Raw genomic sequence first — 57,671 nt, forward strand, 5'->3', positions numbered from 1 at the left:
AAATCTATCATAAATAACATTGAAAATTTTGAAGTAGAGACACTTCAAAACGATGTAAAAGGTTGGATTACGTCTAACGACATTGGTTTTGGTAAAGTGATGATGCCTCTACGTTTAGCCTTAGTTGGTGCATTACAAGGACCAGATGTTTTTGACATCATGTACATGATTGGTAAAAACGAAACTGTTAAACGTATAGATAATTTAATTGAAAAAATAGGTTAAAATATTAATCAACTATAAACAAAAAAGCCTCTAATATTTAGAGGCTTTTTTTATTAATTTATTTGGTATAAATTTTAAAACGTTATCAATAAAGCTATGGTTAACATGCTTTGATTTCCTTTAAATTTTTTATTAGTAAAATTAGCAGCATTAGAATCATTTAAATCACCAAGTATATTAGTAAAACCATAGATATATTGTCCTCTTATTTTAAAGTTTTCAAAACCTGCGGTTAATCCAACAGCACCATTCACATTAAAATTAGTAATATCTACAAAATCTTTAGCTAGTAAGCTATCAAACTCTGCAACAAACCATTCTTCTTGACCTTCATCATCAAATTCTAAATCACTATTGTACTGTAAAACTGGTCCAAAATCTAAAGTTAAATATGGTCCTGCTAATTTTGCATGCATTAAAAAAGCAACTTGAGCGGTTAAAATCTTGTAATCTATAGGCTCAAAATTACTGCTTAAAGCAGATGCAAATCCGTTTACACTCATCCTATTTTCAGATAATTGCATACCGTAACTTACATTGTACCATTTATGAGGAATATCTACCGTTGCAGACATATGTGCTAACCAACCTGTATTACTTTTAGTTTCAAAATTATCAGTAATAATATCAAACTGAGTCAATCCACCACCAAGAGCAAATCCGTTTTTTATGTTGTAAGAACTTCTTTGTGCAAAAGAAAATGTAACAAATAGACTACAAATTGCTACTAATAGATAAAGTTTAAATTTTTTCATTACTAATAATATAGATTAGTGAACAAATATAACTTAAATTAGTAATCAATAAAGTAAAACCAAAAACCATTAATTATGCCTTTTTTAATTCCTATTGTAGTCTTAGGACTAATCATTTTAATTTCAGCATTTTTTGTTGTTAAACAACAAACTGCAGTAATTATAGAACGCTTTGGTAAATTTCATAGTATAAGACAATCTGGTCTTCACTTAAAAATTCCTTTAATAGATAAAATTGCTGGTCGATTAAGCTTAAAAATTCAGCAATTAGATGTCATTGTAGAAACTAAAACTTTAGACGATGTATTTGTTAGACTTAAAGTTTCTGTACAATACCGTGTGTTAAGTCAAAAAGTATACGATGCATTTTATAAGTTAGATTATCCGCATGAGCAAATTACAAGTTATGTATTTGATGTGGTACGTGCAGAAGTACCTAAGATGAAATTAGATGACGTTTTTGTTAAAAAAGATGATATTGCATTAGCGGTGAAAGCTGAGCTAAACGACGCGATGTTAGACTATGGATTTGACATTATTAAAACGCTTGTAACAGATATAGATCCTGATGCACAAGTAAAAGCTGCAATGAACCGTATTAATGCTGCAGAACGTGAAAAAACTGCTGCACAATATGAAGGTGATGCACAACGTATTTTAATTGTTGAAAAAGCTAAAGCTGAAGCTGAAAGTAAACGTTTACAAGGTCAAGGTATTGCAGATCAAAGACGCGAGATTGCACGTGGATTAGAAGAGTCTGTAGAAGTTTTAAACCGTGTTGGTATTAATAGTCAAGAAGCATCTGCATTAATAGTTGTAACGCAGCATTACGATACGCTTCAATCTTTAGGTGAAGAAACTAATAGTAACTTAATCTTATTACCAAATGCGCCACAAGCTGGAAGTAATATGCTAAACGAAATGGTTGCAAGTTTTACCGCAAGTAACCAAATTGGTGAAGCTATGAAAGAAGCTAAACGCAAAAAAGAAGAAGAATAAAACTTACCTAATAAACACAAAAAAAGCCTCTTAGTAGAGGCTTTTTTTATTTATTTTCTTTTTCATAATTATCTATCAAACTCTGTAAAGAATTTAGATAATCTTCTAAAGATTGTTTATCAATATGTGTTTCGTTATTATCCTTTGGTAATGTAATACGTTGCTCGTCTAAGTACTTTTGTAACTCTGGATAATCTTCTTCTATTTCTCTTGTCTTAGCTGTAATTTTACTTAATAATTCTTGTATTGCGTCCATTTTATTTTTGATTTAAGTTATCCATTCAAAATAATTCAAATCACTTATAAATCAAAAGATTATATACTAAATGGTTGTTAAAATTTATATATATAAAAACCCGCTAAGTAAAACTTAGCGGGTTTTAGTTTGTGTTTTATATTAAGCTAACTGTTGAGCTTCTTCTACCAACAACTTGTTTTTGTCTTCTAATGCTGTATTTATAAACTCATTAATAGCTTCGTTTTTTTGTAAGCCATTTTTAAGTAAAACACCAAGTGTGATCATTGTAATAATACGCGTACCACTTTTCTTTTTAGAAGTATTAAAAAGTGGCTCTACATCTTCATAAGATACGTCTTTGGCTAATTCTAAGATTTCTGCTTTTGCTTTTGCTCTAGCATCATCTGGTAGTCTATCATACTTTTTACCAAAAGACTTTATTTGCTCTATTGCAGGACGATTATTAGTTTGCTTTTGAGGCTGATTCTGGTTTTGTTTTGGTGCTTGTTTTGCCCAACTATCTCGTAAACCAACCGTTTTATTAAATACTAAAGCGTCGGATTTAGAATCGTCATCCACATTAAAATACCCTAAACGTTGAAACTGAAACTGCTCTCCTACTTTAGCTTCTGTTAAACTTGGCTCAACAAATGCATTAATAATGTTTAAAGAATTTGGATTTAAAAATTCCATAAAATCTTTACCATCATGACTATCTGGCGCTTCGTCCATAAACAGCCTATCGTATTCTCTCACTTCAGCTTTTACAGCATGTTTTATAGAAACCCAATGTAGCGTTCCTTTTACTTTTTTAGAGGTATCTGTATCGTAAGTACAATGTACTTCCGTAATATTACCTTCAGCATCTTTTACAACGCTTTCAGCTTTGATGATGTACGCATTTTTAAGTCGAACTTCGCCGCCTAATTTCAATCTAAAAAACTTACTTCCAGCTTCTTCTTTAAAGTCGTCTTTTTCAATATAAATTTCTTTTGAAAAAGGTACTTTTCTAAATCCAGCACTATCGTCTTCTGGGTTATTTTCGGCTTCTAACCATTCTTCTTTATCGTCTGGATAATTAGTAATGACCACTTTTAAAGGATCTAAAACCGCCATAACGCGTGGTGCAGTTTTATTTAAATCCTCACGTACGCAAAATTCTAAAAGCGCAACATCAATCACGTTTTCACGCTTTGCAACACCAACTTTTTCTATAAATTGTCTAATTGAATTTGGTGTATAACCTCTACGTCGTAAACCTGAAATGGTTGGCATACGCGGATCGTCCCAACCCGAAACTACCTTCTCTTCTACCAATTTAAGCAACTTACGTTTACTCATAATAGTGTAAGACAGATTCAAACGTGCAAATTCACGCTGTTTTGGCTGCATTGGATAGGTTTCCTTAGCATAGTCATAAACTTGCTCTTTAAACCAATCGTAAAGCTCTCTATGCGGTTTAAATTCTAAAGAACATAAACTGTGACTAATTTGCTCGATATAATCACTTTCGCCATGCGTCCAATCGTACATTGGGTAGATGCACCAATCGTTACCAGTACGATGATGATGTTTCTTTAAAATACGATACATAATAGGATCACGCATTAACATATTAGGATGTTGCATGTCTATTTTTGCACGTAAAATATGTTCACCTTCGTTGAATTCGCCATTTTTCATGCGTTCAAAAAGGTCTAAATTTTCTTCTACAGATCGGTTGCGATAAGGACCATCTACACCAGGTTGTGTTGGTGTTCCTTTTTGCTCTGCCATCGCTTCAGAAGATTGGCTATCTACATAAGCCTTTCCGTCTTTAATCAATTGTACAGCCCAATCGTATAACTGTTGAAAATAATCTGAAGAATACAGCTCATTTTCCCATTGGTAACCTAACCAAGCCACATCTTTTTTAATCGCATCTACATATTCTTGCTCTTCTTTTGCTGGGTTAGTATCGTCAAATCTAAGATTAACAGGCGCATTGTACTTTAATCCTAAACCAAAACTAATACCAATAGCTTTGGTATGACCAATGTGCAAATAGCCATTAGGTTCTGGCGGAAAACGAAAACGTAATTTATCCTTAGCTAATCCATTAGCTAAATCTTCTTCTATAATATGCTCAATAAAATTGAGTGATTTTGTTTCTTCAGACATGTAATTAGGTTTATTTTTAAGTGATTACTGCTATTAATCTACTTTAATAATAAAGTGTAAAATTAGTTATTTTTTAGTTGAAATGAATTGTTCTTTACTTTAAAAATGAAGCACGTAAAATTTTTAGGTATTTTTGCTGAAATTTTATTGAAATGGGAAAAATTAAAGTTGAAAATATTAGAGTATTTGCGCATCACGGTTGTTTAAAAGAAGAAACTGCTATTGGTAGTGATTATCGTGTAGATTTAGAAATTACAGCCAATTTACAGCATAGTGCAAAGACAGATCAACTGAAAGATACGGTAGATTACGTGTTTTTAAATAGAATTATTTTTGAAGAAATGAAGGTACCAAGCGCACTTTTAGAACATGTTGCACGACGTATTTTAAACCGAATTTTTACTGAAGATCAAATGATTAAAAAAGCAACGGTAAGTGTTAGTAAAATAAATCCGCCAATTGGTGGCGATGTACAACAAGTAACAATTGTTATGAGTGACAAAAGAAAAAACTTCAAGAAATAGTGTAAAAAGTTTATTTTTTTTACATTTGCTGTCCAATTATAATTGGCGTCTTGGCCGAGTGGCTAGGCAGAGGTCTGCAAAACCTTGTACAGCGGTTCGAATCCGCTAGACGCCTCTAAAAGCTTTCAGAAAATCTGGAAGCTTTTTTGTTTACAATTAATTACGTCAGTTCGAGTGACACGACAAAGGAGTGTTGTATCGAGAACTTTTAATGCAACTACTTCTCGATACAATTTGTTCGTACCTCTCAAATCACTCGAAGTGACGTTGTTTTTTTTAAAATTCTAATCCAAAGGATTAATCTGCTCTATTTTTTCTTTAAGTAATTCTTTTTCTTTAGGAAAGAAACCTTGGACTAGTAATAATACGCCAAAGCCTAATATTACTAAAGCTACAATCTTTTTAGTCTTGTAAATAAGTCTTGGTGTAAGCTTATTTTTTAAAGCTTTTGCAGCTGTAATTTTTACTAAATCTGCTAAAAAATAAGTTATTAACATGGTACTAATAAATACTATTACACCATTTTTAGACGTGGTTATAGAATTAGCAATTACAATAAATGCTACCCAACCTAACAGTACACCAATGTTAATAAAGTTAAGCAAAAAGCCTTTTAAGAATAATTTACCGTAGCCTTTTTTAATTTCAACTTTATGATATTCTCTTACTATTTCTCTAAACGATTTTGATGTTTTTATAAACGAAATAAAGCCATAAATTGCTAATAAAACACCACCAAAAATTAAAAAATTAGGATCTTTTTCTATTTTACCTACCAATTTTTCGGTACTAAAAAATGCAACTACAATAAATAAAATATCTGCTAGAATTACTCCTGCATCAAATATTAAAGCACTTTTAAACCCTTTAGTTGCAGCAGTTTCTAACAAAACAAAAAATACTGGTCCAATCGTAAAAGATAATATGATACCAAAAGGAATTGCAGTAAGAATATCGTCAAACATGTTATATATCTGGATTGTCTTACAAAGTAAAGAAATTATTTATTGATTATAGAATGCTTATTAACAGAAATAAAAAAAGCTTCAATTTAAAACTGAAGCTTTTGTTTTTTAATTTAGGTTTCGACTACGCTAAACCAACTGTACTATAATTAAGTTATTAATCTTTAACTGTAATTGATCCACCAAAGGTATTCTTTTTAGTAACGGTTCTAGGATTACCATAAATATCAATATCTCCACCAGCAGTAATACGTGCATCTACAGTATCACTTGCAGTTACTTCTGCTTCTCCAGCAGCACGTACTTTTATGTTTGTATTTTTGGTTTGAAAATCTCTTCCTTCGTAAATTCCACCTGTATTTAATGTAATATTTTGAGTGTTAGCTTTACCTCTAGTTTCTATAATTCCGCCAGTTACAGCTCTTACATTTACAGTGTTTACATCTAATCCTGCAATAATTGTAGCACCTTCTTGGGCACGTAATTCGATTGTGTCTTGCGTGATAAGCTCGTTACCTACAATTTTAGATCCTTCATTAGCATCAATAACTTTTATCTCTTTATAATGCACAGCAACAAAGGTTTTTGTACCATCAAAAATACGGTCTATATCCATGCGTATTTTTAACATATCGTTTTTAATTACTACTTCTACATCGTCTACATCTTCACCAGTAATAATCACTTTATTTTCGTCAGATTTTACTAGACTTACTTTTATTAAATCGAAAACTTTAACCGTTGTAAAGTCACCTACATGCTGACTTTTTGGGTTTTGTGCAAAGGTATTTAAGCTAAAAACTAAAGCTAAAATAGACAGTAAATATTTCATAATATTGAAGGTTTTGTTTGTATTAAGAGTCTATTTTTTGATTAGTGTTACAGTTTTATAAATATTTTGTTCTTGATATGATTTTTAAATATTTAATAAATCAGTCGAAACGATGATTAATTATGCAACATTTACTGCTGTACCAACTACTGAAACAAAAAAATAAGAGCCATTTACAGTTTCTATATCAAAACTAATACCTACTACAGCATTAGCATTTAAATTTTTAGCATTGTCTTGTAACTCTTGAAACGCATGTTCTTTAGCTTCGTTAATTATCGCTTTTGTAATGTCTTTACTTTTTTCGACTTTAAAAGAAAACTTCGTTTTCATTTCAAAAGAAGTACCAGTTACAATGCCTTTATATTCTATTATTTTAAAGCCTTCTATAGTATTTGTTGTGGTTAAAATCATGATTTATATTTTATTGATTAGTCCTTTAAATTTATAAAATGTTACAAATAAAATAGATTCTTCGCTACGCTCTGAATGACAATAAAATTCACTTCGATAAACTCAGTTTGACAATTATAACTATTTACGCTTCGTGTTTACCAATTAAATCAAAATCTAAATGACGTTTTACTAAATCTGCTTGTTTTACTTTTACAACAACTTCGTCTCCTAATTGGTACATGTTTTTTGTTTCGCGTCCAACAAGTGCAAATTGGTCTTGATCAAACTCGTAATAATCATCTTTTATATCTCTAATACGGACCATTCCTTCGCATTTATTAGCAATAATCTCGACATAAATTCCCCAATCGGTTACACCAGAAATTACGCCTACAAATTCTTCATCTTGATGATCTTGCATAAACTTAATTTGCATGTATTTTATGCTATCACGTTCGGCTTTTGTAGCTAAATATTCCATATTACTTGAGTGCATGCATTTTTCTTCATAAATCTCTTCGTTTGCACTTTTTTCGCCATCTAAATAACGTTGTAATAAACGATGCGCCATAACGTCTGGATAACGTCTAATTGGCGATGTAAAATGGCTATAATAATCAAAAGCTAAACCGTAATGACCAATGTTATGCGTGGTATATTCGGCTTTAGCCATAGTACGAATTGCTAAAGTATCTACTAAATTTTGCTCTTTTTGACCTTGAACATCTTCTAATAATTTATTTAATGAAGATGAAATACTATCGCGACTTTTAAAGTTTAATTTATGACCAAATCTAGCCACAACACCTTGTAAAGCAGCTAGTTTACTTTCGTCAGGCTCGTCATGAACACGATATACAAAGGTTTTTGATGGTTTCATTTTAGAAACAAACTCTGATACTTTACGATTGGCTAATAGCATAAATTCTTCTATTAACTTGTTAGCATCTTTACTGGTTTTAAAATGAACACCTGTTGGATTTGCTTGTTCATCTAAAGTAAATCTTACTTCAACTTTATCAAAACTAATTGCTCCAGAACGCATACGTTTGCTACGCATTTTTTTTGCTAATCGGTCTAAAACTAAAATTGCTTGGGCTATTTCTGGTTGTGTATTGTATGTTTTACCGGTAAGAGAAACGTCTTCTGGAATTTCTGTTTTTATGGATGAGATTTCTGTATTATTAGAAATAACAAAATCTGTGTTATTTTCTATAACAGCTTGCGCTTCTTCATAAGCAAATCTTGCATCACTATACGTTACTGTTCTACCAAACCATTGGTCTTTTATTTCGGCTTTTTCATTTAATTTAAATACTGCTGAAAAGGTATATTTTTCTTCATGTGGACGTAAAGAACATGCGCCATTACTTAATATTTCAGGAAGCATTGGCACTACTCTATCTACTAAATAAACAGATGTTGCACGCTCGTAAGCTTCATCATCTAAAATGGTACCTTCTTCTAAATAGTGAGAAACGTCTGCAATGTGTATTCCTATCTCGAATAAGCCATTTTCTAAAACTTTAAAGGATAATGCATCATCAAAATCTTTAGCGTCTTTAGGATCTATGGTAAAGGTTAAATCTTTACGCATATCGCGACGTTTTTTAATTTCTTCTGGTTTAATAGAGGTATCTATTTGATTTGCAAAATCTTCGACTTCTTTTGGAAATTCGTACGGTAACCCATATTCGGCTAAAATAGCATGGATTTCTGTATTGTGTTCTCCTGGTTTACCAAGGACTTCTTTTACACGACCGTTTGGTGAATCTGCTTTTTCTGGCCAATCTACTAACTCAACTAAAACTTTATCACCATCTTCAGCTTTATTAATTTTGTTAATAGGCACAAAAATATCTGTAGTCATTTTGTTAGAATCTGGGACTACAAATGCAAAATTGTTCTTTTCGTGTATTTGTATAACACCAACGTATTGCGTTTTTGCACGTTTAATGATTTGTGTTATTTCGCCTTCTAATTTACCGCGTTTACGACGTTTAAAGACGTAAAGTTCTACTTCGTCACCATCTAACGCTTTGTTAACATTGTTAGAGGCAATAAAGATATCTTCTTCAAAATCATCACAAATTACATAGCCAGATCCACGTGAAGACGCATCAAAAATACCAGTATGATACTCGGTATTTACAACTGCTTTAAACTTACCACGTTCTACTTCTTCAATCTCTTGCTTAGCTTTAAGCTGCGCAAGTTTTTTTATAATTTGGTTACGACTACTAGCATCATTAACGCCTAATTTGGCAGCAATCTGCTTGTAGTTAAAGGTTTTATTACGTTCTTTTCTAAGTATGTTTAGAATAGTCTCTGTTAGATTGGAAATCTTATTATGACTAGGTTTCCTTTTCTTTTTCTTCTTTGACATTTATATTTTTTAATGTATTGAATTTCTAAAGTTAAGTGAAATTCGGTTTATAATTAACTTAATTAGTGGGAAGAGAAAGTCATTAAGTTTTTACAAAGCTACATTTTTAAATTTAAAATAGAATTAAGGAAGCGTTAAATTAAAGACTTCAAACGTTATTCACATTTATATTATATATCATTTCTTTTCTTTTAAAATTTTTAAAAAATAATTGTAATGATTATTGCTTGTTAATAGCGGTATAACTTTTTGAAGTTTTTATTTGAAATTAAGTTAAACTTGTTCTATTAACAACTTATTAGAGTATTAACTATCTGATTTTAAAGTCTAATTAATATGTTATTAACAACTGTTTATAACGTAAATTGACAATTAACTTTTAATAAATACTTTTAAAATTGACGTTGAAAATTGACATTTTAGTGCTAATAAGTTTACAAAAAATTAAGGTTAACTATTTTGGTTGTTAACTAAACGTTACGGATTGTAAATTTTACTTAATAATCCAAATAAAAGTTTTAAAAAAGAATAAGAAGATATTAACAACTAATCAATACTTAAAGTAAAGAAATTAACAATTAATAGAGTTATTAACTTTTTTAGTTATTTAAAGATAAGTAACCATATAAAGATTATTAATAATGCTAAGCAATTAGTAACTTTGAGGCACTATAAACAACACAACATCAATTATTATGAAAATTTCAATAGGTAACGATCACGCTGGTACAGAATATAAATTTGCTATAAAAAAGCATTTAGAAGACAAAGGTATTACAGTTATTAATTATGGTACAGATGCATCAGATAGTGTAGATTATCCAGATTTTGTACATCCTGTAGCAAAAGATGTTACAGATGAAGCTGCAGATTTTGGTATTTTAATTTGTGGAAGTGCTAACGGTGTAGCTATGACAGCTAATAAACACCAAAAAGTAAGAGCTGGCGTATGTTGGACTAAAGAAATTACAGAACTTACCCGTTTACATAACAATGCAAATATTATTTGTATTCCTGCACGTTACACCGCTTTACAACAAGCTATAGCTATGGTAGATACATTTTTAGAAACTAAATTTGAAGGTGGAAGACACCAAAATAGAGTAGAAAAAATACCTATGTGTTAATAAGATGGGTCACCATCATACACATAATCACAATCACGCACATGATTTAAGAGGAAAAAAACTATTAATATCTATCCTTTTAAATATTGGTATTACCGTAGCACAGATTATTGGTGGTTTTGTTTCTGGTAGTTTATCATTACTTAGTGATGCTTTACACAATTTTACAGATGTTATTTCTTTAATTGTAAGCTATTTTGCTGCAAAATTATCAAAGAAAAAAGCGTCTAATAATAAAACTTTTGGTTATAAACGTGCCGAAATTTTAGCAGCATTTATAAACGCTTCAACATTAATAGTAATTGCTATTTTATTAATTATTGAAGCTGTAAAACGCTTTTTAAATCCTGAAACTATAGAGTCTAATCTTGTTATTTGGTTATCTCTTTTAGCTATCATTTTTAATGGATTAAGTGTTTTATTATTAAGAAAAGATTCTCAAACCAATATCAATATAAAATCTGCATACTTACACTTATTAACAGATATGTTAGCAAGTGTTGCCGTGTTAATTGGTGGTTTATTAATGAAGTACTACCAAATATTTTGGATAGATAGCGTATTAACATTTTTAATAGGTTTATACCTAATTTGGGTTGGTTACGCTTTGTTAAAAACCTCAACAAAAATGCTAATGTTATTTACGCCTTCGCATATAAATGTAGAAGATGTTGTAAAACGTGTTAATAGTATAAATCATATTAAAAAACTACATCATGTACATATATGGAATTTAAATGATGACGAGCTTCATCTAGAAGCACATTTAGATTTAGATAAAGATATTACAATCACGCAATTTGATGCTATTTTACAGCAAATAGAGCAGTTATTACATGACGAATTTGATATTAATCACGTTAATATCCAACCAGAATACAAAAAAGAAGATCCTAAAGATATAATCGTACAAGATTAAATTTATGCTAAACATTAAAGTAAAAACATTTAGTCAATTAACTACAAAAGAACTGTATGATTTACTACAATTACGTAGTGAAGTCTTTGTAGTAGAGCAAGATTGTGTATATCAAGATATAGATGGAAAAGATCAAAAAGCACTACATGTTTTAGGTTTTAAAGATGAAGTTTTAGTTGGTTATACAAGAATTTTTAAACCTGGAGATTATTTTGAATTAGCTAGTATTGGTAGAGTTGTAGTTAAAGAAAATGAACGTAAGCACAAGTATGGTTATGATATAATGGATGCATCTATAAAAACTATTAAAGATGTATTTAACACGACAGATATTAAAATTTCTGCACAGTGTTATTTAAAACGTTTTTATAATAATTTGCAGTTTTTTGAAGTAGGAGAGCAATATTTAGAAGATGGTATACCACATATTGCTATGATTTATGAAGATAAATAATAATTATTTTTTATCTGCAATATAGGTAATCAAGATTTCTACACGTCTATCGTATTTAGGATCACCACCAAGAGGAAATTTACGACGTAAACCGACATATTTCATGCGTTTTTTATCTACACCTTTACGTGCTAAATAATCATAAATATATTTTGCTCTAGCTACAGATAAATTACGTTTTTGTGTTCTTTTATCTACAGCATCACGACTATTTTGTGTACAACATACATGACCTTGTATAGTAAAATAGACGTTTTTCTTTGCAACTAAAATTTTAGCTAATTTTTCTAAAGTTTTTTTAGAATCTGAAGTAACATAACTGTAATTAGTTTTAAAATAAATTTTATCTAATCGTATTTTATCACCTGTTTTAATGTTGCCATTAGCTATATCTTCAGGTGTTATTTTTTTGTCTTTATTAGAAGTTTTATCAACAACTGTTTCTTCTATCTTTTGCTCTTTTGTAGCTAACTTTTTAGGTTTAACTATAATTTCTACTTTACGGTTTAAACCTCTAACTTTGTTTACTTCGTCTTCTTTTAAAACTTTTAATAAAATTTCGCCTTTACCATTAACATTGGTTATTAAATTTTGATCAATACCATAATCAGCAAACATCATTTTTATAGCATCTGCTCGGTTTTGAGAAAGCTCTAAGTTATAATCATTGGTACCACGATCGTCACAAAATCCATAAATTGAAATTTTATCAATTGTAATGGTGTCTAGTGAAGAAATAAAAAGCAGAAGCCTGTTTTCTTCTGTTAAAGGAACATCATATTCGTCAGTATTAAAATACACATCATGTTTTAATTCGCTTTGCGAAAAAATAGACGTGTTTATTAACAAAAAGATGATTAAAAAGTACTTCATTTTAAATTGCTTAACCACTAAATATAATAAATTTTTACTAGATTTTAATTTAAATATCTATTGTATTTACTTGGGTTAGCTAATATTTGTGTTGCTGTTTTAATCTCTTGATTATTTACTTTATAGTAGTCGTACAGTCCTTCTCTATATACATAACGTTTTACAATCTCGTCAGTTAGTAGATTAACTAATTGTGTTTTATTTTGGTCTACAGTTTGTGTTTTAGTTTTGTCTAAATGTTGTAATAAAGCATTGTATTCTTTTTGAATATCATCATTTAAATTTTCTGTTTTAGAGACTTCAAAAGCTTTTTTAAGCGCTTTTTCTGTTTCGGTTTCAAACTCAAAGCTAGAGTTTTTTAAATGATTTTTAAATGCATTAAAATCTGTATCAGATAATTTAAAACTATTAATATCTTCAATTTGATGATTGTAATAATACTGAGTTGCAAAATCAAAAATGGCTTGACTGTTTAATATAGCATCTGTAATTGCAGAATTTTTTGTTGTTTCTAAAGCTTCATCAGGAAAAACACCGCCACCATCATAGACTTTACGTCCGTTTTTGGTTTTAAACTCATGATAATTTTCTTGTTTTATACGTACTGCGTTACCATTTTCGTCACGATTCCAATAATCTAAAGACTGTATACAACGTCCTGAAGGCGTGTAGTATCTAGAAATTGTAACTTTAAGTTGTGTACCATAAGTTAGCTTTTTTGGTCGCTGTACTAAGCCTTTACCAAAACTACGTGCACCAACAATTACAGCTCTATCTAAGTCTTGTAATGCACCAGAAACAATCTCGGAAGCAGAAGCACTACGACCGTTAATTAATACTACAACAGGTATTTCTGTATCTACAGGTTCGTTTTTTGTATAATAGGTTTTATTGTATTTTTTAACCTTAGATTTTGTCGTTACTACCAATTGTCCTTTTGGTACAAAAAGGTTAACAATATTTATGGCTTCGCGAAGTAATCCACCAGGATTATTACGTAAATCTAATATGATGCTTTTTGCGCCTTGTGCCTTTAAATCTTTTAAGGCATACTCGGTTTGCATAGACGCTTTTGCATTAAATTTTTGAAGTACAATGTAGCCTGTAGTTTCATTAATCATAGAAAAATGAGGTACAGCATTAATTTCAATTTCAGAACGTGTTAAGGTCGTTGTATTGGTTTTTCCTTGACGTTTATAAGTTACTTTTAATGTTGAATTTGGTGCACCTTTTAATAAGTTAGAGGCATCATCTTCATAACCATCTACTTTGATACCGTCTACTTCTATAATTTCGTCACCTGCTTTAAGACCTGCTTTATCTGCTGGATAATCTTTATAAGGCTCTACAACTACTAATTTATCTTTTAAAGTTTTAATTCTTGCACCAACGCCAGTATAATCTCCTGTACGACGTATACGCTCTGCTTCTACATCTTGTTCGTTATAAAATTTGGTATACGGATCTAAATCGTTAAGCATATTTTTAATGGCATTATCCATTAAATCTGCAGGATTAGTCTCGTCTACATAATTCATATTAAGCTCTTTAAAAAGTGTGGTAAAAATTTCGATTTGTTTAGCTATTTCGAAAAAATCACTTTTAAAGGCGCTTCCGGTTATAAAAATAGTTAACGCAAAAACAGGAATTAAAATGCGTTTTTTAAGTATCTTTTTCATTCTTCTCTATATTAGAAACTTGGTCATTAAATTTAGTTAGTAATGCCTTCATTTTTTTGTCAATAGTCTTAAAATCTGGCATTTCTTTACTAATATATAAAATCATTAGCGTGTAATGGTCTAACTTATTGTCTATTAACAGATTTTTATTAAGTCTGTAGCCTTCACGTAGCAAACGTTTTACACGATTACGATGTACCGCTAATTTAAAATTTCGTTTACTTACAGATACCCCAACTTTTAGTTGGGTTTGGTTATCTAGATAGACCATACGCAAAGGATATGCCGAAACAGATTTTCCTTCAGCAAATAACTGCTCAATTGCTTTTTGGCTTTTAAGTTTTTCGTCTTTATTGTATGTGTAGCGCATTAATTTAGTTTTTTAATGCTTCTTGAAGTTGTAATAATTTACTTTCAAGCTCGTGTAAACGGTCATAAACATCCATTGGTTCTGGTATTTGTTTTGATGCAAACATTGTGACGTGCCAAACTTCCATAATGTCTTCTGCATTTATGGTGTATGTTGGATAATTTCCGTTTGTGTTATCACTTTTTAAAATAAGTTGTCCTTTTTCTTGAATATTATTGATAATTCGTTTTAAAACAATACCATCATTTTTACTGACAATAACGTAAACACGACCATTTTTAATATCTTTTAAATTTTCTACATATTGACCAAAAACCAAATCGCCATCTGCAAATGTGCTAAACATAGAATTGCCTTGTACTTCAAAACACCTGTATGTTCCATTAGTAAGTTGTGGCATATGAAACGTTGGTAAAGTCTCGATATACTCGCTATCTCCGTAACCATCTAAATAACCAGCTCTTGCTTTTACAGGAACGTAGACTACGTTTTCTTCATCGTTTTGATTAACAGCAACTACTTTTGGTATTCCAGAATATGTTTGAATTTTAGCCATATCTTGTTTTAACATCACATCACTTTTACCAAAAAGATAGTCTGGATTGATATTAAATTGATCTATAATTGCACTTAACACATCATAACCAGGTTTGGTTTTTTTACGAGTTCCATCTGGTTGAGGTCTACCATTAACAATGCTATCTATGGTTGTTCCGGTAACACCTATACGTTTTGAAAATGCATAATTATTAAGCTGAAAATGATTGATTATAGCGGTTATTTTTTGATCTATTTGCTGCATGTTTCTCAAAAGAAAGGTCTTGAAGACTTATAATTTAAGCTAAGATATGAAAATTCAAACATTTGTAGAGATATTGAAATTTATCTAATTAAACAAAAACATCATACGTTCTTGATTGTCTGGTAAACCAATAATATTGTTAGCATAATCGTTTTGATATGCTAAGTCTCCTTTTTTAATGTAACCTTCAGATTTTGGCATACATGCGCTCCATGCACCAGAAGGTTTACAGTCGTTAACATCTAATTTTACAATAGTATGATTATCTACAGTGATGACTACATTTTTAAAGTCTTTAGCTTTAGTTAAAGCATCATTAATATTATCTTTATTTAGCTTAACAACTTCGGTTGCAAGGTTTGTTGCTTTTGTTTTAAAGGCTTCAATTGGATTAGCAGACGTGTCTTTTTCTAAGCTTTTAATATCTTTTAGAAAAGGTAAATCTGCGTTAGTTTCAGTATTTTTTTCAGTGTTTTGTGTAGTAGTTTCTGTATGTGTTGTGCTTTCTACTTTAGTATCTACTTTTTCTTTTTGGTTGTCTTTACAACTAAAAGCTAATACTAGAATTAATACGTAGGCTAAATGTTTCATCTTTTTTCAGTTTTATTGAATAGCTTTTCAAATATAGAGTTTTAAGAATAAAAAAAGCTTCAACAATTGTTGAAGCTTTTAATTTCATTTTAATAGATAGTATTACTCTAATGTATTGTTACTTTTATCAACATCTGCCATTAGTTGTTTTGGATCTATTTTTATGCTTTTTATGGCACTTTTAGGTTTGTTTATACTAAAACTATAGGTTGGATATGCCCAAGCCCAATCGTTTAATATTTTTACGTTTGAAGCTAACGGTTTTTCGCCTCTCATAATTCTTAAAGGAATATTATACCATTCAGACGTTCCGTCAGTATATTCTACTTCAATATCTAAAGGCATTGGCATTAAGCCTTTACGCTCTAAATTTACTGTTGTTATGCTATTATTTTCTTCTGTAGAAGTTACTGCATAATCAATAGTATTAGTTGTTTGTGTCCAATCTATTAAGTACCAATCTAACTCTAAACCAGACACTTTTTCGGCAGTTCTAATAATATCAATAGGTCTTGGATGTTTAAAAGCAAAATCGTCAAAGTACTTTTTAAGTGTTTTTTTAAGATTGTCTTCACCTATTATGTAACCTAATTGAGATAAAAATACAGAACCTTTGTTATAAGCTGTTATACCATAAGCCATATTAGTTTCATAACGATCTGCATGTGTAGTTTGTGGTTTTTCTTTACCAGATTTTGCTAAATAAATATAACCTCTATAAGCATTTGCGTTAGGAATTTCTTTTCCTTCATTCATTACTTTATTCATTGCATGATCACTAATGTAACTTGTAAAACCTTCGTCCATCCACTCGTGTCTAGCTTCATTTGTCGCTAATAAAAATTGAAACCAAGTATGTGCTAACTCATGAGCTGTTACACCAACTAAACTACCAAAGCTACGTTTACCTGTAATTAATGTACACATGGCGTATTCCATACCGCCATCACCACCTTGAATAACAGAATATTGATTATATGGATATTTACCTACGTTTTCAGAAAAATACTGCATTAACTCAACAGTTTTAGGTTGTAAGTCTTTCCAATATTTTAAGTTATCTGCCGGTAAATCTTTTTTGTAATAAAAATGAAGCATTGGACCGTTTGGAACTTGCATAGTATCGTGAATATAATCCGGATCTGCAGCCCAAGTAAAGTCATGAACATTTGGCGCTAAAAATTGCATAGTTTTTTTGTCGCCTTTAATTTCAGGTTCGCCTTGTAAGTAACCAGTACCACCAACAACGTAATCTTTATCTATAGTCAAATTAACCTCAAAATCTCCCCAAACACCATGAAACTCGCGTCCTATGTATGGATCTGCATGCCATCCTTCAAAATCATATTCGGCTAACTTAGGATACCATTGTGTCATAGAAAGTGCAACACCTTCGGCATTATTACGACCAGAACGACGAATTTGAACTGGTACTTGCGCATCAAAATCCATTGTAAATGTTACACTTTGTCCTGGTTGAATAGGTTGAGCTAACTCTACTTCTAATACAGTACCAACCGTTTCATAATTAATTTTTTTACCGTCTTGTTTTAGGCTATTTACGTTGATATAACCAATCTCGTTAGGTTTTAATTTACTTATACGATCGCCAACTCTAGAATCTGGATCTTCAATAGTACGAGAACGTACATCCATTTCACTACCTGGTTGAAACGCATTAAAGTATAAATGATAAAACACTTTATCTAAAACGTCTGGCGAATTATTTGTATACACTAACGTTTGTTTTCCTTGGTATTGATAGTTGTTAACATCCATATCAATATCCATTTTATAATCTACATGTTGTTGCCAATATGTAGAGTTTTTTTCAGTTGAACTTTCTGAAGTTGAAACCGCTTGTTTTGTAGAACTACAAGCAGTTAAAAAACCGAAAGCAATGGTAAGAAGTAGTAATTTTTTCATTCTTTAAAAATTTAGTTGAAATAAAAAAGCCTCAACAGTTTTGGGTTGAGGCTTTTTGTATCTTTTTATGTATTAATTAGCAACTTGAGATGCCATAATTAAAGCATTGTAAGCGTTAACTATTTTTGCAGATTTACTAATATCTGATAGCGTTTTAACGTTATTAGCATCACCACCAACAATTACCTGAGATTTTACTGGTAAACCAGAACTCATAATAATTTGTTTTACTTGAGAAGCTTTTAAGTCAGGATATTGAGACCAGATTAAAGCTGCAACACCAGCAACTGCTGGAGCAGCCATACTTGTTCCTCCTTTAGTATCATATTCATTCTCTGGAGTTGTAGAGTATACTTTTGCTCCAGGAGCAAATACATCTACATTTTTAAGACCGTAGTTAGAAAAACTAGCAATCATTTTTGTACCATAACTAGGCGCTAAAGCACCAACGCGAATGTAAGTATCTGAAATCTCTACAAAATCTACATTATCATCAGGGAAGTTTGGTTCTACATCTACATCTTTACTATCGTTACCTGCTGCATGAACAAAAATTACGTTTTTATCACTAGCGTATTTAATAGCATCTCTTACCCAATCAGAATGAGTAGAATAGCTTTTACCAAAGCTACCGTTAATAATTTTTGCACCGTTGTCTACAGCATATCTAATAGCTTTTGCAATATCTTTATCATACTCGTCACCATTTGGTACTGCACGTAAAGACATGATTTTTACATTGTTTGCAACACCGTTAGCACCTAACCCATTATTACGTTCTGCAGCGATAATACCAGCAACGTGTGTACCATGACTTTCAGACTTAACAGAAGGCATTACGTTGTTGTTTCCGTAACCTGGTTTGTCATCAAAATCATCTGGATTATCTCCTGTTGTACGACCGTTAAAGTCTTTATTTAAGTTGTAGTTTACTTGGTCTGTAAAATACTCTACACCACCTTTTATTTGCTCTTTAGCTTCTTTCATAGACGTTAAACCATTTCCGTAGATAAAATTAGCAACACCAACAGCATCTTTTAGTGCTTGGTCTTCTGTATTGATTGCTTTAACTTCTTCTGCAGTGTAATCTTCTTTACCAAAATGCTTTGTTAACACATCGTGTGCTCCAGAAACTTGAGCGTAAATTTGGTCGTAGCGTTGTTTACCAGAAAGTGCTTCTTGATATTTTTTGTCTAGTTCTTCAACAGCTTCAGCATATCTTGGTATGCTAGCATTACCACTAGCTGCGATACGCGTCATTTCTAATCTTTCGTTGTATGCATCACCTAAGAAATTCCATCCATGGATATCGTCTACATAGCCGTTTTTATCATCGTCAATGCCGTTTCCTGGTATTTCGTCTGTGTTTGTCCAGATTACTCCATCTAAATCTTCGTGTTCGATGTCAATTCCAGAATCGATTACAGCAACAATAATTTGTTGTCCTTTTTTTCCTTTAATAATTTCGGCGTAAGCCTTATCCACACTCATTCCAGGAATGGTGTCTTTAACTAAATCTAAATGTCCCCAATTATGTGCTTCTGCTTCTGTTAAAGGCGTTTCTTTAATTGGCGTATTGTCAATATTTTCAATTGGAGTTGAAAGGATTGGTGCATTACCACCACAGCTTGAAAGCACAACTGCTGCAAATGCAGACAGCATTAATGGCTTGTAATTAATTGTCATTGCTTTTTCTTTGTGTTTGTTTTGTTAATTAAATATATCGTTGCACGTGTAAGTGTCTTTTAATCGTACGCCTTTTTCGGTATGTTGTACGGTTATAATTTCGTTGTGTGCATCGTGTTCCAAAAATAAGTAATAATTATTATCTGCCGCTAGGTTTAAGAATTTTTCTTTCTCGTCTAACGTCAGTAATGGTCTTGTATCATAACCCATTACAAAAGGTAAGGGTAGATGTCCTACGGTAGGAAGTAAGTCTGCCATAAAGCAAATGGTTTTTCCTTTGTAATTGATCATTGGTATCATTTGCTTGTCTGTGTGTCCATCTGCAAAAAAGATGTCAAAGCCAAGTTCTGAATTTTTTAAAATATCATCTTGCGGAATACTTGTAAATTTTAAGTGACCGCTTTCTTCCATTGGTAAAATATTTTCTTTTAAAAATGAAGCAACTTCACGACGGTTAGGTTGTGTTGCCCATTTCCAATGGTCTTTATTGCTCCAAAAGTGTGCATTTTTAAAAGCTGGTTCTAATTTAGTACGGTCTTTATTGTAATTTATGCTTCCGCCACAATGGTCAAAATGAAGATGTGTCATAAATACATCTGTGACATCATCTGTAGAAAAACCTGCTTTTTTTAAAGATTTTTCTAAACTATCATCGCCCCAAAGATGGTAATAGCCATAAAACTTTTCACTTTGTTTGTTACCCATTCCTGTGTCGATTAAAATTAATCGATTACCGTCTTCAATTAATAAACAACGCGCAGCAATATCTATCATATTATTACTATCTGCAGGATTGGTTCTGGTCCATAAAGATTTTGGGACTACACCAAACATAGCACCGCCATCTAATTTAAAATTTCCAGCTTGTATTGGATATAATTTCATAAAAGAAAGATGATTTAATAAGTTGCTGCAAATTAATAATTATAGAAGAAAGCTTAAGTCTTATTAGGGAATTATTAAGAAAAATAGAATAATTAAATTATTTGTTAAATTGACTTAGAATTAAAAAATGTAATTTTTTATGTATTTGACTAAATTTGGGTTAAAATTTATAGCATAAATTTAAGAATTACTATTTTCACGCAAAACAAGTTTAAATGTTAGAATTAGCAGGAATAATCATTTTAGGAATATTAGCACAATGGGTAGCATGGAAGTTTAAAATCCCAGCGATTTTACCCTTAATTTTAATAGGATTACTAGTTGGTCCAATTGCTGCAGAATTTATAACAGACGATGGTTCTAAATGGATAGAACCAATTTGGAATGAAAGAGAAGGCTTATTTCCTGGAGAAAGTTTATTCTATTTTGTGTCCTTAGCCATTAGTATCATTTTATTTGAAGGTGGATTAACCTTAAAGATGGCTGAAATAAAAAATGTAGGTCCTGTAATTACTAAATTAATTTCTATAGGGTCTATTGTAACATTTTTTGGTGCAGGTATTGCAGCACATTATATTTTTGAATTAAGTTGGGAAATTTCTTTTCTATTTTCTGGATTAATCATAGTTACTGGTCCAACTGTAATTACACCTATTTTAAGGAATATTCCTCTAAAAAAAGACGTATCTGCTGTCTTAAAATGGGAAGGTATTTTAATAGACCCAATTGGCGCTTTAGTTGCCGTATTAGTGTTTGAATTTATTAGTGTAGATGCTGGAGGCGAGTTTACCAAAACAGCCTTAATAGAGTTTGGTAAAATTGTACTTTTTGGTGCTACATTCGGGTTTACTTTTGCACATGCTTTAAACTTTATTATTAATAAAAAATGGGTGCCACATTATTTGCTTAATGTATTTGCTTTAGCAGCAGTTTTAGGTGTTTTTGTACTATCAGATGCATTTGCACACGAGTCTGGATTATTAGCTGTTGTGGTTATGGGTATGGTTTTAGGTAACTCTAAATCACCATATTTAAAAGACTTATTATACTTTAAAGAATCGTTAAGTGTTTTATTGATTTCGATTTTATTTATTCTTTTAGCTGCTAATATTAATTATAGCGATTTACTTTTAATCTATAACTGGAAAACCGTAATATTATTTGCAATAGTTGTGTTTGCAGTAAGACCTATAGGTGTATTTTTAAGTACACAAGGTTCTAAATTAAAACTGAATGAAAAACTATTTATTAGTTGGGTTGGTCCACGTGGTATTGTAGCTGCTGGTATTGCGTCTCTTTTTGGTTTAAAATTAGCCCGAAATGGTGTTGCAGGAGCAGAATATATTACACCATTAGTCTTTGTAATTGTATTAGGAACAGTACTTTTAAATGCCACAACAGCGCGTTTATTTGCTAAGTTGGTTGGAGTGTTTCTAACAAAATCTGGTGGAATTTTAATCGTTGGCGCTTCAAAAGTATCTAGATTAATCGGACATTATTTAGAATCTAACGGAAGACATGTTGTACTTATTGATAGTAATCAAAACAACATAAATAAAGCTAAAGAGTTAGGCTTAGAAGCTATCAATACCGATATTTATTCTCAAACTTTAATTGATAATATCGAATTAAATGACGTTGGTTATTTAATGGCTTTAACAGGCAACAGCGACATAAATAAATACGCTATTAACAAATTTGGAAAACAATTTGGAGAAAACGGCGCTTTTAGATTAGTGTCTTCTTCAGAAATGGCAGATAAAAATAATAACCCAAAAGAAGGTTTATTTTCTCATACTGATGATTTTAATTCTTTATCTGAAGTGACCAGAAAATACCCTAGCATTCAAGAAATTGAAATAATAGATAAAGAACATTTAGACGACTTAATTAAGACAACTAATAATGATAAGGACATTATTCCTTTATTTATTAAAGATAATGAAGGCGAGCTACATATCATTTCATCTTACAATACCGAAATTACAGATGTAGAAAAAGGCTATCATTTAGTCTATCTAGGAAAACCTTTAGATGTCGAAAAAGTAGAAACAGTACAAAGCTCTTAAAAACAAAAAACCTTCAGTTAATATTGAAGGTTTTTTTTATATGTACAAGGTTTAAGTTTTAATCATTTAGTTTTAAAACCGCCATAAATGCTTGTTGAGGTATTTCTACATTACCGACTTGACGCATACGTTTTTTACCTTTTTTCTGCTTTTCTAAAAGTTTTCGCTTACGCGAAATATCTCCACCGTAACATTTCGCTGTTACATCTTTACGTAACGCTTTAATAGTTTCTCTAGCAATAATTTTTGCTCCAATAGCAGCCTGAATTGGAATATCAAACTGTTGACGTGGTATTAATTCTTTTAGCTTTTCACACATCTTTTTACCAATATGATAAGCATTATCTGCATGTATTAAAGCCGAAAGCGCATCTACATTTTGTGCGTTAAGTAATATATCTACACGTACTAATTTTGAAGCACGCATACCAATTGGATGGTAATCAAATGAGGCATAACCTTTAGAAACGGTTTTTAAACGATCGTAGAAGTCAAAAACAATTTCGGCTAATGGCATATCAAAACTAAGCTCAACACGCTCGGTAGTTAAGTAAGTTTGATTGGTAATTTGTCCACGTTTTTCAATACATAAACTCATTACATTACCAACAAAGTCTGCTTTTGTAATAATTGTAGCTTTAATGTATGGTTCTTCAACACGATTTAAAGTTGAAGGTTCTGGTAAATCTGATGGGTTATTAACAATAATAATTTCATCTGGATTTTTATTTGTAAACGCATGATAACTAACGTTTGGTACGGTTGTAATAACAGTCATGTTAAACTCACGTTCCAGACGTTCTTGGATAATTTCCATGTGTAACATTCCTAAAAATCCACAACGGAAACCAAACCCTAATGCAGCCGAGCTTTCTGGCTGAAATACTAATGATGCATCGTTAAGCTGCAGTTTTTCCATAGAGGCACGAAGCTCTTCATAATCTTCAGTATCAACAGGATAAATACCTGCAAATACCATTGGTTTTACGTCCTCAAAACCGCCAATTGCATTTTTAGTTGGGTTAGCAGCATCGGTAATGGTATCTCCTACTTTTACTTCTTTAGCTTCTTTAATACCGGTAATGACGTAACCAACATCTCCAGCTTTTATTTCTTTTTTTGGTAACTGTTTTAGTTTTAATGTACCAACCTCATCAGCACCGTAAGTTTTTCCTGTAGCGATAAACTTAATTTGTTGATTCTTTTTAATAGAACCATTAATAACTCTAAAGTAAGTTTCTACACCTCTAAAAGGGTTGTAAACCGAGTCAAAAATTAAGGCTTGTAAAGGTTCATCTTCGTTACCTTTTGGTGCAGGAATACGCTCTATAATCGCTTTTAAAATATTGTCTACACCAAAACCTGTTTTTCCGCTAGCGTGAATTACTTCTTCTGGGTCACAACCTAATAAATCTACAATATCATCGGTAACCTCTTCTGGATTAGCACTTGGTAGATCTACTTTATTTAAAACAGGAATAATTTCTAAGTCATTTTCTAACGCTAAGTATAGGTTAGAAATAGTTTGTGCTTGTATACTTTGTGCTGCGTCTACGATTAGTAAAGCACCTTCGCAAGCAGCGATAGAACGAGAAACTTCATAAGAAAAATCTACGTGACCAGGAGTATCAATAAGGTTAAGTACATAATGTTCACCTTCATGAATAAAATCCATTTGAATGGCGTGAGATTTTATTGTAATACCACGTTCACGTTCTAAATCCATGCTATCCAAAAGCTGATCTTGTTTTTCGCGTTCGGTAACAGAACCAGTGTAATCAAGTAACCTATCTGCAAGTGTACTTTTACCGTGGTCAATATGTGCAATAATGCAAAAGTTTCTAATGTTCTTCATAGTCCAAATATCTTCATTAAAAAAGATGTTGCAAATATAATGTAATTATTAAGGATTTAAATATATTTATTAATAAGGTAAATCATTGAAAATTGCGGTTTTTCCCACAAGGAAAAGTAATTAACAATTATTATCTTGCACGACCTATTAATTTTTAAATGAAATACTTAGCCAATATTTTATTCTATTTACTGTCTTTTTATGCTATTGGGCAAGAGGCGACCATTACTGGTCAAGTAGTAGATCAAAATAACCAACCACTATCTTTTGTTAACGTTTTAGTTACAGATGCATCAGATAATTCTATAGTAAAAGGAGCAAGTACAGATGAGTCTGGAAAGTTTATTATTACAGGATTAGACTTTAAAACTTATATTTTGCAAGCTTCTTTTTTAGGTTTTGCAAGTTATACTGAAAATTTAACTATAGCTAACACGACATCTGTTACAAATATTATTTTAAAAGATAGCACAGAAAATTTAGAAGAAGTTGTTGTTACAGCTAATAAACCAACCCTTAAAAAGGAAGCAGATAGATTAATTTTTAATGTTGCAAATACTTCTTTAGTAGAAGGTACAATGTTAGACGTCTTACGAAGCACACCAGGTGTTTTGGTTTTAGGCGGAAATATTTCTGTTAAAAACAGTACTCCTACAGTATTTATTAATGGCAGAAAAGTGCAACTATCTGCATCAGAAGTAACACAGTTGTTAGAAAACTCTTCTGCAAATAGCATTCAAAAAGTAGAGGTTATTACCAATCCTTCTGCTAAGTATGATGCAGAAAGCGGAGTTGTTTTAGATATAGTAATGACTAAAAACTTAATAACAGGTTACAGAGGTAATGTGTTTTCTAATTACACGCAAGGTGTTTTTCCTAGGTATAATGCAGGAATCAATCAGTTTTACAAAACCAATAAAGTTAATATTAACCTTAACTACAACTATAACCAAAGTAAGATTAACAGAGATAATATTAACGAAATAAATTATTTAGATAATAACAACGCTATTTCAGAAAATTGGTATTCTACTTTAAATAGAAATACAACTTCAAAAACACACAATGCAAACTTAAATTTTGACTATTTTTTAAGTGAAAGAAGTACGCTTAGTCTAACATCTAACTTTTTGTATTTACCTTATTTTGATTATTTGACAAGAGGAAATACAACAGTAAATGATTTACAAGGAACTAATAATTATAATTTTAATGTAAATAATAATTCTAGTGATGATAAATATAATCTTGGAATAGATTTAGACTTTATGCAAAAGTTTAAAAATGAAAGTTCTTTAGCTATTAATGTACATATGACTAAATATGATTATGAGAGACACCAGCAAGTAGAATCTCAGTATTATTTTGTTAATAGTAACTCTAATTTTGACACTGCTTTTACAACAGATAATAATCAAACTACAGATATTATAACATCACAAATAGATTACAATACGGCATTAAGTGATAACTCTTCTTTGTCTACAGGAATAAAAACGTCTGTAATTAATACAGACAGTGATATTAGTCAGTTTGATATAGATCCAAATACAGGAAATACAACATTTAACAATCAAAATTCTGATACTTATCATTATGATGAGTCTATTTTTGCTGCATATTTAGACTATCAAATAGATTGGGAAAAATGGAGTTTTTCAGGAGGATTAAGAGTAGAGCAAACAGATATTGAAGGTCAATCTATAAGCACAAACGGATTAAACAACCAAGATTATTTAGAATGGTTTCCTACACTTAATTTAAGTTGGCAAACTTCAAAAAATATAAATCTATACACTAATTATAAACGTAGTATTAACAGACCAGATTATCAAGATTTAAATCCGTTTAATTTCTTTTTAAATGATAATACGATAGCTACAGGTAACCCTTTTTTACAACCAACATTTACCAACAAATTTGTTTTAGGAACATCTATAAAAAGCAGATATACTTTTGAATTTTACTACAAAGACATATCAGATCAAATACATGAAATTCCAATTCAAGACAATACCAACAACATTTTAATCTATCAACCAACCAATATTGGTAAAGCAACAGATTTTGGTTTAGATTTTATAACATATTTTGATGTTTCAAATAGCTGGTCTGTTTATTTTGTAACATCTTTTTATAACATACAAGAAGAAGCTTTTTTAGACAATCAAATAGTTAAACAAGATCAATGGAGCAACTACTCTGTGCTTAGTAATGATTTTTCATTTTTAAAAGACAAAAGCCTATCTGCTAATTTTACAGTTATTTACACAAGTAAAAATTTACAAGGGTTTCAAACGGTAGATGGACGTTTAATATCAGATTTGTCTATTAGTAAAAAGCTATTTAAGGATAAAGCAACATTATCTTTAGCTTTTGCAGATTTATTTAATAAGCAAGATTTTACTGTACGCACTAAATATGGTAGACAAGACAATTATAACTTCCATAACCAAGATAATAGATATGTTAAGTTAGGTTTTAGTTATAAATTTGGTAATACAAGCTTACAGACTAACGAACGTACCAAAGATAAGAAAGAAAGAGACCGATTAGAGTAAGAAACAATCTTAAATAATAAAACGTTTTTAATATAAAAAGACCGTGTAACATAAAGTTATATGGTCTTTTTTATTTAGGCTCAAAAGAGTTTATAATTAACATGGCATCATCAAAATATTTATCAAATAATTTTTCTTCCATATGAAACGCTATATAATCTAATTTAGAGTCTCTAACATAAAAAAACTCTAATCGTTTAAATTTTTCTTTAAAAGATTGTCGCTCAATAGTCGATTCAATTTTATAAATATATTTAGAACCTTCTGGTAATTTAGTTAATATGTATTCTTTTTTAATTTCTCTTGGTCTTAGGGTTTTACCATGTTCGTTTAAAGTATTTTCTACGCCATTAAATTTTTCAATATAGAAAGGGTTTTTATTTACAGAGATATTATTTAATTCATCTTCGGGATTTAAATCTTTTAATTTTTTTGGAGTCAAATTAATGTGACCAACACCTCCAAACCTAACCCATGTATTAGGATATTGTATCTTAAAATGACTGTGTCTTATAGTTTTTAATTTTATCTGGCTATTCTGTGTGCCACAGCTAAAAAAGATAATGCAAAAAATAATGATGAGTCTTTTCATTTAGAAACTAATTTGCATAAATATAGTTTAATCTTCTTTGTCTTACAATTATTTAAAAAGATGTAATTTTGCCAAAAAATTGTAACGTGGTAAAAATAGGTAATATAGAACTTCCAGAGTTTCCGTTGTTGTTAGCTCCAATGGAAGACGTAAGCGATCCGCCTTTTAGAAAATTATGTAAAGAGCAAGGTGCAGATGTGGTGTATACAGAGTTTGTGTCTAGCGAAGGTTTAATACGTAATGCAGCTAAAAGCGTTATTAAGTTAGATATTTACGAAAAAGAACGTCCTGTTGGTATTCAAATTTTTGGAGCTAATATGGATAGTATGTTACAAACCATAGATATTGTTTCTGAGTCTAAACCAGATATCATCGATATTAACTTTGGTTGTCCAGTAAAAAAGGTAGTTAGTAAAGGTGCTGGCGCAGGTATCTTAAAAGATATTTGTTTAATGGAACAATTAACTGCCGAAATGGTTAAGCGTACCAATATACCTATTACCGTAAAGACAAGATTAGGTTGGGATCATGATTCTATTAGGATTGTTGAAGTTGCAGAACGCTTACAAGACGTTGGTTGTAAAGCAATAGCGATACATGGTCGTACACGTGCGCAAATGTATAAAGGTAACGCAGATTGGAAACCAATTGCTGAGGTAAAAAATAATCCACGTATGCATATTCCTGTTTTTGGAAATGGAGATGTAAATACACCAGAACGCGCAATGGAAATGCGTGACCAATACGGTTTAGACGGTTGTATGATTGGTCGTGCTACAATTGGTAATCCGTGGTTTTTTAAACAAGTAAAACACTTTTTTGAAACAGGAGAACATTACCGACCAATAACTATGCAAGAGCGTGTTGATGCGGCAAGAAGACACTTGCAAATGGCTATAGATTGGAAAGGCGAAACTTTAGGTGTTTTAGAAACCAGACGTCATTACACCAATTACTTTAAAGGTATTCCTCACTTTAAAGAATACAGAACAAAAATGGTAACTAGTGATCATTCTGTTGATGTTTTTGCAGCTTTTGATGAAGTAGAAAAACAGTTTAGCGATTATGTGTTTACTGAGTAATCTAACCTGTTTTTACTAAATTTCTATTTATTCTAGATGCAGCAATCTTAGAAGCTATGACGCCTAAAACCATTAATGTTAGCATTACAATTACAAAGTTTTTAAATTGTAATGCAACAGGATAAGGTAAAACAGGTGTTATCATAATTAGCTTAAAAGATAATTGTAATTGTACTAATGCATAACCAATAATTAGTCCAATAATACCGCCAATTAATGTCATTAATATACCTTGATATAAAAATATTTTTCTAATATCTTTTACGCTTGCACCTAAGTTATATAAAGTGTTTAGTGTCTTTTTCTTATCTAAAATAGCCATTATAATGGTGCCAATAATATTGAAAAGCGCAATGATTAAAACTAAAGTGAAAATAAGATATACCGCCAGATTTTCAGTATTTAACATCTTATAAATAGCATCATTTAATTGGTCTTTGTTTTTCACCAAAATATTAGGTCCTAAAACAGAAGCTATTTTATTTTTTATAGTGTCTTCATCTGCATTTTCATTCAGTTTAAACTCAATGCATGTAATTTGGTTATCGTTGTAGTTTAATAACTGCTTTGCTGTTTCTAAAGATGTAAAAATGTATTTGTTATTTATTTCTTCATTAATATCATAAATACCAACATTAACTACTTTTACTTGGTTTATAGCTTGATTTTGAGATGTAATTTGACCTTTTCCTGGTTTTGGTACAGAAAGCGTCATACTTTTTCCGTAGTCGTTAGCGCCAACATTTAAATGTGTAGAAATGGTCCAACCAACAACAGATTGTGGTGTTTCTGGATAAATCCAACCACCAATAGGAATAACAGATTCTATTTTAGTAACTTCACTAAAATTTTGATCAACACCTTTTATGTAAGCAGGATGATTATTGCCATCAAAAGTAGCGATAACACGTTCTTCAATAATTTTTGAAAAACTAGCAATACCTTCAATGTTCTTTAAATCTTCAGCTTGGTGTTGAGACAATGTAAACGATTTACCAATAGTTGTTTCTGCTTTTAAATCTGGATCGATTATAGAAGTAAATTCTAAAGTAAACTCACGTAAACCAGCAAAACCAGAAAGTACAATAAATAAAGAAGCAGACCCTAATACGATACCAACCATTGCAATAATGGTTATAAAGTTTATAGCATTATTACTGCTTTTAGAACGTAAATAACGTTTAACTATGTACAGCGGAAAATTCAACTAAGATTTTTTTCGTTTGCCTAATAAATCTGGGTTTTCAATAGGATTATCCTCTCCTTTTAAAGACTTTTCAATTTTGTCAATATATTCTAAAGAGTCGTCTATATAAAACATTAGTTGTGGCATACGACGTAATTGATTTTTAGTACGTTGCGCAATTTCGTGTCTTATAAAAGGTGTGTTTGCTTTAATACCTTCAAGCAACTCTTTTCCTTTATCGTTAGGAAAAATACTTAAATATACTTTAGCATCTGTTAAATCTGCAGTTACTTTTACTTTAGATACCGATATAATTACACCTTTTAATCCGCCTTTAGTAGCAGCACCTTGTAGTACATCTACCAAATCTCGTTGAAGTACCGAAGCTATTTTTTTTTGTCTTTGACTTTCTTCCATGCTACAAAAATAGTTGTTATTACAAGAATATATTACTTTTAAGACATATTTAAGCAAATATTAGATCTAAAATACGTTAAAAAATGGAAAAAATTGAACATATTGGTATAGCAGTTAAGAGTTTAGAGGATTCTAACAAACTTTTTGCTAAACTATTTGGTAAACCACATTATAAAGTTGAAGCTGTAGAAAGTGAAGGCGTTAGCACATCTTTTTTTGAAGTTGGACCAAACAAAATAGAACTTTTAGAAGCAACAAAACCAGATAGCCCAATTGCAAAGTTTATAGAAAAAAAAGGTGAAGGAATACATCATATTGCTTTTGCGGTTAATGATATTGAAAAAGAAATTAAGCGTTTAAAAGAAGAAGGTTTTACAGTTTTAAATGAAACACCTAAAAAAGGCGCAGACAATAAGTTAGTAGCATTTTTACATCCAAAAACAACTAACGGAGTTTTAATAGAACTTTGCCAAGATATCAAGTAATTTAAAAAAGGTTTGCAGTATTTTAAAAATAGTAGTAATATTGCACTCCAATTTCGGGTCCTATAACTCAGTTGGTTAGAGTATCTGACTCATAATCAGAAAGTCCCTGGTTCGAGCCCAGGTGGGACCACTTCTAGAAATTGAAAAGCTTCACAGTTTTGTGAAGCTTTTTTTATTTTCGTTTTAAATATTTTTGATAAAAGTATTTAAATAAAAAGGACGTTATCATATCGTTAAATATGTATTTTAACGATAAAATTTGCACTTGAAAGATAAATTTTAAGTAAAAACTGTTTAAAAAATTTTGTTAGCAGTCTTTTTTTCATACATTTACAACCGAATTTCTCTCAAGTTCAATAAAAAAATAATAGCCCAAATGTTATTTATGTTTTTTAACCTAATTAATATAGTAGATGGAGGTAATGTTCCGCCACCGCCACCGCCACCAGTACCACCACCTGGTTTACCCATAGATAATGGTATTGTGTTTTTAATTGCTGCTGCTCTTTTTTACGGGATATATAAGGTTATAAAACATAAACAAAGCTTAAGCGCTTAGTTCGGTTAAACGTTTTACATATTTTCCTATAACATCAAATTCTAAGTTTACTTCAGTTCCAACTTTAAAAGTTTTAAAATTTGTATGCTCAAAGGTGTAAGGTATAATTGCTACACTAAAGCTGTTTTTTTGAGAGTTTACAACTGTTAGACTTACACCATTTACAGTTATAGACCCTTTTTCAATAGTTACATTATTTAATTTTGGGTCATATTCAAAAGTAAATAACCAACTGCCTTCAGTTTCCTTTACATCAATACAAGTTGCTGTTTGGTCTACATGACCTTGCACGATATGTCCATCAAGTCTTTCACCTAATTTCATTGCGCGCTCAAGGTTTACGGTACTATCAATAATTAAATTACCGATATTTGTTTTATCAAGTGTTTCTTTTATGGCTGTTACAGTATACTGGTTATTATCAATTGCAACTACAGTCAAGCAAACGCCATTATGGGCAACACTTTGATCTATTTTTAGCTCATGAGTAATTTCGCTTTCAATAGTAATATGTAAATTATCTTTTTCAGTAACAAGATTGGTTACTTTACCAAGTGTTTCAATAATTCCTGTAAACATAAACGTAATCGTTATTATTTGGTTAAATTTGTTGCAGGTAAAATTACAAACAATAGTTAGTTTTATTAATGAAGAAAGAAGAAAATATTAAAGTAGGAATTTCAATTGGAGATTTAAACGGGATCGGCTCAGAAATTGTTCTAAAGATTTTTGAAGACGCAAGAATGTTAGATTTTTGTACTCCAGTAATTTTTGCTTCAATTAAAACAATGAGTTTTGTAAAAAAACATTACAAAATAGATATCAATCTTAATGGCATTAATCATATTAATCAAGCAGTGATAGGTAAAGTTAATGTGCTTAATTGTTGGAAAGAAAATGTTAACATATCCTTTGGAAAAGAAGATAAAACCATAGGAGAATATGCTATAAAATCTTTACAAAAAGCTACTAAAGCTTTAAAAAGTGACGAAATAGATGTGCTTGTAACAGCACCAATAAATAAAAGTAGTATACAATCAGATACTTTTAAATTTCCTGGACATACAGACTATCTTAATCAAGAGTTAGAAGGTAACAGTCTTATGTTTATGGTCAATGGAGGATTAAGAGTAGGATTGTTAACAGATCATGTACCTGTTAAAGATGTATCTAAACATATAACAACAAAACTAATTGAAGATAAAATAAATACAGTACACGATTCTTTAGTTAAGGATTTTAAAATTAATAAACCAAAAATTGCCGTATTAGGTATTAATCCACATACAGGAGATAATGGAGTTATAGGAAATGAAGATGATAAAATTTTACGACCAGCATTAAAGAAAATTAAAGAAAAAGGTAAGTTAGTCTTTGGGCCATACGCTGCAGATAGTTTTTTTGGTTCTAATAATTACCAAAATTTTGATGCAATAATAGCATCATATCATGATCAAGGTTTGATACCATTTAAAACGCTTTCGTTTGGTCAAGGTGTTAATTATACAGCGGGATTAAACAAGGTAAGGACATCTCCAGATCATGGAACTGCTTTTGAAATAGCAGGAAAAGGACAAGCAGATATAGGGTCTTTTAAAGAAGCTATTTTTACGGCAATAAAAATTTTTAATAACAGAAATGAGTACGCAGAAATAAGTAAAAATCCTCTACCTTTCTCTAAAAAAAAGATATAAACAAAAAAATGTTTATAAGTCTTTATAAATAAGAAGATTTTTGTATATTTGCAGGCTCAAAATAGATGTGAGAATGAAGCAATTAAAAGAATTTACAATACAGTTTGTAGGTTTAAAAGAAGGAAAACATCATTTTGATTATAAAATAGACCAAACGTTCTTTGATCATTTTGACTATGAAGAGTTTAACTCTAGTAATATAAATGTAGATGTTACTTTAAATAAAAAATCTACTTTATTAGAATTTCATTTTGAAGTTTCAGGAGATGTAAACGTAAACTGTGATGTAACTAATGAACCTTATGACCAACAAATATCAAACACCTTTGATTTAGTTGTAAAATTTGGAGAAGAATATAACGATGAAAACATTGATATATTAATAGTGCCACACGGTGAGTATGAAGTAAACATACAGCAATACATTTATGAAACTATTGTGCTAGCAATACCAAGTAAACTAGTGCATCCAGGAGTAGAAGATGGAACATTAGACTCAGAAATACTCAAAAAGTTAGAAGAATTAAGTCCAAAATTAAAAGATAAAAAAGAAAAAGAAGACGAGATTGATCCTCGTTGGAATACATTAAAAAAACTATTAACGGATAAATAATAATATAAAATGGCACATCCTAAGAGAAAAATCTCGAAAACTAGAAGAGATAAGAGAAGAACGCATTACAAAGCAACTGCGCCACAAATTGCAACTTGCCCAACAACAGGTGAAGCTCACTTATATCACAGAGCTCACTGGAGTGAAGGAAAATTATATTACAGAGGTCAAGTATTAATAGACAACTCAGTAGAAGAAAACGTAGCATAATTTATTATGCACGCATATAAGAAACGCTCACTTGTGAGCGTTTTTTTTATGAAACGCTTTTCTTTACGTTAAAAACGTTTTACTTTGCGTCAAATTAGTTCAAAAATGACTAATTTAGCTTAATTTAAGTCATTTTTGTCCCGTTTTGGGTCTTTTAATGACCAAATTATATAAAAATATGAGCAAGATTACTGCTGCAATAACTGCTGTTGGTGCTTATGTACCAGAGTTTGTATTATCAAACAAAGTCTTAGAGACTATGGTGGATACAAACGACGAATGGATTACCACAAGAACAGGAATTAAAGAACGTAGAATTCTTAAAAAAGAAGGCAAAGGTACCTCTTACCTTGCAATAAAAGCTGCACAAGACTTACTAGAAAAAAGAAATCTAGATCCCAAAGAAATAGACTTAGTTATCGTAGCAACAGCTACGCCAGATATGCCAGTTGCATCTACAGCAGTATATACTGCAACACAGATAGGCGCAACAAATGCTTTTGCATACGATTTGCAAGCAGCATGCTCTAGTTTCCTTTATGGCTTATCTACAGCAACAAGTTATATAGAGTCTGGACGATACAAAAAAGTTTTATTAATAGGAGCAGATAAAATGTCTTCTATAATAGATTACACAGATCGTGCTACATGTATCATTTTTGGAGATGGAGCAGGAGCTGTTCTATTAGAACCGAACGAAGAAGGTCTAGGATTTCAAGATGAATATCTTAGAAGTGATGGTACCGGAAGAGAATTCTTAAAAATTGAAGCAGGAGGATCTATATTACCTACCTCTCAAGAAACACTAGATAACAAACAACATTTTGTACACCAAGAAGGACGTACAGTATTTAAATTTGCTGTAGCAAATATGGCAGACGTTTGCGAAAAAATTATGCAGCGTAATAACCTATCCCATGAAGATGTTTCATGGTTAGTACCACATCAAGCTAACTTACGTATTATTGATGCAACAGCAAATAGAATGAATCTTGATGAAAGCAAAGTGCTAAAAAATATCTACAGATACGGTAACACTACATCAGCAACATTACCATTATTACTATACGACTTTGAAAAAAAGTTAAAAAAAGGAGATAACTTAATTTTTGCTGCTTTTGGAGGCGGATTTACATGGGGCTCAATTTATTTAAAATGGGCTTATAACTCTTAAACTAACTAAAACTTAAATTAATAACTTAATAATTATGGATTTAAAAGACATTCAAAACTTAATTAAATTTGTAGCAAAATCTGGCGCAAGTGAGGTTAAATTAGAAACAGATGATGTTAAAATAACTATCAAAACTGGATCAGATACAGAAACTACAATTGTACAACAAGTGCCAATGCAAGCACAAATGCCTGTACAGCCAATGCAACCAGCACCAGCTGCAGCACCTGCACCAGTTGCTACAGAAGCACCAGCTGCACCAGCAGAAGACTCTAAATATATAACTATAAAATCTCCAATCATAGGAACATTCTACAGAAAACCATCTCCGGATAAACCATTATTCGTAGAAGTAGGTCAATCTATAGCAGAAGGAGACGTATTATGTATTATCGAAGCTATGAAGTTATTTAACGAAATAGAATCTGAAGTGTCAGGTAAAATCGTTAAAATATTAGTAGATGATGCTTCTCCTGTAGAGTTTGATCAACCACTTTTCTTAGTAGACCCATCTTAATTTAGATTATTAGATCTGTTCAAGTTTCATCTTAAAAATTTGAACTATCAATAATCCTATTGTCTAATTATCTAATTCAATAAAGATGTTTAAAAAAATATTAGTTGCCAATAGAGGTGAAATAGCACTGCGTGTTATTAGAACCTGTAAAGAAATGGGCATAAAAACAGTAGCTGTATACTCTAAAGCAGACGAAGACAGTTTACATGTAAAATTTGCTGACGAGGCTGTTTGTATTGGTCCAGCACCAAGCAACGAGTCTTATCTAAAAATGTCAAACATTATTGCAGCTGCAGAAATAACAAACGCAGACGCTATACATCCAGGATACGGGTTCCTTTCAGAAAACGCAAAATTCTCTAAAATCTGTGAAGAGCATGATATTAAATTTATCGGTGCTTCAGAAGAGATGATTAATAAAATGGGAGACAAAGCTTCTGCAAAAGCAACAATGAAAGCAGCAGGAGTACCTTGTGTACCAGGTAGTGATGGTGTTATCGAAACTTTTGAAGACTGTAAAAAAATAGCAAAAGAAACAGGTTATCCTGTTATGCTTAAAGCTTCTGCAGGTGGAGGAGGAAAAGGTATGCGTGCCGTTTGGAAAGAAGAAGACCTAAAAGACGCTTGGGATTCGGCTAGACAAGAATCTAAAGCTGCATTTGGAAACGACGATATGTATATGGAAAAACTTATCGAAGAACCAAGACATATCGAAATCCAAGTAGTAGGAGATAGTACAGGTAAAGCATGTCACTTATCAGAAAGAGACTGTTCTGTACAACGTCGTCACCAAAAGTTAACAGAAGAAGTACCTTCGCCATTCATGACCGACGAGTTAAGAGATAAAATGGGTAAAGCAGCCGTAAAAGCTGCAGAATACATTAGCTACGAAGGTGCAGGAACTGTAGAGTTTCTTGTAGACAAGCACAGAAACTTCTACTTTATGGAGATGAATACGCGTATACAAGTAGAACATCCAATAACAGAACAAGTAATAGATTTTGATTTAATCCGAGAGCAAATATTAGTTGCTGCAGGAGTACCAATTTCAGGTAAAAACTATACGCCTAATTTACACTCAATAGAGTGCCGTATAAACGCAGAAGACCCTTATAATGATTTTAGACCTTCACCAGGAAAAATCACAACACTTCATGCGCCAGGAGGACATGGTGTACGTTTAGACACACACGTTTATGCAGGTTATAGTATACCGCCAAACTACGATTCTATGATTGCAAAATTAATTACCACTGCACAAACACGTGAAGAGGCAATTAATAAAATGAAACGTGCATTAGACGAGTTTGTAATAGAAGGTATCAAAACCACAATTCCATTCCATAGACAATTAATGGACCATCCAGATTACCTATCAGGTAACTATACCACTAAATTTATGGAAGATTTCAAAATGGAAAAACCAAAAGAAGATTAAAAAAATAAAACTCCGAAAGTAATTTCGGAGTTTTTTTATGGTGTTACCCTTTGTTGTTAAGTCAACAAACGGTCAGGCTATTCGTTATATCTTTTTTTCATACTTCAAAAAAGGATGCCACTACTATCCTTAACACAAAGCCAACAACAGTACTAAAAATTAAGTACATTTACATCACTTAATCTTTTACTTATTTTTTTGTGAACTTTAGCTATTGGGAAATAAAATCATGGTTAACCAACGTAGACTTTACTATTGTTGGCAGTGGTATTGTAGGTTTAAGTTGTGCATTACAATTAAAAAAAACATATCCTAAAGCAAATATTTTAATCCTTGAAAAAGGAGTTTTACCAAATGGCGCTAGTACTAAAAACGCAGGATTTGCATGCTTTGGTAGTTTAAGCGAAATTTTAGACGATTTAAATACACATACTGAAGCAGAAGTTCTACAATTAATAAACAAACGCATAAAAGGCTTAAAACTATTACGACAAACCTTAGGAGACCATACCATAAATTATCAAGCTTTTTGTGGTTACGAGCTGTTTACAGAAAATGACAATCTATTTGAAAATTGCCTATCAAAAAAAGATTATATCAATAAGCTGCTAAAGCCAATATTTAATGCAGAAGTGTTTAGCTTAAAAGACAATATATTCAATTTTAAGAACATAAAAAAGCAATACATATTTAATGCTTTTGAAGGTCAAATAGACACCGGGAAAATGATGGAAGCACTTCTTCAAAAAGTACAATCTAAAGGAATTAAAATTTTAAATAGTATTACTGTTGAAAGTTTTTCAGAAAATCAAGATTCAGTTAAAGTAAAAACCAATCAGTTCGAGTTTTTAACCTCAAAATTATTGATAGCTACCAACGGTTTTGCTTCACAATTAAACATTCAAAATGTAAAACCAGCACGAGCGCAAGTATTAATTACAAAACCGATAAAAGATTTACATATAAAAGGTACGTTTCATTTAGATCAAGGCTATTATTACTTTAGAAATATTAATAATCGCATCCTTTTTGGAGGTGGACGTAACCTAGATTTTAAAACCGAAGAAACTACCGAGTTTGCGCAAACAAAACTCATTCAAAATAAATTAGAAACACTTTTAAAAACCACGATTTTACCCGAAACTAACTTTGAAATTGATCACCGTTGGTCTGGTATTATGGGTGTTGGTAAACAAAAAAACACTATAGTAAAACAGGTTTCTAATAATGTGTTTTGTGGTGTTAGACTTGGTGGAATGGGCATAGCAATTGGAAGTTTAATAGGAAAAGAATTAGCAGATTTAACCCAAAATTAAGCAATGAAAAGAGTCTTTCGGTTTTTACTAAAATGTTGTGTTTGGTTTGTAATTTTAACTGTATTATGGGTTGTAATTTATCGTTATGTACCAATATATTATACACCGTTAATGGCTATTCGCTCTTTAGAAAACACAGAAAAAACCTCAACATTTAAACATAATTGGGTAGATATTGAAGATATTTCAATTCACCTACAAAAAGCTGTAATTTGTAGTGAAGATCAAAAATTCGTAAACCATAATGGTTTTGATATAGAAGCGATTGAAAAGGCTTACCAAAATAATAAAAAATCAAAACGAATAAAAGGCGCAAGTACCATAAGCCAACAAACCGCAAAAAATGTATTTTTATGGCCAAACAGAAGTTGGTTACGTAAAGGTCTAGAAACTTATTTTACGTTTTTAATAGAAAAACTATGGTCTAAAGAGCGCATTTTGGAAGTGTATCTTAACAGCATCGAAATGGGTAATGGCGTTTACGGCGCAGAAGCAGCGTCACAACATTGGTTTGGGACTTCGGCAAAAAGATTAAATATCAATCAATCGGCTGCAATAGCTGCAATTTTGCCAAACCCAAGACGCTATAAAGCACAACCTGTAACAAGTTATATTTCGGCAAGAAAACAATGGATTATCAAACAAATGGGTTTTTACGGACCATTAAAATTTCCTAAGAAAGACGATGAAAACCCAAAACATTAAAACCCAATTATTACAGCTTTGTAATCAAAGTTTAGAGACGCGTTTACAGAGTGTTTTGGCGGTTATTGAAGATATAAAACAAAGTCTGCAAAGTGAAACAAAGAGTAGTGCAGGAGATAAGCACGAAACAGGACGCGCCATGTTGCAATTAGAACGGGAAAAAGCAGGACACCAATTAGCTGAAATTGAAAAAACGAAACAAATTCTGTCTAAAATTAACACCGAATTAACCTCTAAAAACATTGGTTTAGGTAGTGTTGTTTTCACTACAACATCTAATTACTTTATTAGCATTAGTGCTGGTGAAATTAAAGTTGAAAGTGAAGTTTTTTACGCTATTTCGGCAAATACACCAATTGGTCAATTACTTCTCGGAAAATCGGTTGGTGATAAAGTAACTTTCAGAAATATGTCTTTTAAAATTACAGAGATTTTATAATTAAAAAAGCAGACCACCATATGTTAGTCCACTTTTTTCCTTTCTAAGATTTATTTCTTCTTCTTTTCTCTCTTTTTACACGCCAAGGTGCATTTTTTTGCCAATCGCCTGCCATAATACAACCGTAAGGAAGTACCTCATCAATGACATTTCCTAAACCGTATTCCTCCATTTGGTTTCTAACGGTTTGAGCATTTTTATAAGCGCTTGGTAATTCGGTAATATCAATTTCTTTAGAGAAAAACCTAACATCTAATCCGCGTGTTTCTTCCTTAAAAATTTGCATAATGCTTCCCGTTTTGCTCTTTCTATGTTGTGTACGGCTTACGTTTCTACCAGCACCATGTGGCGCAAAACCTAAATTGGTTTTGGTAGTGGCACCATCAACAATTAATACAGGCTCAGACATATTTAAAGGTATTAATCTTGGACCTGTAATATCTGGCATAAACTTAGCATCTAAAGGTGTTGCGCCTTTCGCATGGTAAAATAAATCGCCATCTTTAAATACAAAGTTATGCTCGTTCCAGTAACGGTTTTCAATAGCAATTTCTAAACTTTCTGCAACCGAATTATGAATCACCTCATGATTGGTTTTTGTCCATTGTCTTATGGTCTGTAAAGCTTGCCAATAGCCTTGACCTTCTTCTGTATCAAAAGGAATCCATGCGTTTTGTTTTAACGTTTCTGGTGATAATATTTTTCTAAAACGTTCGGCTATTTTCATACCTTTTGTATACAATCTAGCACCAGGACCACGTGATCCGTGATGCGTTACCAACATAGTGTTTCCTGTTTTTTTAGAGGTACCAACAAACAAGAAATGGTTACCATCGCCTTGAGTTCCTAAATGAGCTCTTGCGGCTTGGATCATTTGTTGGTCTTTTAAGAAATAATTGTTTTCAAAAGCTTCTAATAGTTCTTTCGGAAATCTAAATTGCGTATTTCTATCGCGTCCGCCAGGACCAAAATGTGTATTAGCATGTGCTGCGTTTAGCACGTCTTTTGGGTTGACTTTTCCAAAGTCTGTTAGCATGACCGAACAACAAATATCTGCACTATGCATACCTGGATGAATAGCATTTTTAGCTACTGCAACGCCGCCAACAGGAATGGTTCCGTCTGGTCCCGTTGGGCAAGCATCTGGCATAATAGCACCATTGACTAATGTTGGTGTTTTCATTAAGGTTTGCATCGAGTTAATGACTTTAGAAACGTTATCTTCTTCTAACTCGTTTTCTGCTTTTATGTTAATTGAAAAGTCTAAAGGTTTACTATGTAGTGGTAATGGATCTGGTAACTTGTATTGCTCTAAATAACTTTGTAAAGCATTGCCTTGTAATTGGTTTTCGTTGATGTAAATCAATGCTTCTTGCATCCATTTGCCTTGTCTGTAACCTAAATTGATTAAGTCTTTTCCGGTTATTTTTGTGTTTGTTTCCATTGTTTTATTTCCCACGTTGGTGATAATGTTTTTTTCTTTTATCTTTCAATTTAACGAGATTCTTCGCTGTCGCTCTGAATGACATTACAAATATTATAGTGTATTACGCAATGTTTTTGCGTTTTTGTATTTTTTTATTTAACAAAATGCTTATTGGTTTAGCCCGCGTAAGCGATTGAAGTGGCATCCTTTTGCTTGCAAAAGATATAACGTAAAGCACGACCACGCCACTAAAAGCGTGGTTACGCCCAAAAAATTACTTGTTTACCGAAAAAATATCTTTTAATTGCTCGATCACGTTTCCGTTTCCGGCTATAGTGATTTCGCCAATTTTATCGGCTATTTTTTCTACGTATTCCATTTCTTTTAATTTGAACAACATGCTGTTGTCTTCCATTAATTTTGCGGTATTTAACAAGCTACGTGTCGATGCGGTTTCTTCGCGTCTTGTAATTACGTTGGCTTGCGCTTTTTTCTGTGCAATTAATACTTGGTTCATGATGTCTTTCATGTCGCCTGGTAAAATTACATCGCGCATACCGGCATGTAATACGTTTACGCCTAACTTGCTGGCTTGCGCTTTTACGTCTTCTAGAACTGCTTTTGCTATTTGGTCTTTTTGCTCTAACAATTCGTCTAAGGTGTAAGCGCCAACGTATGCTCTTAAGGCTAATTGCAAGCTTGTGTACAATTGTTTTTCGTAATCTTTATTTTGCATTAATGCCGTTTCGATATCGATTACTTTGTACTGTGCGTAAAAGTTAATACGTACCGCTGCTTTGTCTTTGGTTAACAACTCTTGACCTGACACTTCTAATTGTAACTGACGTAAATCTGCTTTTGCGATTTTTATAGTTTGATTGTTTCTCCAGAAGTGGTATGTACCGTGATCTAAGATTTTATCGAACTTATCGTCTACAATCATAATGGCTTTTTCGTATGCTGCTACTTCGAAAGCGCGTATGTATTGTCTTAATTGCATATTGGTGTATAATGACTTGCTGATGTTTTCTGTGATTTCGATTTTACTTAAATCTACAGTAACAAATTTATAGTCTACCAACGTGTTCCAAAAGGTGTATTGACCAGCGGTTAGCACTTGCTTAAAGTTGTTGTACGTGTAAACTAAAACAATTTGATTGTCTTCTACATTTACAACGTGTAACATGTTGGCTAAAGCTTGGTCTTCTAGTAAGATTTCCAATGCTTTAGGCGCATTAAAAGCTGTAGTTAAGCTGTATGTTATAACGCTTTCGTTAAAGCCTAACCAATGTGTACCACTAGTAATTACGCGTTTGTAATCACCGTTTTTAAATACTAAACCTACGTTTCCTGCATGAATTCTTACTCTCTTCATGATTTCTAATTATTATGTTCTGATTGCATTATTTTTTAAATATCAGAACGGTTATACATTTATAATAGGATTTTCAAGCTTATGCTGAAAATGATCTATTCTTAGTTAAAGCAAAATAAAAGTTAACCATCTTTCTTACTACGGAAATACTACGGTTTTATAGCGCTTTACATAATGTTTAGTAGATGATTTTTAAATGTTTACACCGAAAAAATTTCAATGATTTGATTTAAAAATGAATCTTTAAAAGATTACCCAAAGTGACTTTAAATACATTAGTATTTCAAGGTGTTGTCTAGACTGCTTTTTGTAAAAATTACATAAGCTAGCCAACTTATACTTTGCTTTTGTTTTTAGAGCCATTTTTTACGTGATGGCAACACTGGTGGTCTATTTTTACAAGTGACCTTCTTGATCAAAAAAGATGGATTAAAGTCCATTTTCAAAACTGTAACCTAAATACAGCGCGTTTACCAATTTCGCCACAAGACCGTTAGATCTTGGTAGGATTCGAACCTACAATTTGAATCTATTGCTTAACCGCTAAGCTACTTCCCGTTAGAGAAGACAGGATTCGAACCTGTGTACATAGATGGGATTATTTATTTGGTCAAATAACCTAAAAACCTTCAAGCCAAGTTGAACATAAATACCTAATGCGAAACTGCAAGGATTTATACAATAGTGCTATACAGAAACACTTAACAAGACTTACTTGATATTTTAATTGTCTGAGAGATAGGATTCGAACCTACAACCTCTCGCTTCCAAAGCGAGTAAACCAACCATCGTTATCCTCTCAGTTATGTTTAAGAACTTTTATTAAGCTTCACCAGTTCCTTCGACTGGTGAAGCGCTGCTTTAAAAGTCTGATTCCAAAAGACTTTTTGTTATCTACTCTGCAAATATTTTACGCTATTGCGCAATATTTTTGCGTAGTTTAAAATTTATTTTTTCTTCTTCTTTTTCTTGTCTTTTTTGCTCTTTTTCTTCTTAGAGGCTTTTTTCTTTTTAGGTTTTATTTTGTCTTTAATCCTAGATATTTCATTATCTATATGACTTATAAAATCTCTATTGTAACCAAATGCTTTTGCTGTTTTTAATGCTTTTATGGCTTTTTTGTATACTGTTTGATACTCTAAAAGCATACCTTGATAATACCAGATTAAGCCTTTATCTATGCCTTTAACGGTTAGCGCAAAGTCTATTAAATTTTGAGCTTCTTGATAATCGTCGTTCCAGATTAGTACTAAAATGTATTTATCATAAACCTTATGAAAATCCATTTTATTAGCTAAAGCTTCTGCAAAATAGTGCTTGGCTTTTTCATAGTCGCCTAATTGTTCTGCTTGTAATTGTCCCATTAAATACAAAGCGTAAGCGTTGTTACTTTCGTAAGACAAAGCGTAGTTTAGGTTTTCTACGGTTTCTTCTAATTCGTATGGATAAGCATCTATAGCTTTAAGCACGTAGTTGTTTAACAAATTCGTGTCCATTGTTTTATGTTTTTTTAATTCTGAATTAAATTCAGTGATATTTTTTAAAATCAATTAAAATGAGATGCTTCGTCAAGCTCAGCATGACATTCTGTTTTTATTTTAATGTTTCGGGGAAATGTTTTAGCAGACTTGCTAATGGCTGAAAAACAAAAAATCCGAAACAGTTAAAAATTTGCTTCGGATTTTTCATTTTGTATGAATTTACAAAAGTTTATCTACAATAATCACGAAGCGTCACAAAAGGTGAAAGTCCTTTTGGTTCTGGTTGATATGTTATAAATAAACGCATTGTTCTTGTTTTTAATTTTACTTGTTTTAGCTGGTCTTAGTAAGCCAATTGCGCTGCAAAGATTTAGATTTATTTTTCAATTTTCAAAATTTATTTTTTGAATTTCAAGAAATTACAACCCTTAATACGTAGTATTAACTTTTTTTGAAAAAAGCAAGAATTTTTTGCTATTGAACGAATTTTTCATGAAAAACATGACTACGCAAAATTATTGCGTAGAAATTATTTACTTTTATTTCGACCTTAAAAATCACTTAAAATGGCTGTAAATAAAAATGCATTAATTAGATATAAAACCATTGATAAATGTCTTCAAAATAACTATCGAGAATGGACACTTGACGACTTAATTACTGCTTGTTCTGATGCGCTTTACGAGTATGAAGGTAAAGATGTAGATGTAAGTAAACGTACTGTGCAATTAGATATACAAATGATGCGTAGTGATAAATTAGGCTATAATGCGCCAATAGTGGTTTACAATCGTAAATTTTATAAATACGACAATCCAGAATACAGCATTGTAAACATACCTGTAACCGATAAAGATATTAAGGTAATGAACGAAGCTATACAAGTGCTAAGGCAATTTAAAGACTTCTCATTATTTAAAGAAATGGATGGCGTTTTACAGCGTTTGGAAGATTCGGTGTATGCGTCGCAAAAGGACAATCGCGCTATTATTCATTTAGATAAAAACGAACAACTAAAAGGTTTAGAGTTTATTGATGTTATTTATAACGCGATACAATCTAAAAAAGTGATTAAAGTGTCATATCAATCGTTTTCTGCAAGAACTTCTAGCGTTATGCAAGTGCATCCGCAGTTATTAAAAGAATTTAATAACCGTTGGTTTTTGCTAGCGTCTCACAAAAAAAAAATGATCACTTTGGCTTTAGATAGAATAATAAACATTAATATTGAAGACAACGTAGATTATATTGATTTGCAAATTGAAGGTGACAACTTTTACAAAGACGTTGTTGGTGTTACGGTATCCAACTCTAGAGCGCAACGCATACAATTTTGGGTTGATAAAAAAAATGCACCTTATGTGGTTACTAAACCTTTTCATCCGTCCCAACGTACAATAAAAACCAGAGAAGATGGTACTATTTTTAATATTTTCGTTCAACATAATTTTGAGTTAGAACGACTCATTTTAGGTTTTGGTGATAGTATTGAAGTTTTAAAACCTAAAAAATTAAGAGACCGAATTTTAGGAAAATTAAAACAATCGGTTAAAAATTATTCCGAAATTGATAAGTAAATTTCTTGTCCTTTTTCTATTGAATTATGATGCTCAAAAAACACTTTGTCGCCATTTAAATTAGCTTCAATTAAGTAGTGATTGCCTTTAAAATAACTGGTAATAATAGTTGCTTTTAGATTAGATTTTTCAACGATTTTTAATTGATTTGCGTAAACAATTCTGTCATCAATCACATTAAATTCGTCAAAAAAAGAAGCAATTAATGGTGTTTTAGGATTGTTATATAATTGTTCTGGTTTACCTTGTTCTAAGATTTTTTTATCCTCCAAAACAATCATATTATCGGCAAATCCTAATACATCTTCTTTGTCATGTGTTGCTACAATACAAGCGATATTTTTATCTTTTAAATACTTAAACACATTACGTCTTAAACTTTGTTTTTTAAAATTATCTATATGGCTAAAAGGTTCATCCAACAAGATAATTTCTGGTTGCTTTGCTAAAGCTCTTGCTAGTGCCACACGTTGTTTTTGTCCGCCAGATAGCGTTTTTACTTTTACATTGGCAAATGCTTCTAATTCTACAACGTTTAGTAGCTCTCCGGTACGCTCTTCTCGTTCTTCTGGATAAAATCTTGACAGATGTTTGGCAATATTTTCGGCAACGGTTATGTATGGCATTAAATCGAATTCTTGATGCACATATTTCATAAACTCATAACCAACCACTAAGTTGTATTTTGGACCTAAAATTTCGGTGTCTTTCCAAAAAATGTGTCCTTGATTTAAATCAAATTCGCCATAAATAAGATTTAATAACGTACTTTTTCCTGAGCCACTTTCGCCAATAATAGCAAGGTTTTCACCAGTTTCAACTTTAAAAGAAATATCTTTTAAAACAGGTGTATTTTTATATGAAAATGTTAGGTTTTGTACGTTTAGCATAGTTGCAAAAATAGTATAAAAAAAACCGCTTAAATTAACTTTTAAGCGGTTTGATGTATTTTTATCTTTATTCTTAATTTTTAAAATCTTCAATTTTTTCTGGTAGTACATCAAATCCCATATTGAATAATGTAAACCCGTAAATATCTGCATATTGTTCTATGGTTTTACTTACCGGTGTACCAGCACCATGACCTGCATCGGTTTCAATTCTAATTAAAACAGGATTATCTCCTTTTTGTTTTGCTTGTAGTTCTGCCGCAAATTTAAAGCTATGTGCAGGTACAACTCTATCATCATGATCACCAGTGGTAACCATTGTTGCAGGATATTGTGTACCTTCTTTTACATTGTGTACAGGCGAGTATCCTTTTAAGTATTCAAACATTTCCTTGTTATCTTCAGCCGTACCGTAATCGTATGCCCAACCGGCACCAGCGGTAAATGTATGGTAGCGTAACATATCTAAAACACCAACAGCAGGTAAAGCAACCTTCATTAAATCTGGTCGTTGCGTCATAGTTGCGCCAACTAATAATCCTCCGTTTGATCCACCTCTAATTGCTAAGTAATCTGACGAGGTATATTTGTTCTCTATAAGATATTCTGCAGCAGCAATAAAATCGTCAAAAACATTTTGTTTTTTTAGTTGTGTTCCGGCATCATGCCAAGCTTTTCCGTATTCTCCGCCACCACGTAAATTTGGTACAGCATAAATACCTCCTTGCTCCATCCAAACTGCATTTGCTATACTAAAACTTGGTGTTAAGCTAATATTGAAGCCACCATATCCGTAAAGTATTGTTGGGTTTTTTCCGTTAAGTTCGATACCTTTTTTATGTGTAATTATCATAGGTACTTTTGTACCGTCTTTTGAGGTATAAAATACTTGTTTACTTTCGTAATTTTCAGGATTAAAATCGATATCTGGTTTACGGTATAATTCTGAAGTTCCGTTTTCGATATCGTACTTATAGATGCTTCCTGGTGTAACATAGTTTGTAAACGAGTAGTAAAGCTCTTTTTCTTCTTTTTTAGCACCAAATCCGCCAGCGCTTCCAACACCAGGTAATTCTACTTCGCGCACTAGTTTACCAGAATAATCATATTGTAATACTTTTGATACAGCATCTACCATATATTCTGCAAAAAAGTATCCACCAGCTTTTGATGCGCTTAATACATTTTTAGTTTCAGGAATGATATCTTTCCAGTTTTCTGGAGCTGGATTTGAGGCATTAACAGTTACTAATCTTTGGTTAGGCGCATTAAGATTTGTAACTATAAATAGCTGATCGCCTTCGTTTTCTAAAATGTATGTGTCACTATCTGTGTGATCTAAAATGGTTACAAAATCACTATTTGGTTTTGTTAAATCTTTAATTAATAATTTGTTTCCTGAGGTTGATACACGAGGAGAAAGAATTAAAAATCTATCGTCTCTAGTAACATTTCCATAGATATAACGGTGTTTTTCGGCTTCTGTACCACCATAAATTAACTGGTCTTCGCTTTGTGGTGTTCCTAATTTATGATAGTAGACTTTGTGTTGGTCTGTTTTTGCAGATAACTTGCTTCCTTTAGGTTTATCATAGCTTGAGTAATAAAAACCTTCGTTTTTGTACCAAGACATACCACTAAATTTAATATCGACTAAAGTATCTTCTATAATTTCTTTAGTTTCTACATCCATAATTAAAATTTTACGCCAATCGCTTCCTCCTTCAGAAATGGCATAGGCTAAAATCTTTCCATTTTTAGAAAAACTTGTTCCTCCAAGAGAGATTGTTCCGTCTTCTTTAAATGTATTTGGGTCTAAGAAAACTTCGGCTGTTTTTGGGTCTTCACCTGTTTTGTAACGATAAATGACGTATTGGTTTTGTAGACCATCATTTTTATAGAAATAAGTATAATCACCTTCTTTAAAAGGAGATCCTATTTTTTCGTAATTCCATAATTTAGATAGACGTTCTTTTAATTGCTCTCTGTAAGGTATGTTTGCTAAGTAACCTTGTGTTACTTTATTTTCTGCTTTAACCCAAGCTTCAGTTTCTTCACTTCTATCATCTTCTAACCATCTGTATGGGTCTTTTACTGTTTCACCAAAATAAGTATCTACAGTATCTACTTGTTTAGTTTCTGGGTAGGTAAGTTTGATTGTTTCTTTTTGCTTCATTTCTTCTTTACAAGACATTATGGTGATTAGGGAAAATAGACCAATAGCTAATTTTTTCATTTTTAAGTGAATTTATATTTAATAGCTTTAAAAATACGCAAAAAAGCGTTTGTAAACTTGTTACAAACGCTTTTTTAAGATTTTTTTAAATAGAAAACAAACTTATATAAGTTTGTTTTCTATTAGGTATTCTGCAATTTGAACAGTATTTGTTGCTGCTCCTTTACGTAAATTGTCTGCAACAATCCACATATTTAATGTGTTTGGTTGAGTTTCGTCACGTCTTATGCGTCCAACAAAAACGTCGTCTTTATCATGTGCATAAATTGGCATTGGATAAGTGTTTGTATCTGTATTGTCTTGCACAGTAACACCAGGTGTTTGACTTAATAAAGATCTAACCTCGTCAAGGTTAAAGTCGTTTTCAAACTCTACATTTACAGACTCGCTATGTCCACCTGCAGTTGGTATTCTTACCGCTGTTGCAGAAACAGAGAATGTACGATCGTCAAGAATTTTTTGAGGTTCGCGTGCTAATTTCATTTCTTCTTTAGTGTAACCGTTAGCTTCAAAAACGTCACAATGCGGTAATGCATTTTTGCCTATTGGATATGGGTATGCCATTTCGCCTTCAATACCTGCAATTTCATTTTCTAATTGTCTAACTGCTTTTACACCAGTACCAGAAACAGATTGATAGGTTGAAACAACAACACGTTTCATTTTATATTTTTGATGAAGTGGTGCCAAGCACATTACTAACTGTATTGTAGAACAGTTTGGATTAGCAATAATTTTATCTTCTTTAGTCAATTGTGATGCGTTAATTTCTGGCACTACTAACTTTTTAGTCTCATCCATACGCCAAGCAGAAGAGTTATCTACTACTGTTGTGCCAGCATCTGCAAATTTTGGAGCCCATTCTAAAGAAGTAGATCCTCCAGCAGAAAATAAAGCAATGTCAGGACGCATAGAAACTGCTGTTTCTAAACCAACAACTTTATAATCTTTGTTTTTGTAGGTTATTGTTTTTCCAACAGATCTTTCTGAAGCTACAGGTATTAATTCTGTTATTGGAAAATTACGTTCTGCTAATACTTTTAACATGACTTCGCCAACCATTCCTGTGGCACCAACAATTGCTACTTTCATCTTTTTTGATTTAAAAAATTTGCACGTAAAATTAGAGTATTTATAGTATTAGAACGCTAATAATTTCTTAAAAAAAGACCAAAAAAAATCAGGAACTATTAATAATTCCTGATTTAGTATAAAATGTGTTATCTAGATTACTTTTTTAAAGCGTCTCTAATTTCTTTTAATAAGTCAATCTCTGATGGTCCTGCAGGAGCTGCTGGAGCTTCTTCTTTTGGCTTTTTAGTTTTGTTGTATGCTTTTACAATCATAAATAATACAAATCCTACAGTAATTAAATTAATGATAGCATTAATCCATTTACCATATAAAATTGCATTTTCTGGTGTTGTTACGGTTCCTTCTGCATCTACTACAGCTGGAGATAATACTACTTTAAGGTCTTCAAAGTTCATTCCACCAGCAAAATGACCAACAATTGGCATCATAATGTCAGATACAAATCCATTTACAACCATTCCTACTGCACCAGCAAGAATTACAGCTACTGCTAAATCTATGACATTTCCTGTCATGATAAAATTCTTAAATTCTTTAAGCATAATCTTAAAATTTTACGTTAGTTAATTTTTAATATGAGATTCAAATTACTTAAAATTTTAACACAAACCGATTTTAAGTAGCATAAAAAAAGAGTTTTTATCGATTAAAGACACGTTTTATACGTTGAGAGATAGCTGTGATTAATTCGTAAGAAATAGATTGCACAGTTTCTGCTAAATCTTCTGCAGTGTTATGCGCATCAAAAATTATGACTTCGTCTCCTTCTTTACAGTTTATATTAGTAACGTCTACCATAATCATATCCATACAAACATTACCTAAAATAGGTGCTTTTTGGTTGTTTATTGTTATAAAACCTTTGCCTTTACCATACTGTCTTTTTATGCCATCTGCATGTCCAATAGGTATTGTTGCAGTTGTTGTATCTTGTTTAGCAATATAACCTCTGTTGTAGCCTAAACTGTCTCCTTTTTTAAGATGATGAATTTGAGAGATAATACTTTTTAAATTAGCTATTGGCTTTAAATCTTTTTTGTGTTTAGCATCGTTACCAAAGCCATATAATCCTATACCACTTCTTACCATATCAAAATGTGCTTCGGGATAATTTAATATTCCTGATGTGTTACACATATGTAAGAAAGCATTGTAACCTAAACCAGAATTAAAAGTTTTTGCAATGTTTTTAAAACTTTTAATTTGATTTAAAGTAAATTCTCTTTCATTTAAATCTTCGCTTGCAGCTAAGTGTGAAAATAGAGATCGCACTTTGATACTTTTAGTTGTTTTTAAGCTACTTAAAACAGTTTGGATATCATGTTCTGAAAAGCCAATTCGGTTTAATCCTGTGTTAAATTTTATATGAACAGGATAATTGGTTTGTTTATGTTTTTCCGCGCAAGCGATAAATGTTTCTAGAATACGTTTAGAGTACATGCTAGGTTCTAAACAGCGTTTGATTATAGTATCAAAATTTACAGGTTGTGGATGCAGTACCAATATGGGTTTTGTAACACCAGCATCGCGTAATGCAACACCTTCGTAGCTATACGCAACAGCAAAATAATCTACGTCTAAGTCTTGTAAATATTTGGCAATTTCTACAGCATCACTACCATATGCAAATGCTTTTACTACTGCTAAAAATTTGATGTTTGCAGTGGTTTTTGATTTTAAAAACTTAAAATTTTGTTTTAGTGTTTTTAAATCAATTTCAAGAATAGTTTCTTGTGCCTTATCCATTTTTTGCTTCTGGATTAGTATCTAATGGTTTAGCGTCGGTTACTTTTATGTTTTTAATTTTTTCGCGCATGGTTGCCTTGTAATATGCTGCGCGACTTAAAGGTTCATACTCTTCTGTTTCTCCCAAAAGTACTAAGTTGTCGTTTTGAGATTTACGGTAACTGTATTGTGCTAGGTTACCTGTTCTTGTGCATACAGCGTGTACTTTAGTAACATACTCTGCAGTTGCCATTAAAAAAGGCATTGGTCCAAAAGGATTACCTTTAAAGTCCATATCTAAACCAGCAACAATAACTCTAATACCTTTATTTGCTAGGTCATTACATACTTTTACAATTTCGTCATCAAAAAATTGAGCTTCGTCAATACCTACAACATCACAATTATCTGCTAAAATAGGAATATTTGCAGCAGCCGGTACAGGAGTTGATCGAATAGAGTTTGAGTCGTGAGATACAACTTCTTCTTCGTCATATCTTACATCTATAGCCGGTTTAAAAATTTCGACTTTTTGTTTTGCAAATTGGGCGCGTTTTAGTCTTCTTATTAGCTCTTCGGTTTTACCGGAAAACATTGATCCACAGATGACTTCAATCCATCCAAATTGTTCTTTTTGATTTACTGTATTTTCAAGAAACATTTTGTAATTTTAACACTAGAATAAGAATGGTACTTGTTTTCTATAAAGGTGGCCCAAATTTATTAAAAAACAAAAGGCTATCTTGTATTAAATTTTAAAAATTATAAAAAAGACAAATCATGAAGAAGAAATTAGAGTCAGAATTAATAAGCATTGCGCACAGGATTCTAAAGTTAGGTGGTAAAGAAGATGTTAATAAAATGCATGCAGAAGTTGCTGCGCTTTATGAGAAGTTAACAGTTTTAAAATTTGCTAATGAAAATTTTGAGGACGATAAACCTACTATAGGTGATGATTCTTCTTTTTTTGGGATGCTAGATACAGCATTTAACAATAGAATAAGTGATAATATTGAAGTTGATAATAAAACATATATCAATTTAGATGACACTGAAAATGAAGAAATCACAGAACCTTTAATGGAAAAAATTAAAGACATGGTAGCGCAAATGCCTGAAGAAACTCAAAAAGTTGATGAGTTATTAGAAGAGGTTATCCCAAAAAAGAACTACCATAAAAATGATTTTGAAGATATTACTGCTGGTTTTGAAGAAATGCCAATTTTTGAACCTGTAACTAACCAAACTAACCCAGAAAAGAAAAGCCTTAACGATAGATTTAAATCTAGTTTAAACATTGGTTTAAACGACAAGCTGGCTTTTATAAAACATCTTTTTGATGGTAGTGCAGAAGATTATAACCGTGTGCTTTCTCAATTAAATACTACTTCAGACCTTACAGAAGCTACACATCTAATACGCAATGTTGTAAAACCAGACTACAACAATTGGGAAGGGAAAGAAGACTATGAAACTAGATTTATGCAAATTATAGAAGCTAGATTTAATTAATAATTTAAATATACGTAGCCAGTAAAAACATTAGATATTCCTTCTATCTTAAAAGTGTAAAAATACGTGCCAACAGGTAACACTTTATTTTGGTTAAGTGGTCCTGTGTTAGGTTTTCCGTCCCATTGATTTATGTAATTGTCTTTATGATAAATTAAGGTACCATAACGATTATAAATATCTAAACTGTTAATTGGATAATCTTCTACGCAAGGAATTACGAAAGTATCATTTAAGGTGTCTTCATTTGGCGAAAAACCTTCAGGTATTTGTAAACAGTTATTTACTAATACTTCTGCAAAATCTTCGTTATTAGTCAAATCTCTATCAACTTCGTTTACGTTACTTAAGGTAGCAACATTTAATAAATTTTGTGCTGAAATTACCTGAACAGTTAATAATAAATTCTCTGATTGGTTAGGAGTAAGGTTAGGTATATTCCAGGTTGAAGAACTTTCATCATAAGTTCCAAAACTAGTTAAGGCATTTATAAATAAATATCCTTCTGGCAAATTTTCTATAATTTCGATATTAGTTGCTTCAGTTGTTCCAATATTAGTTGCGGTTATTGTAAAAACAACTTCGGTACCAATTGCTGTTTCTTCAGGGTTTACTGTTTTTAAAACTTCAATGTCGACATTAGTTGTGTCTTCTGTAACTAATAATGTTGCACTTGCCTGAGAACTATCTATATTATTTAAATTGCTAAAATTAGAGCTGTTGTTAATATATTCTCCAGGTGTATTTGAAGTTACTATTACAGAAAAGCTACAAGTACTTACACCTTCAGGAAAAGTTAAATCAGTAACCGAAATTGCTGTATCTCCGATTTCACCAGAAAATGTGGCTGTACAATTATTAGCATCTTCCCAAACAATTGGACCAGCTATTGTTAAACCCGTTGGCAAATTGTCTGTAAATGATATGTTGTTTTGAGCAGGATTTCCTGATAAATTTTGAAGTGTAAATAGTAACATACTAGTTTGACCTTGCATAATTTGATCTGGAGAAAAAACTTTTTCTACCAAAGGAGCAATAACTTGAGCGTTGCTAATTGAAATATTTGTTTCTGGAGTTAACTCTTCATTGTCCTCTCCGTTAGGTATGGCTTCTGCTGTATTTGTAAATGCGCCGCCATAGCTAGGTGCTGTAACGGGTATTATAATTTGAATATTTGCAGCAGGATCCATATTTGATATATTTCCTGTAATAGTATTACCATTTACATTGAAATTTGAAATACAAGTGGCATTTCCTGAAACAACATTACAAGTTGGTGTCCCGTTTATTGTAAACTGAGCACCTAACGTATCTATAAAATCTATATTTATGGCATTTGAGCTAGTATTACTATTGGTAATATCTACAATCCAATTGAAGTTATTATTTACACCTACAGAGGTAAATTCTGGATAAGTTTGTACAACTAAATCTACACATGGAGCAAAATAAATAATAGAAGATGCTGTATTGTTACTTTCGTTATTATCTAAAACACCATCTAAATTTTCGATAGAGACATTATTTGTAGCTCTAACAAAATTAGCATTACAACCAGGAAACCAATCTACAATAACCTCATAAGTTATAGAGCTTTGAGCTGGAAGTATTAAGTTATCTTCAGGTAAAATTTCCCAAAAAACATCTGGTTGTCCATCTTGTGGTAAACCATCGTAGACAATGCCTACATTTTGATTTGTAACATCAAAGCACGTTGCTGTTCCTGTTGTACCAACACAGTTTACAGATATTAAGCTTGCATCTGTATTAGTGTTTTCTCCTAAAGGCATATAGTCTTGTACAGCTACAGTAGCATCTTGATCACTATTATTAGATATAACAATTTCATAGGTTACTGCTCCCCAAGATGTAGTGTTATTAGGAGAGTTTCCTATTGGTAATACTGGATCAATTTGTGTTTTTGTAACACTTAAGTCTACATAGTCTTCTGGTTCACAAACAGGTAAAGGTGGTAATAAAACAAAATCACTTTCTGCATTATTATTAAGGTTAGGATCTAAAATAAAAGAGTCTAAGTTGTTTACACCACTTCTTACGTGACCAAGTGTGTTATCTTCTTGTTCAGCAGCACAATCGTCAGATTCTAAAAAGACAACAACAGTAGTTACTTGGATAGTTGTATTAGGTTGTAGTACAAAATTATTACTTTGCCAGTATTGATCTAAATCTGTAAGTGTAAAGTCGCTACAGTCTACTGGACCTGTTGTAAAATCGCAAGTTATAGAAATAATATCCCAATCTACACCTACTGTTAAATTCTGTAAAAAGAAACGCATTAAAGTCGCTTCAGGACCACTATTACAAACGGTGGTTTGAAAGGTAACTTGTTCTCCCCATGCAACATCTTGGGAAGCATCAGGATTTATTTGAGTAGTTTGTACGCATAAATCTGCTTCGGGACAAGCTTCTGCAAGTAATAATGGTGTAATAACATTATTAGAGCTATTAGAAGATTCATTTGTATGTTCAATAAGTATTTGTGAGAAGCTAGACACAGACATTTGCTGTATGTCTATACCACATAATGGATCCAAAAATCTTATATCAATTTCAAAAGTTAAAGAAGCGCCTGCAGGAAAATTAATAGTTTGATCAACGGTTAAAATTGTAGATACAGAGGATATAGTTTGAATACTATTATCCTGTACATTTAAAGAGCTAGGACAATTTATACCGTTTGTACCACCAATACAGTTTATAGATTCTAATTCAATTCTTGGTCTACCATATAAAATACTTGAGTTAAGATTAAATTTTTGAGAAAAGCTTTCAAGCGGAAACGCGATAGTACTATTATTAGTTATTGTAACTTGATAAGTCACGACCTCATTCCAAGCACTTATACCTGTCCCTAAACTAGGGTTTGTTTGGGTATAATCTACTGTAAAATCTATTGGGATATCAAAAACATCAATTGATATTACAGATTGATTATTGGATGTATTAGTATCTGTGACCGTATCCGGAGCAGATACAGTTGCACTACTAGCAATACCACCAAGGTTTAAAGGCGCTTTTACTAATACCTCTAACGCTACACTTGCATTTGACGGCATATTAGCAATAGTACCAGTTATAATACTACCGGTTATATTTATTGGGTCTATACTGCTAGCGCCACCAGTTTGGTTTTGACTTTGAGCGCTTAAAATGATTAAATTAGTATTTAAAGTTTGAGAAAACGAAGCATTATTTACAGCATTTCCTCCATTTAAAATGGTAACTATGTATTTAAATTCTTGATTAATTCCTATTTGAGAAATAGGATTTCCTGATAAATCTTGAGCTTCAACAACAATAGATAAGTCTGTTGTTTGAGCATTTAAAATGTAAGACACAACAGAAAATAAGAAGATAAATAGCGATTTTTTCATTAAAGGTTGGTTTATTAACAGATGACTAAAATAGCAAAAGGTTGCTTCATTATATATTAAAAGATTGTAAATTTGAATAATATTTCAAAATAAAATGGGTAAACTCTACATTGTACCAACACCAATAGGAAATTTAAAAGACATCACTTTTAGAGCAATTGAAGTTTTAAAAGAAGTTGATATAATTTTAGCTGAAGATACGCGTACATCAGGTAAATTATTAAAGCATTTTGAAATTAGTACACCAATGCAAAGTCACCATATGCATAACGAGCATAAAACGGTTGAAAGTTTGGTGCAAAAATTAAAAGCAGGAACAACCATTGCATTGATTAGTGATGCAGGTACACCAGCAATTTCTGACCCAGGATTTTTACTAACTAGAGCATGTATTGAAAATAATATTGAAGTAGAATGTTTACCAGGCGCAACAGCATTTGTCCCAGCATTAGTTAATAGTGGTTTACCAAACGACAAGTTTGTTTTTGAAGGGTTTTTACCTGTAAAAAAAGGAAGACAAACCCGACTTTTATTTTTAGCTGAAGAAACCAGAACCATCATATTTTATGAAAGTCCGCATAAATTAATAAAAACATTAACCAATTTTTGCGAGTATTTTGGAGAAGACAGACCAGTTTCAGTTTCTAGAGAACTTACCAAATTGTATGAAGAAACCATACGCGGTACAGCCAAAGAAGTTTTAGAATACTACACCAATAAGCCACCAAAAGGAGAAATTGTAATTTGTGTTGGAGGGAAAAAGTAAAACCTTATTAATTATACTTACTGCTACTGAAAACTGTCAACTAGTTAAACATGCTTCCCAACCTCAAAACCATGTTTACCTAAATGTTGTTTTCCGCTATCAATAGCATCATGCTCTAAGGTTGTTGCCATACTATCATTCCAACGGTTTAAATAACCAAATAGGCTAATTACGCCAAGCATTTCTACAATTTCACCTTCATTCCAATATTTATATAGTTCAGTTTTAATAGTTTCATCAACTGCATTTGGTACTTGACTTGCGGCTAAACTAAAATCTAATGCAGCACGTTCGGCATCACTAAAAGCAGGATGCGTTTTATAATCCCAAATATTATCTAATTGTTCTTGTTCTGCACCATAACGTTCTGCAGCTCTAATGGCATGAGCTTGACAATATCTACAACCTGTTGCGTTACTGCTAACCCAAGCAATCATTCGTTTTAAAGCAGAAGTCACTTTACCTTCATTAGCCATAACTGCTTTATTT

At 31.7% G+C, this 57,671-nt stretch carries 54 protein-coding genes and 3 tRNA genes (2 of these 57 only partly in view); 25 read left to right on the plus strand and 32 right to left on the minus strand.

Going from position 1 to position 57,671, the window contains the following annotated elements; translation table 11 throughout:
• A protein-coding gene (gltX, locus tag H574_RS0104100; RefSeq protein WP_027879341.1) for a glutamate--tRNA ligase crosses the window boundary here: on the plus strand, positions 1-225 show its end. Its footprint begins 1,287 nt before the window's first position; only the last 225 of its 1,512 coding nucleotides appear in the window; the start codon falls outside the window, past its left edge; its stop codon occupies positions 223-225.
• A 74-nt stretch (positions 226-299) separates the two neighbouring features.
• Here the strand turns inward: gltX and H574_RS0104105 are convergent, their stop codons facing one another.
• Positions 300-980, minus strand: coding sequence for an outer membrane beta-barrel protein (locus H574_RS0104105; protein ID WP_027879342.1), 681 nt, complete (start codon positions 978-980; stop codon positions 300-302).
• A 75-nt stretch (positions 981-1,055) separates the two neighbouring features.
• Between H574_RS0104105 and H574_RS0104110 the strand changes: the two genes are divergently transcribed.
• Positions 1,056-1,979: an SPFH domain-containing protein gene (locus H574_RS0104110; protein WP_027879343.1), complete on the plus strand. Its 924-nt coding sequence runs from the start codon at positions 1,056-1,058 to the stop codon at positions 1,977-1,979.
• A gap of 46 nt (positions 1,980-2,025) precedes the next feature.
• Here H574_RS0104110 and H574_RS0104115 read toward each other — a convergent pair whose 3' ends face one another.
• Together H574_RS0104115 and H574_RS0104120 are read right to left on the minus strand one after the other, a co-directional pair.
• The gene (locus H574_RS0104115; RefSeq protein ID WP_027879344.1) at positions 2,026-2,235 is read right to left on the minus strand and encodes a hypothetical protein; all 210 of its coding nucleotides are present in this window, start codon (positions 2,233-2,235) and stop codon (positions 2,026-2,028) included.
• Positions 2,236-2,376: 141 nt separating this feature from the next.
• Positions 2,377-4,377 carry a glutamine--tRNA ligase/YqeY domain fusion protein gene (locus H574_RS0104120; protein ID WP_027879345.1) on the minus strand — a complete coding sequence of 667 codons (2,001 nt, stop codon included), beginning with the start codon at positions 4,375-4,377 and terminating at the stop codon, positions 2,377-2,379.
• Positions 4,378-4,529: 152 nt separating this feature from the next.
• Here H574_RS0104120 and folB point away from each other — a divergent pair, with 152 nt between their 5' ends.
• Together folB and H574_RS0104130 are read left to right on the plus strand one after the other, a co-directional pair.
• A complete protein-coding gene (folB, locus tag H574_RS0104125) occupies positions 4,530-4,901 on the plus strand; it encodes a dihydroneopterin aldolase (protein ID WP_027879346.1) in 372 nt (123 codons plus the stop codon).
• Between the two features lie 44 nt (positions 4,902-4,945).
• Positions 4,946-5,016, plus strand: a tRNA-Cys gene (locus H574_RS0104130).
• Between the two features lie 169 nt (positions 5,017-5,185).
• Here H574_RS0104130 and H574_RS0104135 read toward each other — a convergent pair.
• The 4 genes from H574_RS0104135 to H574_RS0104150 all read right to left on the minus strand — a co-directional run bounded on the left by H574_RS0104135 (position 5,186) and on the right by H574_RS0104150 (position 9,480).
• A complete protein-coding gene (locus H574_RS0104135) occupies positions 5,186-5,866 on the minus strand; it encodes a LysE family translocator (RefSeq protein ID WP_027879347.1) in 681 nt (226 codons plus the stop codon).
• A gap of 157 nt (positions 5,867-6,023) precedes the next feature.
• Positions 6,024-6,698, minus strand: coding sequence for a head GIN domain-containing protein (locus H574_RS0104140; RefSeq protein WP_027879348.1), 675 nt, complete (start codon positions 6,696-6,698; stop codon positions 6,024-6,026).
• 120 nt (positions 6,699-6,818) lie between these two features.
• Positions 6,819-7,112, minus strand: a complete 294-nt coding sequence (locus H574_RS0104145) for a heavy metal-binding domain-containing protein (protein WP_027879349.1) — start codon at positions 7,110-7,112, stop codon at positions 6,819-6,821.
• 124 nt (positions 7,113-7,236) lie between these two features.
• Positions 7,237-9,480 (minus strand): ribonuclease R family protein, encoded by a 2,244-nt coding sequence (locus H574_RS0104150; RefSeq protein WP_027879350.1) that lies wholly within the window; start codon positions 9,478-9,480, stop codon positions 7,237-7,239.
• A 695-nt stretch (positions 9,481-10,175) separates the two neighbouring features.
• Between H574_RS0104150 and rpiB the strand changes: the two genes are divergently transcribed.
• The 3 genes from rpiB to H574_RS0104165 are packed head-to-tail and all read left to right on the plus strand — an operon-like array spanning position 10,176 to position 11,980.
• The gene (gene rpiB / locus H574_RS0104155; RefSeq protein ID WP_027879351.1) at positions 10,176-10,607 is read left to right on the plus strand and encodes a ribose 5-phosphate isomerase B; all 432 of its coding nucleotides are present in this window, start codon (positions 10,176-10,178) and stop codon (positions 10,605-10,607) included.
• Between the two features lie 4 nt (positions 10,608-10,611).
• Positions 10,612-11,526: a cation diffusion facilitator family transporter gene (locus H574_RS0104160; RefSeq protein ID WP_027879352.1), complete on the plus strand. Its 915-nt coding sequence runs from the start codon at positions 10,612-10,614 to the stop codon at positions 11,524-11,526.
• Positions 11,527-11,530: 4 nt separating this feature from the next.
• Complete coding sequence (locus H574_RS0104165; protein ID WP_027879353.1) at positions 11,531-11,980, plus strand: GNAT family N-acetyltransferase; 450 nt, start codon at positions 11,531-11,533, stop codon at positions 11,978-11,980.
• 3 nt (positions 11,981-11,983) lie between these two features.
• On the opposite strand, the gene H574_RS0104170 is transcribed toward H574_RS0104165, so the two are convergent.
• The 8 genes from H574_RS0104170 to H574_RS0104205 all read right to left on the minus strand — a co-directional run bounded on the left by H574_RS0104170 (position 11,984) and on the right by H574_RS0104205 (position 20,792).
• Positions 11,984-12,853: an OmpA family protein gene (locus tag H574_RS0104170; protein WP_027879354.1), complete on the minus strand. Its 870-nt coding sequence runs from the start codon at positions 12,851-12,853 to the stop codon at positions 11,984-11,986.
• A gap of 44 nt (positions 12,854-12,897) precedes the next feature.
• A complete protein-coding gene (locus tag H574_RS0104175) occupies positions 12,898-14,532 on the minus strand; it encodes a S41 family peptidase (protein WP_027879355.1) in 1,635 nt (544 codons plus the stop codon).
• A complete protein-coding gene (rnpA, locus tag H574_RS0104180; protein WP_027879356.1) occupies positions 14,516-14,902 on the minus strand; it encodes a ribonuclease P protein component in 387 nt (128 codons plus the stop codon). The genes H574_RS0104175 and rnpA overlap by 17 nt, the downstream gene beginning before the upstream one ends.
• A 4-nt stretch (positions 14,903-14,906) precedes the next feature.
• Entirely contained in the window at positions 14,907-15,704 is a 798-nt protein-coding gene (locus tag H574_RS0104185) for a S24 family peptidase (protein WP_027879357.1), read from the minus strand.
• Between the two features lie 84 nt (positions 15,705-15,788).
• The gene (locus H574_RS0104190) at positions 15,789-16,295 is read right to left on the minus strand and encodes a hypothetical protein (protein ID WP_027879358.1); all 507 of its coding nucleotides are present in this window, start codon (positions 16,293-16,295) and stop codon (positions 15,789-15,791) included.
• Positions 16,296-16,397: 102 nt separating this feature from the next.
• The gene (locus H574_RS0104195; RefSeq protein ID WP_027879359.1) at positions 16,398-18,221 is read right to left on the minus strand and encodes a M1 family metallopeptidase; all 1,824 of its coding nucleotides are present in this window, start codon (positions 18,219-18,221) and stop codon (positions 16,398-16,400) included.
• A 72-nt stretch (positions 18,222-18,293) separates the two neighbouring features.
• On the minus strand, positions 18,294-19,907 hold the full coding sequence (locus H574_RS0104200; protein WP_027879360.1) for a S8 family peptidase: 1,614 nt from the start codon (positions 19,905-19,907) through the stop codon (positions 18,294-18,296).
• Between the two features lie 24 nt (positions 19,908-19,931).
• Positions 19,932-20,792 (minus strand): MBL fold metallo-hydrolase, encoded by an 861-nt coding sequence (locus tag H574_RS0104205; protein WP_027879361.1) that lies wholly within the window; start codon positions 20,790-20,792, stop codon positions 19,932-19,934.
• A 215-nt stretch (positions 20,793-21,007) separates the two neighbouring features.
• Here H574_RS0104205 and H574_RS0104210 point away from each other — a divergent pair, with 215 nt between their 5' ends.
• The gene (locus H574_RS0104210; RefSeq protein WP_027879362.1) at positions 21,008-22,861 is read left to right on the plus strand and encodes a cation:proton antiporter; all 1,854 of its coding nucleotides are present in this window, start codon (positions 21,008-21,010) and stop codon (positions 22,859-22,861) included.
• Between the two features lie 58 nt (positions 22,862-22,919).
• On the opposite strand, the gene lepA is transcribed toward H574_RS0104210, so the two are convergent.
• A complete protein-coding gene (gene lepA, locus H574_RS0104215) occupies positions 22,920-24,716 on the minus strand; it encodes a translation elongation factor 4 (RefSeq protein WP_027879363.1) in 1,797 nt (598 codons plus the stop codon).
• Between the two features lie 158 nt (positions 24,717-24,874).
• On the opposite strand from lepA, the gene H574_RS0104220 reads away from it, so the two are divergent.
• Positions 24,875-27,277, plus strand: coding sequence for a TonB-dependent receptor domain-containing protein (locus H574_RS0104220; protein ID WP_036227063.1), 2,403 nt, complete (start codon positions 24,875-24,877; stop codon positions 27,275-27,277).
• Positions 27,278-27,347: 70 nt separating this feature from the next.
• Here the strand turns inward: H574_RS0104220 and H574_RS0104225 are convergent, their stop codons facing one another.
• Entirely contained in the window at positions 27,348-27,869 is a 522-nt protein-coding gene (locus tag H574_RS0104225) for a hypothetical protein (protein ID WP_155912579.1), read from the minus strand.
• 86 nt (positions 27,870-27,955) lie between these two features.
• Here H574_RS0104225 and dusB point away from each other — a divergent pair, with 86 nt between their 5' ends.
• The gene (dusB, locus tag H574_RS0104230) at positions 27,956-28,951 is read left to right on the plus strand and encodes a tRNA dihydrouridine synthase DusB (RefSeq protein ID WP_027879366.1); all 996 of its coding nucleotides are present in this window, start codon (positions 27,956-27,958) and stop codon (positions 28,949-28,951) included.
• 1 nt (position 28,952) lies between these two features.
• Here the strand turns inward: dusB and H574_RS0104235 are convergent, their stop codons facing one another.
• Together H574_RS0104235 and rbfA are read right to left on the minus strand one after the other, a co-directional pair.
• Positions 28,953-30,158 (minus strand): ABC transporter permease, encoded by a 1,206-nt coding sequence (locus H574_RS0104235; protein ID WP_027879367.1) that lies wholly within the window; start codon positions 30,156-30,158, stop codon positions 28,953-28,955.
• Positions 30,159-30,554, minus strand: coding sequence for a 30S ribosome-binding factor RbfA (gene rbfA / locus H574_RS0104240; RefSeq protein ID WP_027879368.1), 396 nt, complete (start codon positions 30,552-30,554; stop codon positions 30,159-30,161).
• A gap of 83 nt (positions 30,555-30,637) precedes the next feature.
• Here rbfA and mce point away from each other — a divergent pair, with 83 nt between their 5' ends.
• From mce to H574_RS0104255, 3 genes are all read left to right on the plus strand, one after another.
• Entirely contained in the window at positions 30,638-31,039 is a 402-nt protein-coding gene (mce, locus tag H574_RS0104245; protein WP_027879369.1) for a methylmalonyl-CoA epimerase, read from the plus strand.
• 56 nt (positions 31,040-31,095) lie between these two features.
• Positions 31,096-31,169 (plus strand) — tRNA-Ile (locus H574_RS0104250).
• A gap of 255 nt (positions 31,170-31,424) precedes the next feature.
• The gene (locus tag H574_RS0104255; RefSeq protein ID WP_240471249.1) at positions 31,425-31,598 is read left to right on the plus strand and encodes a PID-CTERM protein-sorting domain-containing protein; all 174 of its coding nucleotides are present in this window, start codon (positions 31,425-31,427) and stop codon (positions 31,596-31,598) included.
• Here the strand turns inward: H574_RS0104255 and H574_RS0104260 are convergent.
• Positions 31,587-32,177, minus strand: coding sequence for a riboflavin synthase (locus H574_RS0104260; protein WP_027879371.1), 591 nt, complete (start codon positions 32,175-32,177; stop codon positions 31,587-31,589). The two genes, H574_RS0104255 and H574_RS0104260, sit on opposite strands and share 12 nt — an antisense overlap.
• 68 nt (positions 32,178-32,245) lie before the next feature.
• Between H574_RS0104260 and pdxA the strand changes: the two genes are divergently transcribed.
• The 9 genes from pdxA to H574_RS0104305 all read left to right on the plus strand — a co-directional run bounded on the left by pdxA (position 32,246) and on the right by H574_RS0104305 (position 39,704).
• Positions 32,246-33,292: a 4-hydroxythreonine-4-phosphate dehydrogenase PdxA gene (pdxA, locus tag H574_RS0104265; protein WP_027879372.1), complete on the plus strand. Its 1,047-nt coding sequence runs from the start codon at positions 32,246-32,248 to the stop codon at positions 33,290-33,292.
• 73 nt (positions 33,293-33,365) lie between these two features.
• Positions 33,366-33,905: a YceD family protein gene (locus H574_RS0104270; protein WP_027879373.1), complete on the plus strand. Its 540-nt coding sequence runs from the start codon at positions 33,366-33,368 to the stop codon at positions 33,903-33,905.
• A gap of 9 nt (positions 33,906-33,914) precedes the next feature.
• Positions 33,915-34,115 (plus strand): 50S ribosomal protein L32, encoded by a 201-nt coding sequence (rpmF, locus tag H574_RS0104275; RefSeq protein ID WP_027879374.1) that lies wholly within the window; start codon positions 33,915-33,917, stop codon positions 34,113-34,115.
• Between the two features lie 178 nt (positions 34,116-34,293).
• Positions 34,294-35,289, plus strand: a complete 996-nt coding sequence (locus H574_RS0104280) for a beta-ketoacyl-ACP synthase III (protein WP_027879375.1) — start codon at positions 34,294-34,296, stop codon at positions 35,287-35,289.
• Positions 35,290-35,323: 34 nt separating this feature from the next.
• On the plus strand, positions 35,324-35,806 hold the full coding sequence (accB, locus tag H574_RS0104285; protein WP_027879376.1) for an acetyl-CoA carboxylase biotin carboxyl carrier protein: 483 nt from the start codon (positions 35,324-35,326) through the stop codon (positions 35,804-35,806).
• A gap of 85 nt (positions 35,807-35,891) precedes the next feature.
• Entirely contained in the window at positions 35,892-37,244 is a 1,353-nt protein-coding gene (gene accC, locus H574_RS0104290) for an acetyl-CoA carboxylase biotin carboxylase subunit (protein ID WP_027879377.1), read from the plus strand.
• Positions 37,245-37,444: 200 nt separating this feature from the next.
• Positions 37,445-38,560, plus strand: coding sequence for an NAD(P)/FAD-dependent oxidoreductase (locus H574_RS0104295; RefSeq protein ID WP_027879378.1), 1,116 nt, complete (start codon positions 37,445-37,447; stop codon positions 38,558-38,560).
• Between the two features lie 3 nt (positions 38,561-38,563).
• The gene (mtgA, locus tag H574_RS0104300; protein ID WP_027879379.1) at positions 38,564-39,265 is read left to right on the plus strand and encodes a monofunctional biosynthetic peptidoglycan transglycosylase; all 702 of its coding nucleotides are present in this window, start codon (positions 38,564-38,566) and stop codon (positions 39,263-39,265) included.
• Positions 39,246-39,704 carry a GreA/GreB family elongation factor gene (locus H574_RS0104305; RefSeq protein WP_027879380.1) on the plus strand — a complete coding sequence of 153 codons (459 nt, stop codon included), beginning with the start codon at positions 39,246-39,248 and terminating at the stop codon, positions 39,702-39,704. Before mtgA ends, H574_RS0104305 begins: the two co-directional genes overlap by 20 nt.
• A gap of 43 nt (positions 39,705-39,747) precedes the next feature.
• On the opposite strand, the gene H574_RS0104310 is transcribed toward H574_RS0104305, so the two are convergent.
• The 4 genes from H574_RS0104310 to H574_RS0104320 all read right to left on the minus strand — a co-directional run bounded on the left by H574_RS0104310 (position 39,748) and on the right by H574_RS0104320 (position 44,001).
• The gene (locus tag H574_RS0104310) at positions 39,748-41,148 is read right to left on the minus strand and encodes an RtcB family protein (RefSeq protein ID WP_027879381.1); all 1,401 of its coding nucleotides are present in this window, start codon (positions 41,146-41,148) and stop codon (positions 39,748-39,750) included.
• A 256-nt stretch (positions 41,149-41,404) separates the two neighbouring features.
• A complete protein-coding gene (locus H574_RS0104315) occupies positions 41,405-42,505 on the minus strand; it encodes a slipin family protein (RefSeq protein ID WP_027879382.1) in 1,101 nt (366 codons plus the stop codon).
• A gap of 730 nt (positions 42,506-43,235) precedes the next feature.
• Positions 43,236-43,308, minus strand: a tRNA-Pro gene (locus tag H574_RS14630).
• 144 nt (positions 43,309-43,452) lie between these two features.
• Positions 43,453-44,001, minus strand: a complete 549-nt coding sequence (locus H574_RS0104320) for a hypothetical protein (RefSeq protein WP_027879383.1) — start codon at positions 43,999-44,001, stop codon at positions 43,453-43,455.
• Between the two features lie 551 nt (positions 44,002-44,552).
• Between H574_RS0104320 and H574_RS0104325 the strand changes: the two genes are divergently transcribed.
• Entirely contained in the window at positions 44,553-45,563 is a 1,011-nt protein-coding gene (locus H574_RS0104325) for a helix-turn-helix transcriptional regulator (RefSeq protein ID WP_027879384.1), read from the plus strand.
• On the opposite strand, the gene H574_RS0104330 is transcribed toward H574_RS0104325, so the two are convergent.
• From H574_RS0104330 to H574_RS0104355, 6 genes are all read right to left on the minus strand, one after another.
• Entirely contained in the window at positions 45,542-46,453 is a 912-nt protein-coding gene (locus tag H574_RS0104330; protein ID WP_027879385.1) for an ABC transporter ATP-binding protein, read from the minus strand. The genes H574_RS0104325 and H574_RS0104330 overlap by 22 nt on opposite strands.
• Positions 46,454-46,526: 73 nt before the next feature.
• On the minus strand, positions 46,527-48,689 hold the full coding sequence (locus H574_RS0104335; protein ID WP_027879386.1) for a prolyl oligopeptidase family serine peptidase: 2,163 nt from the start codon (positions 48,687-48,689) through the stop codon (positions 46,527-46,529).
• 102 nt (positions 48,690-48,791) lie between these two features.
• Entirely contained in the window at positions 48,792-49,781 is a 990-nt protein-coding gene (locus H574_RS0104340) for an aspartate-semialdehyde dehydrogenase (protein ID WP_027879387.1), read from the minus strand.
• Between the two features lie 137 nt (positions 49,782-49,918).
• Positions 49,919-50,326 (minus strand): large conductance mechanosensitive channel protein MscL, encoded by a 408-nt coding sequence (mscL, locus tag H574_RS0104345; protein ID WP_027879388.1) that lies wholly within the window; start codon positions 50,324-50,326, stop codon positions 49,919-49,921.
• Positions 50,327-50,423: 97 nt separating this feature from the next.
• Positions 50,424-51,530: an alanine racemase gene (alr, locus tag H574_RS0104350; protein ID WP_027879389.1), complete on the minus strand. Its 1,107-nt coding sequence runs from the start codon at positions 51,528-51,530 to the stop codon at positions 50,424-50,426.
• On the minus strand, positions 51,523-52,170 hold the full coding sequence (locus tag H574_RS0104355) for a thymidine kinase (protein WP_027879390.1): 648 nt from the start codon (positions 52,168-52,170) through the stop codon (positions 51,523-51,525). The genes alr and H574_RS0104355 overlap by 8 nt, the downstream gene beginning before the upstream one ends.
• 119 nt (positions 52,171-52,289) lie before the next feature.
• Between H574_RS0104355 and H574_RS0104360 the strand changes: the two genes are divergently transcribed.
• Positions 52,290-53,021, plus strand: coding sequence for a hypothetical protein (locus tag H574_RS0104360; protein WP_027879391.1), 732 nt, complete (start codon positions 52,290-52,292; stop codon positions 53,019-53,021).
• Here H574_RS0104360 and H574_RS0104365 read toward each other — a convergent pair.
• Positions 53,018-56,416, minus strand: a complete 3,399-nt coding sequence (locus tag H574_RS0104365) for a T9SS C-terminal target domain-containing protein (protein WP_027879392.1) — start codon at positions 56,414-56,416, stop codon at positions 53,018-53,020. The genes H574_RS0104360 and H574_RS0104365 overlap by 4 nt on opposite strands.
• Positions 56,417-56,510: 94 nt before the next feature.
• Between H574_RS0104365 and rsmI the strand changes: the two genes are divergently transcribed.
• Positions 56,511-57,182: a 16S rRNA (cytidine(1402)-2'-O)-methyltransferase gene (gene rsmI, locus H574_RS0104370; RefSeq protein ID WP_027879393.1), complete on the plus strand. Its 672-nt coding sequence runs from the start codon at positions 56,511-56,513 to the stop codon at positions 57,180-57,182.
• Positions 57,183-57,226: 44 nt separating this feature from the next.
• On the opposite strand, the gene H574_RS0104375 is transcribed toward rsmI, so the two are convergent.
• Positions 57,227-57,671, minus strand: partial view of a carboxymuconolactone decarboxylase family protein gene (locus H574_RS0104375; RefSeq protein WP_027879394.1) — the 3' portion only. Its footprint extends 146 nt past the window's final position; 445 of the gene's 591 nt are visible here — the last part of the coding sequence; the start codon falls outside the window, past its right edge; its stop codon occupies positions 57,227-57,229.

This window comes from Mesoflavibacter zeaxanthinifaciens DSM 18436, from assembly GCF_000422365.1.
Lineage (GTDB): Bacteria > Bacteroidota > Bacteroidia > Flavobacteriales > Flavobacteriaceae > Mesoflavibacter > Mesoflavibacter zeaxanthinifaciens.

Coding starts and splice junctions, on each gene's coding strand:
- H574_RS0104105 (WP_027879342.1), bottom strand. CDS start 980: ATGAAAAAATTTAAACTTTATCTATTAGTAGCAATTTGTAGTCTATTT.
- H574_RS0104110 (WP_027879343.1), top strand. CDS start 1,056: ATGCCTTTTTTAATTCCTATTGTAGTCTTAGGACTAATCATTTTAATT.
- H574_RS0104115 (WP_027879344.1), bottom strand. CDS start 2,235: ATGGACGCAATACAAGAATTATTAAGTAAAATTACAGCTAAGACAAGA.
- H574_RS0104120 (WP_027879345.1), bottom strand. CDS start 4,377: ATGTCTGAAGAAACAAAATCACTCAATTTTATTGAGCATATTATAGAA.
- folB (WP_027879346.1), top strand. CDS start 4,530: ATGGGAAAAATTAAAGTTGAAAATATTAGAGTATTTGCGCATCACGGT.
- H574_RS0104135 (WP_027879347.1), bottom strand. CDS start 5,866: ATGTTTGACGATATTCTTACTGCAATTCCTTTTGGTATCATATTATCT.
- H574_RS0104140 (WP_027879348.1), bottom strand. CDS start 6,698: ATGAAATATTTACTGTCTATTTTAGCTTTAGTTTTTAGCTTAAATACC.
- H574_RS0104145 (WP_027879349.1), bottom strand. CDS start 7,112: ATGATTTTAACCACAACAAATACTATAGAAGGCTTTAAAATAATAGAA.
- H574_RS0104150 (WP_027879350.1), bottom strand. CDS start 9,480: ATGTCAAAGAAGAAAAAGAAAAGGAAACCTAGTCATAATAAGATTTCC.
- rpiB (WP_027879351.1), top strand. CDS start 10,176: ATGAAAATTTCAATAGGTAACGATCACGCTGGTACAGAATATAAATTT.
- H574_RS0104160 (WP_027879352.1), top strand. CDS start 10,612: ATGGGTCACCATCATACACATAATCACAATCACGCACATGATTTAAGA.
- H574_RS0104165 (WP_027879353.1), top strand. CDS start 11,531: ATGCTAAACATTAAAGTAAAAACATTTAGTCAATTAACTACAAAAGAA.
- H574_RS0104170 (WP_027879354.1), bottom strand. CDS start 12,853: ATGAAGTACTTTTTAATCATCTTTTTGTTAATAAACACGTCTATTTTT.
- H574_RS0104175 (WP_027879355.1), bottom strand. CDS start 14,532: ATGAAAAAGATACTTAAAAAACGCATTTTAATTCCTGTTTTTGCGTTA.
- rnpA (WP_027879356.1), bottom strand. CDS start 14,902: ATGCGCTACACATACAATAAAGACGAAAAACTTAAAAGCCAAAAAGCA.
- H574_RS0104185 (WP_027879357.1), bottom strand. CDS start 15,704: ATGCAGCAAATAGATCAAAAAATAACCGCTATAATCAATCATTTTCAG.
- H574_RS0104190 (WP_027879358.1), bottom strand. CDS start 16,295: ATGAAACATTTAGCCTACGTATTAATTCTAGTATTAGCTTTTAGTTGT.
- H574_RS0104195 (WP_027879359.1), bottom strand. CDS start 18,221: ATGAAAAAATTACTACTTCTTACCATTGCTTTCGGTTTTTTAACTGCT.
- H574_RS0104200 (WP_027879360.1), bottom strand. CDS start 19,907: ATGACAATTAATTACAAGCCATTAATGCTGTCTGCATTTGCAGCAGTT.
- H574_RS0104205 (WP_027879361.1), bottom strand. CDS start 20,792: ATGAAATTATATCCAATACAAGCTGGAAATTTTAAATTAGATGGCGGT.
- H574_RS0104210 (WP_027879362.1), top strand. CDS start 21,008: ATGTTAGAATTAGCAGGAATAATCATTTTAGGAATATTAGCACAATGG.
- lepA (WP_027879363.1), bottom strand. CDS start 24,716: ATGAAGAACATTAGAAACTTTTGCATTATTGCACATATTGACCACGGT.
- H574_RS0104220 (WP_036227063.1), top strand. CDS start 24,875: ATGAAATACTTAGCCAATATTTTATTCTATTTACTGTCTTTTTATGCT.
- H574_RS0104225 (WP_155912579.1), bottom strand. CDS start 27,869: ATGAAAAGACTCATCATTATTTTTTGCATTATCTTTTTTAGCTGTGGC.
- rbfA (WP_027879368.1), bottom strand. CDS start 30,554: ATGGAAGAAAGTCAAAGACAAAAAAAAATAGCTTCGGTACTTCAACGA.
- mce (WP_027879369.1), top strand. CDS start 30,638: ATGGAAAAAATTGAACATATTGGTATAGCAGTTAAGAGTTTAGAGGAT.
- H574_RS0104255 (WP_240471249.1), top strand. CDS start 31,425: ATGTTTTTTAACCTAATTAATATAGTAGATGGAGGTAATGTTCCGCCA.
- H574_RS0104260 (WP_027879371.1), bottom strand. CDS start 32,177: ATGTTTACAGGAATTATTGAAACACTTGGTAAAGTAACCAATCTTGTT.
- pdxA (WP_027879372.1), top strand. CDS start 32,246: ATGAAGAAAGAAGAAAATATTAAAGTAGGAATTTCAATTGGAGATTTA.
- H574_RS0104270 (WP_027879373.1), top strand. CDS start 33,366: ATGAAGCAATTAAAAGAATTTACAATACAGTTTGTAGGTTTAAAAGAA.
- rpmF (WP_027879374.1), top strand. CDS start 33,915: ATGGCACATCCTAAGAGAAAAATCTCGAAAACTAGAAGAGATAAGAGA.
- H574_RS0104280 (WP_027879375.1), top strand. CDS start 34,294: ATGAGCAAGATTACTGCTGCAATAACTGCTGTTGGTGCTTATGTACCA.
- accB (WP_027879376.1), top strand. CDS start 35,324: ATGGATTTAAAAGACATTCAAAACTTAATTAAATTTGTAGCAAAATCT.
- accC (WP_027879377.1), top strand. CDS start 35,892: ATGTTTAAAAAAATATTAGTTGCCAATAGAGGTGAAATAGCACTGCGT.
- mtgA (WP_027879379.1), top strand. CDS start 38,564: ATGAAAAGAGTCTTTCGGTTTTTACTAAAATGTTGTGTTTGGTTTGTA.
- H574_RS0104305 (WP_027879380.1), top strand. CDS start 39,246: ATGAAAACCCAAAACATTAAAACCCAATTATTACAGCTTTGTAATCAA.
- H574_RS0104310 (WP_027879381.1), bottom strand. CDS start 41,148: ATGGAAACAAACACAAAAATAACCGGAAAAGACTTAATCAATTTAGGT.
- H574_RS0104315 (WP_027879382.1), bottom strand. CDS start 42,505: ATGAAGAGAGTAAGAATTCATGCAGGAAACGTAGGTTTAGTATTTAAA.
- H574_RS0104320 (WP_027879383.1), bottom strand. CDS start 44,001: ATGGACACGAATTTGTTAAACAACTACGTGCTTAAAGCTATAGATGCT.
- H574_RS0104325 (WP_027879384.1), top strand. CDS start 44,553: ATGGCTGTAAATAAAAATGCATTAATTAGATATAAAACCATTGATAAA.
- H574_RS0104330 (WP_027879385.1), bottom strand. CDS start 46,453: ATGCTAAACGTACAAAACCTAACATTTTCATATAAAAATACACCTGTT.
- H574_RS0104335 (WP_027879386.1), bottom strand. CDS start 48,689: ATGAAAAAATTAGCTATTGGTCTATTTTCCCTAATCACCATAATGTCT.
- H574_RS0104340 (WP_027879387.1), bottom strand. CDS start 49,781: ATGAAAGTAGCAATTGTTGGTGCCACAGGAATGGTTGGCGAAGTCATG.
- mscL (WP_027879388.1), bottom strand. CDS start 50,326: ATGCTTAAAGAATTTAAGAATTTTATCATGACAGGAAATGTCATAGAT.
- alr (WP_027879389.1), bottom strand. CDS start 51,530: ATGGATAAGGCACAAGAAACTATTCTTGAAATTGATTTAAAAACACTA.
- H574_RS0104355 (WP_027879390.1), bottom strand. CDS start 52,170: ATGTTTCTTGAAAATACAGTAAATCAAAAAGAACAATTTGGATGGATT.
- H574_RS0104360 (WP_027879391.1), top strand. CDS start 52,290: ATGAAGAAGAAATTAGAGTCAGAATTAATAAGCATTGCGCACAGGATT.
- H574_RS0104365 (WP_027879392.1), bottom strand. CDS start 56,416: ATGAAAAAATCGCTATTTATCTTCTTATTTTCTGTTGTGTCTTACATT.
- rsmI (WP_027879393.1), top strand. CDS start 56,511: ATGGGTAAACTCTACATTGTACCAACACCAATAGGAAATTTAAAAGAC.